Annotated in this window: 64 protein-coding genes (1 of these 64 cut by a window edge); 50 read left to right on the top strand and 14 right to left on the bottom strand. The window is 65.7% G+C overall.

What is annotated here, in order from left to right:
* The 12 genes from SACXIDRAFT_RS07995 to SACXIDRAFT_RS07940 form a co-directional block, all read left to right on the top strand.
* Positions 1 to 610 carry the 3' portion of an MlaE family ABC transporter permease gene (locus tag SACXIDRAFT_RS07995; protein ID WP_005453196.1) on the top strand. 185 nt of this gene lie to the left of the window's left edge, so 610 of the gene's 795 nt are visible here — the last part of the coding sequence; its start codon lies off the left edge, out of view; the stop codon is at positions 608 to 610.
* 3 nt (positions 611 to 613) lie between these two features.
* Positions 614 to 1453: an MlaE family ABC transporter permease gene (locus SACXIDRAFT_RS07990; protein WP_006238041.1), complete on the top strand. Its 840-nt coding sequence runs from the start codon at positions 614 to 616 to the stop codon at positions 1451 to 1453.
* Positions 1450 to 2772 (top strand): MCE family protein, encoded by a 1323-nt coding sequence (locus tag SACXIDRAFT_RS07985; protein ID WP_006238040.1) that lies wholly within the window; start codon positions 1450 to 1452, stop codon positions 2770 to 2772. Before SACXIDRAFT_RS07990 ends, SACXIDRAFT_RS07985 begins: the two co-directional genes overlap by 4 nt.
* A 67-nt stretch (positions 2773 to 2839) precedes the next feature.
* Positions 2840 to 3871 carry an MCE family protein gene (locus SACXIDRAFT_RS07980; RefSeq protein WP_006238039.1) on the top strand — a complete coding sequence of 344 codons (1032 nt, stop codon included), beginning with the start codon at positions 2840 to 2842 and terminating at the stop codon, positions 3869 to 3871.
* A complete protein-coding gene (locus SACXIDRAFT_RS07975; RefSeq protein ID WP_006238038.1) occupies positions 3868 to 4854 on the top strand; it encodes an MCE family protein in 987 nt (328 codons plus the stop codon). The genes SACXIDRAFT_RS07980 and SACXIDRAFT_RS07975 overlap by 4 nt, the downstream gene beginning before the upstream one ends.
* On the top strand, positions 4851 to 6035 hold the full coding sequence (locus tag SACXIDRAFT_RS07970) for an MCE family protein (RefSeq protein ID WP_006238037.1): 1185 nt from the start codon (positions 4851 to 4853) through the stop codon (positions 6033 to 6035). Before SACXIDRAFT_RS07975 ends, SACXIDRAFT_RS07970 begins: the two co-directional genes overlap by 4 nt.
* Entirely contained in the window at positions 6032 to 7237 is a 1206-nt protein-coding gene (locus SACXIDRAFT_RS07965) for an MCE family protein (protein WP_006238036.1), read from the top strand. The genes SACXIDRAFT_RS07970 and SACXIDRAFT_RS07965 overlap by 4 nt, the downstream gene beginning before the upstream one ends.
* Positions 7237 to 8499, top strand: coding sequence for an MCE family protein (locus SACXIDRAFT_RS07960; protein WP_006238035.1), 1263 nt, complete (start codon positions 7237 to 7239; stop codon positions 8497 to 8499). Before SACXIDRAFT_RS07965 ends, SACXIDRAFT_RS07960 begins: the two co-directional genes overlap by 1 nt.
* A 59-nt stretch (positions 8500 to 8558) precedes the next feature.
* On the top strand, positions 8559 to 9314 hold the full coding sequence (locus SACXIDRAFT_RS07955; protein WP_006238034.1) for a hypothetical protein: 756 nt from the start codon (positions 8559 to 8561) through the stop codon (positions 9312 to 9314).
* A 52-nt stretch (positions 9315 to 9366) separates the two neighbouring features.
* Positions 9367 to 10605, top strand: a complete 1239-nt coding sequence (locus tag SACXIDRAFT_RS07950; RefSeq protein ID WP_006238033.1) for a hypothetical protein — start codon at positions 9367 to 9369, stop codon at positions 10603 to 10605.
* Between the two features lie 346 nt (positions 10606 to 10951).
* Positions 10952 to 14443: a DNA-directed RNA polymerase subunit beta gene (gene rpoB, locus SACXIDRAFT_RS07945; protein WP_006238032.1), complete on the top strand. Its 3492-nt coding sequence runs from the start codon at positions 10952 to 10954 to the stop codon at positions 14441 to 14443.
* Between the two features lie 121 nt (positions 14444 to 14564).
* Positions 14565 to 18476, top strand: a complete 3912-nt coding sequence (locus SACXIDRAFT_RS07940) for a DNA-directed RNA polymerase subunit beta' (protein ID WP_006238031.1) — start codon at positions 14565 to 14567, stop codon at positions 18474 to 18476.
* Between the two features lie 73 nt (positions 18477 to 18549).
* On the opposite strand, the gene SACXIDRAFT_RS07935 is transcribed toward SACXIDRAFT_RS07940, so the two are convergent.
* Genes SACXIDRAFT_RS07935 through SACXIDRAFT_RS07925 form a run of 3 tightly spaced genes read right to left on the bottom strand, consistent with a single transcriptional unit; the run spans position 18550 to position 20808 of the window.
* On the bottom strand, positions 18550 to 19350 hold the full coding sequence (locus SACXIDRAFT_RS07935) for a hypothetical protein (RefSeq protein WP_006238030.1): 801 nt from the start codon (positions 19348 to 19350) through the stop codon (positions 18550 to 18552).
* Positions 19351 to 19353: 3 nt separating this feature from the next.
* Positions 19354 to 20475 carry a hypothetical protein gene (locus SACXIDRAFT_RS07930; protein ID WP_006238029.1) on the bottom strand — a complete coding sequence of 374 codons (1122 nt, stop codon included), beginning with the start codon at positions 20473 to 20475 and terminating at the stop codon, positions 19354 to 19356.
* Between the two features lie 12 nt (positions 20476 to 20487).
* Entirely contained in the window at positions 20488 to 20808 is a 321-nt protein-coding gene (locus SACXIDRAFT_RS07925) for a type VII secretion target (protein ID WP_006238028.1), read from the bottom strand.
* 151 nt (positions 20809 to 20959) lie between these two features.
* Between SACXIDRAFT_RS07925 and SACXIDRAFT_RS07920 the strand changes: the two genes are divergently transcribed.
* Positions 20960 to 21493, top strand: coding sequence for a DinB family protein (locus tag SACXIDRAFT_RS07920; protein ID WP_040922087.1), 534 nt, complete (start codon positions 20960 to 20962; stop codon positions 21491 to 21493).
* A 16-nt stretch (positions 21494 to 21509) separates the two neighbouring features.
* Here SACXIDRAFT_RS07920 and SACXIDRAFT_RS07915 read toward each other — a convergent pair whose 3' ends face one another.
* From SACXIDRAFT_RS07915 to SACXIDRAFT_RS07880, 8 genes are all read right to left on the bottom strand, one after another.
* Positions 21510 to 22661, bottom strand: coding sequence for a hypothetical protein (locus tag SACXIDRAFT_RS07915; protein WP_006238026.1), 1152 nt, complete (start codon positions 22659 to 22661; stop codon positions 21510 to 21512).
* Between the two features lie 12 nt (positions 22662 to 22673).
* A complete protein-coding gene (locus SACXIDRAFT_RS07910) occupies positions 22674 to 23021 on the bottom strand; it encodes a type VII secretion target (RefSeq protein WP_006238025.1) in 348 nt (115 codons plus the stop codon).
* A gap of 67 nt (positions 23022 to 23088) precedes the next feature.
* Positions 23089 to 23772: a hypothetical protein gene (locus SACXIDRAFT_RS07905; RefSeq protein WP_006238024.1), complete on the bottom strand. Its 684-nt coding sequence runs from the start codon at positions 23770 to 23772 to the stop codon at positions 23089 to 23091.
* A 56-nt stretch (positions 23773 to 23828) separates the two neighbouring features.
* Positions 23829 to 24461, bottom strand: a complete 633-nt coding sequence (locus tag SACXIDRAFT_RS07900) for a hypothetical protein (protein WP_006238023.1) — start codon at positions 24459 to 24461, stop codon at positions 23829 to 23831.
* Positions 24462 to 24530: 69 nt separating this feature from the next.
* Positions 24531 to 25619: a hypothetical protein gene (locus SACXIDRAFT_RS07895; RefSeq protein WP_006238022.1), complete on the bottom strand. Its 1089-nt coding sequence runs from the start codon at positions 25617 to 25619 to the stop codon at positions 24531 to 24533.
* Positions 25620 to 25656: 37 nt separating this feature from the next.
* Positions 25657 to 25998, bottom strand: a complete 342-nt coding sequence (locus SACXIDRAFT_RS07890; RefSeq protein WP_006238021.1) for a WXG100 family type VII secretion target — start codon at positions 25996 to 25998, stop codon at positions 25657 to 25659.
* Positions 25995 to 27101 carry a hypothetical protein gene (locus tag SACXIDRAFT_RS07885; RefSeq protein WP_006238020.1) on the bottom strand — a complete coding sequence of 369 codons (1107 nt, stop codon included), beginning with the start codon at positions 27099 to 27101 and terminating at the stop codon, positions 25995 to 25997. Before SACXIDRAFT_RS07885 ends, SACXIDRAFT_RS07890 begins: the two co-directional genes overlap by 4 nt.
* 68 nt (positions 27102 to 27169) lie before the next feature.
* Complete coding sequence (locus tag SACXIDRAFT_RS07880) at positions 27170 to 27751, bottom strand: YbaB/EbfC family nucleoid-associated protein (protein WP_006238019.1); 582 nt, start codon at positions 27749 to 27751, stop codon at positions 27170 to 27172.
* Between the two features lie 476 nt (positions 27752 to 28227).
* Here SACXIDRAFT_RS07880 and rpsL point away from each other — a divergent pair, with 476 nt between their 5' ends.
* The 37 genes from rpsL (at position 28228) to truA (ending at position 51225) form a co-directional block, all read left to right on the top strand.
* Complete coding sequence (gene rpsL, locus SACXIDRAFT_RS07875) at positions 28228 to 28602, top strand: 30S ribosomal protein S12 (protein WP_005443238.1); 375 nt, start codon at positions 28228 to 28230, stop codon at positions 28600 to 28602.
* Positions 28602 to 29072, top strand: a complete 471-nt coding sequence (gene rpsG, locus SACXIDRAFT_RS07870; protein ID WP_006238018.1) for a 30S ribosomal protein S7 — start codon at positions 28602 to 28604, stop codon at positions 29070 to 29072. The genes rpsL and rpsG overlap by 1 nt, the downstream gene beginning before the upstream one ends.
* A 94-nt stretch (positions 29073 to 29166) precedes the next feature.
* Positions 29167 to 31272, top strand: a complete 2106-nt coding sequence (fusA, locus tag SACXIDRAFT_RS07865; protein ID WP_006238017.1) for an elongation factor G — start codon at positions 29167 to 29169, stop codon at positions 31270 to 31272.
* Positions 31273 to 31620: 348 nt separating this feature from the next.
* Entirely contained in the window at positions 31621 to 32814 is a 1194-nt protein-coding gene (gene tuf / locus SACXIDRAFT_RS07860) for an elongation factor Tu (RefSeq protein WP_006238016.1), read from the top strand.
* A gap of 423 nt (positions 32815 to 33237) precedes the next feature.
* The gene (gene rpsJ / locus SACXIDRAFT_RS07855) at positions 33238 to 33543 is read left to right on the top strand and encodes a 30S ribosomal protein S10 (RefSeq protein ID WP_003883485.1); all 306 of its coding nucleotides are present in this window, start codon (positions 33238 to 33240) and stop codon (positions 33541 to 33543) included.
* 30 nt (positions 33544 to 33573) lie between these two features.
* Positions 33574 to 34230 (top strand): 50S ribosomal protein L3, encoded by a 657-nt coding sequence (gene rplC, locus SACXIDRAFT_RS07850; protein WP_006238010.1) that lies wholly within the window; start codon positions 33574 to 33576, stop codon positions 34228 to 34230.
* Positions 34227 to 34907 (top strand): 50S ribosomal protein L4, encoded by a 681-nt coding sequence (rplD, locus tag SACXIDRAFT_RS07845; protein ID WP_006238008.1) that lies wholly within the window; start codon positions 34227 to 34229, stop codon positions 34905 to 34907. Before rplC ends, rplD begins: the two co-directional genes overlap by 4 nt.
* A complete protein-coding gene (gene rplW, locus SACXIDRAFT_RS07840; RefSeq protein WP_005453240.1) occupies positions 34904 to 35215 on the top strand; it encodes a 50S ribosomal protein L23 in 312 nt (103 codons plus the stop codon). The genes rplD and rplW overlap by 4 nt, the downstream gene beginning before the upstream one ends.
* Positions 35216 to 35229: 14 nt before the next feature.
* Positions 35230 to 36063 (top strand): 50S ribosomal protein L2, encoded by an 834-nt coding sequence (rplB, locus tag SACXIDRAFT_RS07835; RefSeq protein WP_006238007.1) that lies wholly within the window; start codon positions 35230 to 35232, stop codon positions 36061 to 36063.
* Between the two features lie 18 nt (positions 36064 to 36081).
* Positions 36082 to 36363 (top strand): 30S ribosomal protein S19, encoded by a 282-nt coding sequence (gene rpsS, locus SACXIDRAFT_RS07830; RefSeq protein ID WP_006238006.1) that lies wholly within the window; start codon positions 36082 to 36084, stop codon positions 36361 to 36363.
* A gap of 26 nt (positions 36364 to 36389) precedes the next feature.
* Positions 36390 to 36812: a 50S ribosomal protein L22 gene (rplV, locus tag SACXIDRAFT_RS07825; RefSeq protein ID WP_006238005.1), complete on the top strand. Its 423-nt coding sequence runs from the start codon at positions 36390 to 36392 to the stop codon at positions 36810 to 36812.
* Positions 36812 to 37660: a 30S ribosomal protein S3 gene (gene rpsC / locus SACXIDRAFT_RS07820; RefSeq protein ID WP_006238004.1), complete on the top strand. Its 849-nt coding sequence runs from the start codon at positions 36812 to 36814 to the stop codon at positions 37658 to 37660. The genes rplV and rpsC overlap by 1 nt, the downstream gene beginning before the upstream one ends.
* A gap of 3 nt (positions 37661 to 37663) precedes the next feature.
* A complete protein-coding gene (gene rplP, locus SACXIDRAFT_RS07815; protein ID WP_006238003.1) occupies positions 37664 to 38083 on the top strand; it encodes a 50S ribosomal protein L16 in 420 nt (139 codons plus the stop codon).
* Positions 38083 to 38334, top strand: a complete 252-nt coding sequence (rpmC, locus tag SACXIDRAFT_RS07810; RefSeq protein ID WP_006238001.1) for a 50S ribosomal protein L29 — start codon at positions 38083 to 38085, stop codon at positions 38332 to 38334. Before rplP ends, rpmC begins: the two co-directional genes overlap by 1 nt.
* Entirely contained in the window at positions 38331 to 38612 is a 282-nt protein-coding gene (rpsQ, locus tag SACXIDRAFT_RS07805) for a 30S ribosomal protein S17 (RefSeq protein WP_006238000.1), read from the top strand. The genes rpmC and rpsQ overlap by 4 nt, the downstream gene beginning before the upstream one ends.
* A 78-nt stretch (positions 38613 to 38690) precedes the next feature.
* On the top strand, positions 38691 to 39059 hold the full coding sequence (gene rplN / locus SACXIDRAFT_RS07800) for a 50S ribosomal protein L14 (RefSeq protein ID WP_005453254.1): 369 nt from the start codon (positions 38691 to 38693) through the stop codon (positions 39057 to 39059).
* Positions 39060 to 39374 carry a 50S ribosomal protein L24 gene (rplX, locus tag SACXIDRAFT_RS07795; protein ID WP_006237999.1) on the top strand — a complete coding sequence of 105 codons (315 nt, stop codon included), beginning with the start codon at positions 39060 to 39062 and terminating at the stop codon, positions 39372 to 39374.
* On the top strand, positions 39374 to 39943 hold the full coding sequence (rplE, locus tag SACXIDRAFT_RS07790) for a 50S ribosomal protein L5 (RefSeq protein ID WP_006237998.1): 570 nt from the start codon (positions 39374 to 39376) through the stop codon (positions 39941 to 39943). Before rplX ends, rplE begins: the two co-directional genes overlap by 1 nt.
* A 4-nt stretch (positions 39944 to 39947) precedes the next feature.
* Positions 39948 to 40133, top strand: a complete 186-nt coding sequence (locus SACXIDRAFT_RS07785) for a type Z 30S ribosomal protein S14 (protein WP_006237997.1) — start codon at positions 39948 to 39950, stop codon at positions 40131 to 40133.
* 96 nt (positions 40134 to 40229) lie between these two features.
* The gene (gene rpsH / locus SACXIDRAFT_RS07780) at positions 40230 to 40628 is read left to right on the top strand and encodes a 30S ribosomal protein S8 (RefSeq protein ID WP_006237996.1); all 399 of its coding nucleotides are present in this window, start codon (positions 40230 to 40232) and stop codon (positions 40626 to 40628) included.
* A 15-nt stretch (positions 40629 to 40643) separates the two neighbouring features.
* Complete coding sequence (rplF, locus tag SACXIDRAFT_RS07775; RefSeq protein WP_006237995.1) at positions 40644 to 41183, top strand: 50S ribosomal protein L6; 540 nt, start codon at positions 40644 to 40646, stop codon at positions 41181 to 41183.
* A 2-nt stretch (positions 41184 to 41185) separates the two neighbouring features.
* Positions 41186 to 41584 carry a 50S ribosomal protein L18 gene (rplR, locus tag SACXIDRAFT_RS07770; protein ID WP_006237993.1) on the top strand — a complete coding sequence of 133 codons (399 nt, stop codon included), beginning with the start codon at positions 41186 to 41188 and terminating at the stop codon, positions 41582 to 41584.
* Positions 41585 to 41620: 36 nt separating this feature from the next.
* Positions 41621 to 42253, top strand: a complete 633-nt coding sequence (gene rpsE, locus SACXIDRAFT_RS07765; protein WP_006237992.1) for a 30S ribosomal protein S5 — start codon at positions 41621 to 41623, stop codon at positions 42251 to 42253.
* Between the two features lies 1 nt (position 42254).
* Complete coding sequence (gene rpmD, locus SACXIDRAFT_RS07760; RefSeq protein WP_006237991.1) at positions 42255 to 42437, top strand: 50S ribosomal protein L30; 183 nt, start codon at positions 42255 to 42257, stop codon at positions 42435 to 42437.
* Positions 42437 to 42880, top strand: a complete 444-nt coding sequence (rplO, locus tag SACXIDRAFT_RS07755; RefSeq protein WP_006237990.1) for a 50S ribosomal protein L15 — start codon at positions 42437 to 42439, stop codon at positions 42878 to 42880. Before rpmD ends, rplO begins: the two co-directional genes overlap by 1 nt.
* Positions 42881 to 43333: 453 nt before the next feature.
* On the top strand, positions 43334 to 44641 hold the full coding sequence (gene secY, locus SACXIDRAFT_RS07750) for a preprotein translocase subunit SecY (RefSeq protein WP_006237988.1): 1308 nt from the start codon (positions 43334 to 43336) through the stop codon (positions 44639 to 44641).
* Entirely contained in the window at positions 44638 to 45192 is a 555-nt protein-coding gene (locus SACXIDRAFT_RS07745) for an adenylate kinase (protein WP_006237986.1), read from the top strand. The genes secY and SACXIDRAFT_RS07745 overlap by 4 nt, the downstream gene beginning before the upstream one ends.
* Positions 45193 to 45215: 23 nt before the next feature.
* The gene (map, locus tag SACXIDRAFT_RS07740) at positions 45216 to 46013 is read left to right on the top strand and encodes a type I methionyl aminopeptidase (protein WP_006237985.1); all 798 of its coding nucleotides are present in this window, start codon (positions 45216 to 45218) and stop codon (positions 46011 to 46013) included.
* A gap of 267 nt (positions 46014 to 46280) precedes the next feature.
* Positions 46281 to 46502: a translation initiation factor IF-1 gene (gene infA / locus SACXIDRAFT_RS07735; RefSeq protein WP_005443304.1), complete on the top strand. Its 222-nt coding sequence runs from the start codon at positions 46281 to 46283 to the stop codon at positions 46500 to 46502.
* 76 nt (positions 46503 to 46578) lie between these two features.
* Positions 46579 to 46692: a 50S ribosomal protein L36 gene (gene rpmJ / locus SACXIDRAFT_RS07730; RefSeq protein WP_005443306.1), complete on the top strand. Its 114-nt coding sequence runs from the start codon at positions 46579 to 46581 to the stop codon at positions 46690 to 46692.
* Between the two features lie 201 nt (positions 46693 to 46893).
* On the top strand, positions 46894 to 47274 hold the full coding sequence (gene rpsM, locus SACXIDRAFT_RS07725; protein WP_006237984.1) for a 30S ribosomal protein S13: 381 nt from the start codon (positions 46894 to 46896) through the stop codon (positions 47272 to 47274).
* Positions 47271 to 47456 carry a hypothetical protein gene (locus SACXIDRAFT_RS23535; RefSeq protein ID WP_083840084.1) on the top strand — a complete coding sequence of 62 codons (186 nt, stop codon included), beginning with the start codon at positions 47271 to 47273 and terminating at the stop codon, positions 47454 to 47456. Before rpsM ends, SACXIDRAFT_RS23535 begins: the two co-directional genes overlap by 4 nt.
* Before the next feature lie 19 nt (positions 47457 to 47475).
* The gene (gene rpsK / locus SACXIDRAFT_RS07720) at positions 47476 to 47880 is read left to right on the top strand and encodes a 30S ribosomal protein S11 (protein WP_006237983.1); all 405 of its coding nucleotides are present in this window, start codon (positions 47476 to 47478) and stop codon (positions 47878 to 47880) included.
* Positions 47881 to 47903: 23 nt separating this feature from the next.
* Entirely contained in the window at positions 47904 to 48512 is a 609-nt protein-coding gene (rpsD, locus tag SACXIDRAFT_RS07715; RefSeq protein WP_006237982.1) for a 30S ribosomal protein S4, read from the top strand.
* A 115-nt stretch (positions 48513 to 48627) separates the two neighbouring features.
* Positions 48628 to 49701 carry a DNA-directed RNA polymerase subunit alpha gene (locus SACXIDRAFT_RS07710; protein ID WP_006237981.1) on the top strand — a complete coding sequence of 358 codons (1074 nt, stop codon included), beginning with the start codon at positions 48628 to 48630 and terminating at the stop codon, positions 49699 to 49701.
* 37 nt (positions 49702 to 49738) lie between these two features.
* Positions 49739 to 50302, top strand: a complete 564-nt coding sequence (gene rplQ, locus SACXIDRAFT_RS07705; protein ID WP_006237980.1) for a 50S ribosomal protein L17 — start codon at positions 49739 to 49741, stop codon at positions 50300 to 50302.
* Positions 50299 to 51225, top strand: a complete 927-nt coding sequence (gene truA, locus SACXIDRAFT_RS22320; RefSeq protein ID WP_083840082.1) for a tRNA pseudouridine(38-40) synthase TruA — start codon at positions 50299 to 50301, stop codon at positions 51223 to 51225. Before rplQ ends, truA begins: the two co-directional genes overlap by 4 nt.
* Here truA and SACXIDRAFT_RS23530 read toward each other — a convergent pair.
* The 3 genes from SACXIDRAFT_RS23530 to eccE all read right to left on the bottom strand — a co-directional run bounded on the left by SACXIDRAFT_RS23530 (position 51135) and on the right by eccE (position 54232).
* On the bottom strand, positions 51135 to 52100 hold the full coding sequence (locus SACXIDRAFT_RS23530; RefSeq protein ID WP_006237979.1) for a putative endonuclease domain-containing protein: 966 nt from the start codon (positions 52098 to 52100) through the stop codon (positions 51135 to 51137). The genes truA and SACXIDRAFT_RS23530 overlap by 91 nt on opposite strands.
* Before the next feature lie 198 nt (positions 52101 to 52298).
* Positions 52299 to 53021 carry a hypothetical protein gene (locus SACXIDRAFT_RS07690; protein ID WP_006237978.1) on the bottom strand — a complete coding sequence of 241 codons (723 nt, stop codon included), beginning with the start codon at positions 53019 to 53021 and terminating at the stop codon, positions 52299 to 52301.
* Positions 53018 to 54232, bottom strand: a complete 1215-nt coding sequence (gene eccE, locus SACXIDRAFT_RS07685; protein ID WP_006237977.1) for a type VII secretion protein EccE — start codon at positions 54230 to 54232, stop codon at positions 53018 to 53020. Before eccE ends, SACXIDRAFT_RS07690 begins: the two co-directional genes overlap by 4 nt.
* Positions 54233 to 54696: the final 464 nt, after the last annotated feature.

The following is a 54696-nucleotide window of genomic DNA, read 5'->3' as shown; positions in this document are numbered from 1 at the left end:
GATCCCGTTCGGCGCGGTCATCTCGATGCAGTTCGGGTCGCTGGCGAAACAACTCGGTGCGCAGTCGTACACGGGTGCGGGCAGCGTGCTCGCGACGGTGCAGCAGGCGAGCCCGCTCGTGGTGGCTCTGCTCGTCGCGGGTGCGGGCGGGTCGGCGATCTGCGCCGACATCGGCGCGCGCACGATCCGTGAGGAGATCGACGCGATGGAGGTGCTCGGCGTCTCGGCCGTGCAGCGGCTCGTGGTGCCGAGGGTGCTGGCGTGCATGTTCGTCGCCGTCCTGTTGAACGGCATGGTGAGCGTCATCGGGGTGCTCGGAGGTTACTTCTTCAACGTCGTGCTGCAGGACGGCACACCGGGCGCGTACCTGGCGAGTTTCTCGGCGCTGGCACAGCTTTCCGACCTGTGGATCGGCGAGATCAAAGCGCTGATCTTCGGTTTCATCGCCGCCGTCGTCGCGGCGTACAGGGGACTGAACCCGCCGCCCGGCCCGAAGGGGGTCGGCGACGCCGTGAACCAGTCCGTCGTCATCACGTTCCTGCTGCTGTTCGTGGTCAACACGGTGATCACGCTGATCTATCTGCAGCTCGTCCCCTCGAAGCTGGACTGATCGATGGCCCGACTGCTACAGAACGCGAAGAATCTCGCCAACCGTCCACTGGAGACACTGGACACGCTCGGCGACCAGATGTCGTTCTACCTGCGTGCGCTCGCGTGGGCGCCGAGAGCGATCCGCCGCTACAGCAGGGAGGTGCTGCGGCTGCTCGCCGAGGTCAGCTTCGGCTCCGGTTCGCTGGCGGTCATCGGCGGCACGGTCGGTGTGATGGTGGGGTTGACGCTGTTCACCGGTGTCCTCGTGGGGCTTCAGGGATTCTCGGCGCTGGACTCCATCGGCACCTCGGCTTTCACCGGCTTCCTGACGTCGTTCTTCAACACCAGGGAGATCGCGCCGCTGGTGGCAGGTCTCGCGCTGTCGGCGACCGTCGGCGCGGGGTTCACAGCGCAGCTCGGCGCGATGCGGATCTCCGAGGAGGTCGATGCGCTGGAGGTGATGGGAGTTCCGAGCCTCCCGTACCTGGTGACGACCCGCATCATTGCCGGATTCGTCGCGGTGATCCCGCTCTACGTGATCGGCCTGCTCAGCTCGTATCTCGCGTCGCGGACCGTGGTCGTGCACCTCTACGGGCAGTCGGCGGGAACATATGACCACTACTTCGACATGTTCCTGCCCCCCGAGGACGTGTTCTACTCCTTCGTCAAGGTGCTGATCTTCAGCGTGCTGATCATCCTCATGCACTGCTACTACGGGTACCGGGCGACCGGCGGCCCAGCCGGTGTGGGCATCGCCGTCGGCAGGGCTGTTCGGCTGTCGATCGTGACGGTGGCAGTGGTCAACTTTTTCATCGGGTTCGCCATCTGGGGCACTGACACGACGGTGAGGATCGCGGGATGAGCACGACGGTGGCGACGATTCGTCGCAGACTCCTCGGTCTGCTGCTTGTGGGCATTCTCGTCGGCGGCATCGCGTTGAGCGTGGCCATCTACAACAGGGCCTTCACCGAGCAGGTGACCGTGCGGGTGCAGGCCGGTGCCATCGGCAACCAGCTCGCGCCGAACTCGGACGTCAAGGTCAGGGGTCTGATCATCGGCCGTGTCGGTGACATTGAGGCGACACCGACGGGCACGGAGCTGGTCCTGCACCTCGACCCGGAGCAGGCGAAGCTGGTGCCGGCCAACACCTCGGCGAGGTTCCTGCCGAAAACCCTGTTCGGTGAGCGCTACGTTGACCTCGACATCCCCGAGCGGCCCGCCCCAGCCTCCCTTTCGGATGGCACCGTCATCACGCAGGACCGGACAGAGGACGCCGTGAGGCTGGAGCAGGCGCTCGACAACCTCCTTCCGGTGTTGCAGGCCGTGCAGCCCGAGAAGCTGTCGAGCACGCTGTCCGCGATCTCCACGGCGCTGGAGGGCAGGGGGGAGCAACTCGGGGAGACGCTGTCGGAGCTCGGCGCCTACCTACGGGAGCTGAACCCGCACGTGCCGGCGTTGCAGGAGAACCTGCGTGAGCTGGCCGAGTTCTCCGGCAACCTCTCCGACGTCGCCCCCGACCTGTTGACCACGCTCGACAACCTCAGCGCTACCAGCCGCACCGTCGTGGAACAGCGCTACAACCTCGACACGATGTACCGCACGGTGACGGCGGCGTCGAGTGACCTCGACACGTTCCTCGACGCGAACAAGTCCAATCTCATCGGCCTCGGCAGGACGGCGAGGCCGACGGCGGAACTGCTGGCGGCCTACGCCCCCTCCTACCCGTGCTTCCTCGGACAGATGGCCGAACTTGTTCCCAGGATCGACGAGTCGTTCGGGAAGGGCACCGGAAAGCCCGGGCTCCACGCGACCCTGGAGATCACAGTGGACAGAGGCCCGTACAAGGCGGGGCAGGACGAGCCTGAGTACAACGACAAGCGCGGTCCGCGCTGCTACGACATGGACGAGTATCCCGACCCGTTCCCACAGTATCCGCCGGACGGTCCGCCGAAGGACGGCACCGAGCACCCTTCCGCGGCGGAGACATCCGCGACCGGGCTCAACAACTTCGCGGGCGGTGCAGCCGCCCCGGCAGGCAACCCCGCCAACACCGCGGGCGAGTACGCACTGGTCGCCCAGCTCGCGGGACCGAGGGTGGGACTCGCGCCGTCCGAGGTGCCCGCGTGGGGTTCGCTGCTCGTGGCCCCCCTCTACCGGGGCGCGGAGGTGACCGTCGAATGAGCGGGCAGGGCACGACGAACAGGCTGCGACGACAGCGACAGCAGGGCGGCAGTGAGGAGGTGATCGCGTGAAGGGACTCGTCTCACCACTGGTGAAGCTCGGGATCTTCGTGATCACTACAGTGGTCTTCACCGCCATACTCGGCCTGAGCATCGCAGGCGTGAACACGTCGGACACCGACATCTACAAGGCGCGGTTCACCGACGCCACCTCGGTGCTCGCCGGTGACGACGTCCGCATCGCAGGAGTGCGAGTGGGCCAGGTGGCCGACGTCCGCATCGTCGATCGCAGGATCGCGGAGGTCGAGTTCGAACTCGACAGCGGCCGCACACTGCCGTCCAACGTCGTCGCCGTCATCAAGTTCCGCAACCTCGTCGGCCAGCGCTACATCTCGCTGGAACGCGGCGAAGGACCGCCGAGGGGCACGCTCGACGAAGGTGGAACGATCCCGCTCGAGAACACGCGCCCCGCCGTCGATCTCACCGAGTTGTTCAACGGCTTCAAGCCGCTGTTCCGCGCGCTGTCACCCGAGGACGTCAACACACTCTCCTACGAGATCGTCCGGGTACTCCAGGGCGAGGGCGGCACCGTGGAGAGCCTGCTAGCCCACACCGCGTCGCTCACCACCACACTCGCCGAGAAGGACAAGGTCATCGGCGAGGTGATCGACAACCTGAACCAGGTGCTGCACACGCTCAACGAACGCACCCCGCAGCTGTCCCAGCTCATCAGCAGGCTCCAGAAGTTCGTCTCGGGCCTCGCGAGCGACCGCGAACCCATCGGCGAGGCCATCGACTCCATCGGCGACCTCACCCAGACCACCGCAGGTCTGCTCGCGGAAGCCCGCGAGCCGCTGCGCGAGGACATCGACGCACTCGGCGAACTCGCAGGCAACCTCAACGACCACGAGGACGTCGTCGAGCACTTCATCCAATACCTGCCGAAGAAGGTGGATCGGCTGTCGTCCACAGCGGACTACGGCTCGTGGCTGAACTTCTTCCTGTGCGAAGCGAAAGGCAACATCACCATCACCGGCCTCGGCGACAAGCCGGTGTCGCTCCCGATGCTGCCTGCCAACCGGGATCGGTGCCTGTCATGACCAGTTTCTCCAAGCGCAACCCCGTGCCCATCGCACTCGTGGGGCTCACACTGATGCTGCTCGGCACGCTCGCCGCCCTCAATTCCGACGACCTGCCGCTGCTCGGCGGCGGCACCACCTACCGCGCCGAGTTCAGCGAGGCAGCCGGGTTGCGCACCGACGACGAGGTGCGTATCGCCGGGGTGAAGGTCGGCCAGGTTACGGACATCGAACTCGACGGTGCGAAGGTCCTGGTGTCCTTCAAGGTCTCCGACGCATGGCTCGGAGACCGCACAGCAGCCGAAATCAAGATAAAAACTCTGCTCGGCCAGAAGTATCTCTCCCTCGACCCCGTCGGCGAGAACACCCTCGACCCGAACGACACCATCCCGCTCGACCGCACCGCAGCGCCCTACGACGTGCTCGACGCGTTCCGCGACCTTTCGGAGACGGTGGACGAAATCGACGTCGATCAACTCGCGCAGAGCTTCGACGCGCTGTCCGAAACCTTCGCCGACACCCCCGACGACGTGCGCGGCGCGCTGGACGGGCTGTCGAAGCTGTCCGACACCATCGCCTCCCGCGACGCGCAGCTCGCAGAACTCCTCGACGGCACCCGCCAGGTCAGCCAGACCCTCGCCGACAGGGACGCCGAACTCGCCACCCTCATCGAGGACGGCAACGCGCTGCTGGAAGAGCTGTCGGCTCGCGAGGAGGCGATCCGCGCGATGCTGGACGGCACCCGCGAACTGTCGAGCCAGCTCCGCGGCCTCGTTGACGACAACGAAGAGCAACTCGACCCCGTACTCCGGCAACTCGACCAGCTCACCGACATGCTCGAACGCAACCAGGAATCGCTGTCGGAAGGCATCGCGAACTTCGCGCCGTTCGTCAGGGTCTTCAACAACACCATCGGCAACGGCCGCTGGTTCGACAACTACATCTGCGGCCTGCTCCTGCCGTCCATCGGCCCACTCAACGAAGAGGGGTGCAACGCGCGATGACCGGCACCCGGCTTTCACAGCAACTCGCCAGAGGCGTCACCGTCGCCTGTGTTCTCGGGCTCGTCGTGGCGGGAGCACTGTGGTGGACACTAAGGGACGCGAACTCCAAACACGTCACCGCCTACTTCACCGAGGCCATCGGCCTCTACGAGGGCAACAGCGTCCGCATCCTCGGCGTCGAGGTCGGCGAGGTGACGACCATCCAGCCGGAAGGCGACCGTGTCAGGGTCGAGATGACCTACGACCGCCGGTTCGCCGTCCCCGCCGACGCAGGCGCCGTCCTCGTCGCGCCATCGCTGGTCTCCGATCGCTACGTGCAGCTCACCCCCGCCTACACCGGAGGGGAGGAACTCGCCGACGGCGCGGTCGTCCCACTCTCCCGCACAGCCGTGCCGCTGGAGATCGACGAACTCGGTGAGAGCCTCAGCCGGGTCTCCGAGGCGCTCGGGCCGAACGGAGCCAACGCGGACGGTTCCCTCTCCGACCTGCTCGACACCGCGGCAGCCAACCTCGACGGCAACGGCAAGGCCCTGCACGACTCCATCACCAAACTGGGCAAGGCTGCCGGAACACTGTCAGGCAACTCGGAAGACCTCTTCGTCACGGTCGAGAACCTCGCCACACTCTCCGGCACCCTCGCGGCCAGCGATGACGAGGTACGGCGGTTCGAGCGGCAACTCGCCGACGTCAGCGACTTCCTCGCGGCCGAACGCGACAACCTCGCCGCGACGGTCTCCGAACTCGGGACCACGCTCGGCACCGTTGACGAGTTCATCAACGCCAACCGGGAGCGCGTGAAGTCCAACGTCGGCAAGCTCGCCGACATCACAGCGGTCCTGGTCGAACAACGCGCGGCACTCGCCGAGACACTCGACATCGCACCTCTCGCGCTCGGCAACCTCGCCAACACCTACAACGGCGCATCCGGCACCCTCGACGCCCGTCCCAACATGAACGAACTCACCGAACCGCCGATCCTCATGGTCTGCAACCTGCTCAGGCAGACACCCGAAGCACTCGACGCGCTGGGCAACCTCTGCGCGGACGTCGCAGGCGTCCTCGAAGGAGCAGTGGAACTGCCGTCACTGGCGGAATCGGTGAACGCGCTCAACAAGGGCAAGCTACCGCCGCTGCCCCTGCCGCTCGTCGGCCAGATCACCGGCACGGGAGGGCAACGATGAGGCCGATCCGCACAGTTCTCGCCACAGCCTGCGCCGCCACACTCTTCGTGACCGCAGGATGCAGTGGATTCGAAGGCGTCCACGACGTCCCACTTCCCGGCGGCGCGGACCTCGGCGACGACCCCTACACCGTGCGCGTGCACTTCCGCGACGTCCTCGACCTCGTCCCGAAGGCCGGAGTGCGCGTCGGCGAGGTACCGGTCGGCACCGTCGAGGAGGTCGGACTCGCCGAAGACGGGTGGACGGCCGAGGTCGTCGTCACGATCAACGGCGACGTCGAACTGCCCAAGGGCGCCATCGCCAACCTGCGCCAGTCGAGCCTGCTCGGCGAGAAGTACGTCGAACTCGCCGCGCCCTCCGAGACCGAGGCAGGACCGGCAGGGGCAGCGGGACGGCTCGCAGACGGCGACCTCATCCCGGTCGAACGCACCAACCGCAGCGTCGAGGTCGAGGAAGTCCTCGGCGCGCTGTCCATGCTCCTCAACGGCGGCGGCGTCGAACAACTCAACACCATCACCGAGGAACTCGGTGCCGCACTGCACGGCAACGCGCCCGACCTCAAGGCGCTGTTGCACAACGCCGAGGAACTCGTGCGGGCGCTCGACGAGCAGTCCGGCGACATCACCGCGGCCCTCGACGGGCTCAACCGGCTGTCGTCCACCCTCAACTCCCAGCGCGACAAGATCGCCGTCGCCGTCACCGACCTCGGTCCCGGCCTTGAAGTCCTCGAACGCCAGCGTGACCAGCTCGTTGACATGCTCAACGCGCTCGACGGGCTCTCCGAGGTCGCCGTCGAGACGGTCAACGCGGGCCAGGAGGACCTCGTGGCCAACCTCGAAGCCCTGCTGCCCACACTCCGGAAGCTGGGAGAGGCCGGGTCCGACCTGCCCAACGCCCTCGAACTGATGCTCACCTACCCGTTCACCGACGCGGCCGCCGAGGGCGTCAAGGGCGACTACATGAATCTCTACCTCGAACTCGACCTGAACTTGAAGGAGATCCTCGCGAACATCGGCCGGAGCAGGCAGAACCCGCTGGGTGGCGTTCCGGTCGTCGGAGATCTCACCCAGCCCCGCGAGACCGACCCCGGCGACACTTCCTCGATGCTGCCGCTGCCGGGCGAGGACGGCTACGGCGAGCAAGGAACCGGCGACAGCGACCTCGGCGGGCTGCTCGACGACATCGTGGGAGGCGGTCGCTGATGCTCGTTCGAAAGACCAAGATCCAGCTGGTCGCCTTCCTCGTCATCTCGGTACTGGCGATCGGCTACGCCCTCGTGCGGTTCACCGACATCGAGAAGACGTTCGGCTCCGGCGGCTACACCGTGCACCTCCAGATGTCCGAATCCGGGGGCATCTTCACCGGAGCCGAGGTGACCTACCGCGGCTACAACATCGGCGAGGTCGGGCCGCTCACCCTCACCCACGACGGGCTCTCGGCCGCACTGCTCATCGAACCCGACGCGCCGGCCGTGCCACGGAAACTGCACGCCGCCATCGCCAACCGGTCCGCGGTCGGGGAGCAGTACGTCGATCTGAGGCCGGTCACGGACGACGGCCCCTACCTCGAAGACGGCGACGTCATCCCGGCAGACGACGTCAGCACCCCCGTCCCGGCTCAGGACCTCATCACCGATCTCGACGCCCTCGCCTCCTCGGTACCGACCGACTCGCTGCGCACGGTCGTTGACGAGTCCTACGAGGCATTCCACGGCACCGGCCGCCACCTCCAGACGCTGCTGGACACCACAGGTGAATTCACCCGAGTGGCAAGGGAATACCTGCCGCAGACCGTGCGGCTGCTCGAAGACGGCACCACGGTGCTGCGCACCCAGAACGACCTGAGCACCCACATGCGGTCGTTCAGCGCCGACCTCAAGGACCTGTCGCAGACGCTCAGGGACTCCGACGGCGACCTCCGCCGCCTGATCGAAACCGCACCCGGCGCGGCCACCACCGTCAGGGAGGTACTCGCCGAGTCGGGCCCCGACCTGAGCACGCTGGTGGCCAACCTCCTGACCACGTCGAACGTCCTCGTCACCCGGCTCGATGGGCTGGAACAGGCATTCGTCACCTATCCACTCGTCGCGGCAGGCGCCTACAGCGTGACCCCAGGCGACGGCACAGCCCACCTCGGGATGGTGCTCAACCTGTTCAACCCTCCCGCTTGCACCAAGGGCTACCGCCCGCCGGAGGAATACCGGCCGGGCAACGAGACCAGCGAGCGTGAGCCCTACGCCGACGCCTACTGCGCGGAACCCACGGGAAGCCCCATCGCGGTGCGCGGATCGCAGAACGCGCCGTTCAACGGCGTCCCCGTCGCGCCGACCGAGCAGCAGGTCCGAGATAACAGCAACCGCGACTCCGAACAGCTCGCATCGCTGCGGCGCGGTGCTCTCGGGCTCGCGGGCAGCGAAGGGCTGTCGATCACCAGCCTGAGGCAACTCGTCGGACTGGAGGACTGACGCGGCAGGCAGGTACGACTCAGCCCGACGACACCCACCCCGACCTAGTCTGGAGCGCCATGAGTTCGGACGAGCAAAGCCCGGAACCGGACGAGGAGCGAACCCGCCCGGCAACCGCCGAGCACGAGGACAGCGAGACCGGAACCGAGCAGAGAACCGGAACCGAGCAGAGAACCGCAAACGGGCAAGAAGCCGGAGCGGGAGCCGAAGCCGCGACGGAGCCGGAAGACCGCACCGCCGACGCGGGCGAGCCGGGAGAAGCCGGTGACGAAGCCCGGCCCGCGCGGTCGGGGCCACCCAGGCCCTTCGTGTTCGTGGCCGCGGCACTCGCGTCGGCCTCACTCGTGGTCGCCATCGTGTTCGGCGTGCAGTGGCAGAGCGCCGCGAGCAGCGACGACGTGCGCATCGCCGAGTCCCGCGAAGCCGTCGTGGCCGCGGTCGGCAAGGCAGTTGTGGCGTTCACGGGCCTCGACTCGGCGAACCCCGGTGAGTACTTCCGCAGGCAGAAGGACATCGCGACGGGCGACCTGCTCGAGGAGATCTCGCGGACCGAGCAGGAGTACCGCGAGCCCATCAGCAAGGCCAAGACCAAGGTGGATTCCAGGGTCGCCGACGTCGCCGTCGAGGAACTCAACGTCCACGAGGGCAAGGCACTCGCACTGGCCGTCGTGGAACTCACCGTCACGCAGGAGAAGGGCAGCGGCACCAAGACCCTGCGGATGCAGTTGCGGATGGAACGCGCCCCCGGCGACTCCTCGGAGCAGTCGTGGAAGGTGGCAGGCATCTCGCCGGTGGACTACGGCGCCAGCGGCTGACCCGCGATCCTTCTTGCCCGAGCTGCCGCACGACCAGTCAGGAGATCCCCCGATGCCATCCTCCCGGCGCCGGATTCCCGGCGCGCTCCCGCCCTCACCGACCCGCCGCCCCAGGGTCGCGGGTCTGCGAAAGCCGTCTCCGACCAAGCGTGTCCCCGAGCACACCGACAGCGGCACCGGAACCGCGCAGCGGGCGGACGAGCCCGCGACCCCGGAGAACGGGAAGGCAACAGCCGAGGCGACCGAGACGGTCGAGGCAGCGGAGGTGGACACCCCGCGACCCGCATCGGCGGCGGCATCCGGGACTCCGGAAGCCGAAGTGACCCAGACCGAGCCGACCGAGCCGACCGAGACGACCACGGCGACCACGACCGAGGCGACCACGACCGAGCCGACCACGACCGACCCGACCGAGGCCGGAACTACCGGGCCTGAGGAGACGGGGCCAGCGGCGACCACGACCGAGGCGACCACGACCGAGCCGCCCGAGGCGACCGGGCCCGAGGCATCGGGTACCGAGCGGGCTCCGGCGAGGAAGGTAGTACGCGACCGTCCGAGCCCGAGGCCCAAGGCGCGCGACAGGGGCACGCGGCGGCCCGTCAATGCCAGTGAGGTCGATCTTCCCGTTTCCGGGTCCGGCGACTCGGGCCGCGATCGGGCTGGACACGGCGAGCCGCGCGAGACCACCGGAGGGCGCCCTGCCGGCTACCCCGTCCTGGTGGCCCTGCTCGTGGCCACACTGGTCCTGTCGGGCCTGGCGGTGTTCTTCAAGATCAGGCACAGCGAGGCCACGAGCGTGGCGGCCAACACGGCGCTGGTGGACGTCGCCACGACAGCGGAGGTCAAGCAGGCGATGGAGGACGCGGCCCAGCGGCTGTTCTCGGTGAACTACCAGGACATGGGCGCCACCGACAAGGCGGCGGAGCGCTTCCTCGCAGGTGACGAGGTCCGGGGAACCTACAACGCCTTGATGGGCGACTACCGCGAGCAGGCGGCGAAGCAGAAGATCGTCGTCACCACCACGGCGGTTCGCAGCGCGGTGGTGTCCCTCAGCGACGACAGGGCCAAGGTCATGGTCTACGTTGATCAAGTGGCGACCCGCGCGGGCAACGAGAAGCCGATGGGCGGCCCTGCCGCCATGTGGTTCGAGGCCGAGCGGCGGGACGGCGCGTGGAAGGTGGCCGACCTGAACGTCTACGGTTCAACGGGAACCGGCACTCGATCGGGCGCGGCGCCGACCGACTCGGAACCGACATCGTCGCAGGCTGGAGATTCGACGGAGGGTAACTGACGCTGCGCCAACCGGTGGTGAACCGCTGATCGACGCTTGACTCAGAGTCTTCGGGGGTTCACGCTTACAGGCAACACGGAAGCCGCCTTGCGGGAGGCGGACCGGGACATGAGAAGGAGAGGTAAAGCGCGAGGCTGGGCCTCGATCGGCGATCGAATGTCAAGCCATCGAGTGTGTCCCCTCGACAACTCTCCTGTTGCGGGCTAGACTGCTTCTTTGCGCTGCCCACTTTCAGGCTGCCCACGTGCGGTAGCTAGGATGGTCGGCAACACCGCACCCTTGACAGTCCGCGTTACGAGTTGCTAGCGCGGCTGCTCAACCAGCTATGTCCCCGGAAGGACGCATCTTGGCAGTCTCTCCCGCGAACCAGGCCACTGCTGCGACCAACTCTATTCGACCGTCAACGGGTGTTCCAGGAGCACCGAAGCGAGTCTCTTTCGGGGAGATTCGCGAGCCGCTTGACACCCCGCACCTTCTCGATGTGCAGATCCGGTCGTTCGAATGGTTCACCGGTTCGGAGGCGTGGTACGAACGCGCCGTCAACGAGGGCGACGAGAACCCGGTCGGTGGTCTCGAGGAGGTCCTGAACGAGATCTCCCCGATCGAGGACTTCTCCGGCTCGATGTCCCTGTCCTTCTCCGACCCGCGCTTCGACGAGGTCAAGGCCTCCGTCGAGGAGTGCAAGGACAAGGACATGACCTACGCGGCGCCGCTGTTCGTCACCGCCGAGTTCGTCAACAACAACACCGGTGAGATCAAGAGCCAGACGGTCTTCATGGGCGACTTCCCCGTGATGACCGACAAGGGCACGTTCATCATCAACGGCACCGAGCGTGTCGTGGTGTCGCAGCTCGTCCGCTCTCCCGGCGTGTACTTCGACCAGGCCGTGGATAAGTCCACGGACAAGGACGTCTTCAGCGTCAAGATCATTCCGAGCCGCGGTGCGTGGCTCGAGTTCGACGTCGATAAGCGCGACACCGTGGGTGTGCGGATCGACCGCAAGCGACGTCAGCCCGTCACGGTGCTGCTGAAGGCTCTCGGCTGGACGACCGAGCAGATCCGCGAGCGCTTCTCCTTCTCCGAGACGCTGCTCGCGACCCTGGAGAAGGACCACACGGCAGGCCAGGACGAGGCACTGCTCGACATCCACAGGAAGCTGCGGCCGGGTGAGCCTCCGACGAAGGAGAGCGCGCAGGCCCTCGTGGAGAACCTCTTCTTCAAGGACAAGCGCTACGACCTGGCCAAGGTCGGTCGCTACAAGGTCAACAAGAAGCTCGGTCTCAAGCTCCCCTACGACCACGGCACCCTCACCGAGGAAGACATCGTCACCACGGTCGAGTACCTGGTCCGCCTGCACGCGGGCGAGGAGACGATGCGTTCCGGCGACGTCGAGGTGCCCGTCGAGATCGACGACATCGACCACTTCGGCAACCGCCGCATCCGCACCGTCGGCGAGCTGATCCAGAACCAGATCAGGGTCGGTCTCTCCCGCATGGAGCGCGTGGTGCGCGAGCGGATGACCACCCAGGACGTCGAGGCCATCACGCCGCAGACGCTGATCAACATCCGCCCTGTCGTGGCAGCGATCAGGGAGTTCTTCGGAACTTCGCAGCTGTCGCAGTTCATGGACCAGAACAACCCGCTGTCGGGCCTGACCCACAAGCGCCGCCTCAACGCGCTCGGCCCCGGCGGTCTCTCCCGTGAGCGCGCAGGCATGGACGTCCGAGACGTGCACCCGAGCCACTACGGCCGGATGTGCCCGATCGAGACGCCGGAAGGCCCGAACATCGGTCTGATCGGCTCACTCGCCTCCTACGCCAGGGTTAACCCGTTCGGGTTCATCGAAACCCCGTATCGGAAGGTCGTCGAGGGCAAGGTCACCGACGAGGTGCACTACCTGACCGCCGACGAGGAGGACCGCTTCGTCAAGGCACAGGCCAACGCGCCGCTGACCGAGGACGGCCACTTCGCGGAGGATCAGGTCCTCGGCAGGAGGAAGGGCGGCGAGGTCGAGCTGCTCGACCCCATGGAGATCGACTACATGGACGTCTCGCCTCGGCAGATGGTGTCCGTGGCGACCGCCATGATCCCGTTCCTCGAGCACGACGACGCCAACCGCGCACTCATGGGTGCCAACATGCAGCGTCAGGCTGTGCCGCTGCTGCGCAGCGAGTCGCCGCTGGTCGGGACAGGCGTCGAGCTGGCAGCAGCCGTCGATGCGGGTGACGTCGTCGTCGCCGAGGAGGCAGGCGTCGTCGAGGAGCTGTCCGCCGACATGATCACGATCATGCAGGACGACGGCACCCGGCGCGGCTACGGCCTCTACAAGTTCCGCCGGACCAACGCGGGCACCTGCTTCAACCACCGGCCGATCGTCAACGAGGGCGACCGCGTCGAGAAAGGCCAGGTCCTCGCCGACGGTCCCTCGACGGACAAGGGCGAGATGGCCCTCGGCAAGAACCTCCTCGTGGCGGTCATGCCGTGGGAGGGCCACAACTACGAAGACGCCATCGTCATCTCGCAGCGGCTCGTGCAGGACGACGTGCTCACGTCGATCCACATCGAGGAGCACGAGATCGACGCCCGCGACACCAAGCTGGGCGCCGAGGAGATCACCCGCGACATCCCGAACGTGTCGGAGGACGTGCTCGCCGACCTCGATGAGCGCGGCATCGTCCGCATCGGTGCCGAGGTTCGCGACGGCGACATCCTGGTCGGCAAGGTCACGCCGAAGGGCGAGACGGAGCTGACCCCCGAGGAGCGCCTGCTCCGCGCGATCTTCGGTGAGAAGGCGCGCGAGGTGCGCGACACGTCGCTGAAGGTGCCGCACGGCGAGACCGGCAAGGTCATCGGCGTCCGGGTCTTCTCCCGCGAGGACGACGACGAGCTGCCCCCTGGCGTCAACGAGCTCGTCCGCGTCTACGTCGCGAAGAAGAGCAAGATCCAGGACGGCGACAAGCTCGCGGGCCGTCACGGCAACAAGGGCGTCATCGGCAAGATCCTCCCCGCCGAGGACATGCCGTTCCTCGAGGACGGCACCCCGGTGGACATCGTGCTGAACACCCACGGTGTTCCGCGCCGTATGAACATCGGGCAGATCCTCGAACTGCACCTCGGGTGGCTCGCGTCCCAGGGCTGGAAGGTCGAGGGCAACCCCGAGTGGGCGAAGAACCTCACCGAGGAGCTGATGGACGTCGAGCCGGGCACGAACACCGCGACGCCGGTGTTCGACGGCGCGAGGGAGCACGAGCTGACGGGGCTGCTCGGGTGTGCCAAGCCCAACCGCGACGGCGACCGCCTCGTCGGCGAGGACGGCAAGGCCACGCTGCTCGACGGTCGCACGGGTGAGCCGTTCCCGTACCCGGTCGCGGTCGGCTACATGTACATCCTGAAGCTGCACCACATGGTGGACGACAAGATCCACGCTCGTTCCACCGGCCCGTACTCGATGATCACGCAGCAGCCTCTCGGTGGTAAGGCGCAGTTCGGTGGTCAGCGCTTCGGTGAAATGGAGTGCTGGGCCATGCAGGCGTACGGCGCCGCCTACACCCTCCAGGAGCTGCTCACGATCAAGTCCGACGACGTGCTCGGCAGGGTGAAGGTCTACGAGGCCATCGTCAAGGGCGAGAACATGCCGTCGCCGGGCATCCCGGAGTCGTTCAAGGTGCTGCTGAAGGAACTTCAGTCGCTGTGCTTGAACGTCGAGGTGCTCTCCACCGACGGGGCCGCCATCGAGATGCGCGACTCCGACGACGAGGACCTCGAACGCGCTGCCGCCAACCTCGGCATCAACCTGTCCCGCAACGAGTCGCCCTCCGTGGACGACGTCGTGCAATGACCCAGCCGCCCGGTGGGGTCCGAACACCACTGGACCCCACCGGGTAGCCGAACCCCTCTAACCGATGGGGTCGGGAAAGCACCCCGGACCCCCGAGAAGAACCCCAAGGGGATGCAAGAACGTGCTGGACGTCAATTTCTTCGATGAGCTCCGGATCGGTCTCGCGACGGCCGACGACATCCGCCAGTGGTCCTACGGCGAGGTCAAGAAGCCGGAGACCATCAACTACCGCACGCTCAAGCCGGAGAAGGACGGGCTCTTCTGCGAGAAGATCTTCGGGCCCACCCGCGACTGGGAGTGCTACTGCGGCAAGTACAAGCGCGTCCGCTTCAAGGGCATCATCTGTGAGCGCTGTGGTGTCGAGGTCACCCGCGCCAAGGTGCGTCGTGAGCGGATGGGCCACATCGAACTGGCCGCGCCCGTCACCCACATCTGGTACTTCAAGGGTGTTCCCTCGCGCCTTGGTTACCTGCTCGACCTGGCGCCGAAGGACCTCGAAAAGATCATTTACTTCGCCGCGTACGTCATCACCGGCGTGAACACCGAGCTGCGGCACAACGACCTCCCGACGCTGGAGAACGAGATCAGCGTCGAGCGGAAGACCATCGAGGCCCGCCGCGACGCGGACATCGAGCAGCGCGCGCAGAAGCTCGAAGCCGACCTCGCGGAGCTGGAGGCCGAGGGCGCCAAGGCCGACGTTCGCCGCAAGGTGAAGGAGGGCGGCGAGCGCGAGATGCGGCAGATCCGCGACCGCGCGCAGCGGGAGCTGGATCGCCTCGAGGAGGTCTGGACGACCTTCACCAAGCTGGAGCCGCGCCAGCTCGTCGTCGATGAGCAGCTCTACCGCGAGCTGTACGACCGATACGGCGAGTACTTCACCGGCGGCATGGGCGCTGAGGCGATCCAGAAGCTGGCCAGCGAGTTCGACGTGGACGCCGAGGCCGAGTCGCTTCGCGAGACCATCCGCAGCGGCAAGGGCCAGAAGAAGCTGCGCGCGCTCAAGCGGCTGAAGGTCGTCGCGGCGTTCCAGGCGACAGGCAACGACCCACGTGGCATGGTGCTCGACGCCATCCCCGTGATCCCTCCGGAGCTGCGTCCGATGGTGCAGCTCGACGGTGGCCGCTTCGCCACGTCCGACCTCAACGACCTGTACCGGCGCGTCATCAACCGCAACAATCGCCTCAAGCGACTGATCGACCTCGGCGCTCCCGAGATCATCGTCAACAACGAGAAGCGCATGCTTCAGGAGGCTGTTGACGCGCTGTTCGACAACGGTCGCCGCGGTCGTCCGGTGACGGGGCCGGGCAACCGTCCGCTGAAGTCGCTGTCCGATCTGCTCAAGGGCAAGCAGGGCCGTTTCCGTCAGAACCTGCTCGGTAAGCGCGTTGACTACTCCGGCCGTTCGGTCATCATCGTCGGCCCGCAGTTGAAGCTGCACCAGTGTGGTCTGCCCAAGGACATGGCGCTCGAGCTGTTCAAGCCGTTCGTCATGAAGCGGCTTGTCGATCTCAACCACGCGCAGAACATCAAGTCCGCGAAGCGGATGGTCGAGCGCGCCCGCCCGCAGGTGTGGGACGTGCTGGAAGAGGTCATCAACGGCCACCCCGTGCTGCTCAACCGTGCTCCCACGCTGCACCGCCTCGGTATTCAGGCGTTCGAGCCGCAGCTCGTGGAAGGCAAGGCCATCCAGCTGCACCCGCTCGTGTGTGAGGCGTTCAACGCCGACTTCGACGGTGACCAGATGGCGGTGCACCTGCCGCTGTCGGCCGAGGCACAGGCCGAGGCACGCATCCTGATGCTGTCGGCGAACAACATCCTCTCGCCCGCGTCGGGTCGTCCGCTCGCCATGCCGCGACTGGACATGGTGACCGGGCTGTTCCACCTCACGAGGCTCGACGAGAACGCGAAGGGTGCGGGCACGGCGTACTCGTCGCCCGCCGAGGCGGTCATGGCCTACGACCGTAAGCAGCTTTCGCTGCACGCCCCTGTGAAGATCCGCATCCGCGACCGGCAGCCGAACAAGGAGCAGGAAGCGGCTCTGCGCGAGAAGGGATGGGAGCCGGGCCAGTCGTGGCTCGCCGAGACCACCCTCGGCCGTGTGCTGTTCAACGACCTGCTGCCCGCGGACTATCCGTTCATCAACGAGCCGCTGCCGAAGAAGCGGCAGGCCGCGATCGTCAACGATCTCGCGGAGCGGTACTCCATGACGCAGGTCGCGCAGACGCTCGACGGGCTCAAGGACGCCGGTTTCCACTGGGCCACCCGCTCCGGTGTCACGGTGGCGATCTCCGACGTCCAGGTTCCGCCGCAGAAGAAGGAGATCCTCGACCAGTACGAGGCAAGGGCCGCCCAGGTGGAGAAGCGCTACCAGCGCGGTCAGCTCTCCCACACCGAGCGGAACAACGAACTCGTCAAGGTGTGGGGCCAGGCGACGGAGGACGTCGCCAAGGCCATGGAGGACAACCTCTCCGACGACAACCCGATCGCGATGATCGTGAAGTCCGGTGCGGCAGGCAACATGACCCAGGTGCGGTCGCTGGCCGGTATGCGTGGTCTGGTGTCCAACCCCAAGGGTGAGTACATCCCCCGGCCGATCAAGTCCAACTTCCGTGAGGGACTGTCGGTGGCGGAGTACTTCATCGCCACGCACGGTGCCCGTAAGGGGCTGGCCGACACCGCGCTGCGTACCGCCGACTCGGGGTACCTGACCCGTCGTCTGGTGGACGTGTCGCAGGACGTCATCGTGCGCGAGACCGACTGCGGCACCGGCAGGGGCATCATGATGACCGTCGGGGACGAGCTGCCCGACGGCCGCTTGGTGCGCGCCGAGCACGTGGAGACCAGCGTCTACGCCCGCAACCTCGCCGTTGACGCGGTGGACGCGCAGGGCAACGTGGTGCTGAACGCGGGTGACGACCTCGGTGACCCCGCTATCGAGCGGCTCATCCAGGCAGGCATCAGCAGGGTCAAGGTTCGCAGCGTGCTGACCTGCGAGTCGGCCATGGGCGTGTGCGCCACCTGCTACGGCCGCTCGATGGCCACCGGCAAGCTGGTGGACGTCGGCGAGGCCGTCGGTATCGTCGCAGCCCAGTCGATCGGTGAGCCCGGTACGCAGCTGACGATGCGTACGTTCCACCAGGGTGGTGTCGCCGGTGACGACATCACCACGGGTCTGCCCCGTGTGACCGAGCTGTTCGAGGCCCGCGTGCCGAAGGGCAAGGCGCCCATCGCCGACGTGGACGGCCGCGTGCGCATCGAGGAGACCGAGCGGTTCTGGAAGATCACGCTCATCCCGGACGACGGCAGCGAGGAGATCGTCTTCGACAAGCTGTCGAAGCGGCAGCGGCTCGCGATCACGCCCGACGGCCCGCTGGCCGACGGCGACCACGTCAAGGTCGGTCAGCCGTTGCTGGAAGGCACGCCGGACCCGCACGAGGTGCTGCGTGTGATGGGCCCCCGCGAGGCGCAGATGCACCTCGTGGACGAGGTCCAGAAGGTGTACCGCGCGCAGGGTGTGTCCATCCACGACAAGCACATCGAGGTCATCGTGCGGCAGATGCTGCGCCGCGTGACGATCATCGACTCCGGTTCGACCGAGTTCCTGCCAGGCGAGCTGCCCGAGCGCACCAAGTTCGAGCACGTCAACCGGCAGGCGGTTGCCGAGGGTGGCGAGCCGGCCTCCGGCCGCCCCGTGCTGATGGGCATCACGAAGGCGTCGCTGACCACCGACTCGTGGTTGTCGGCTGCCTCGTTCCAGGAGACGACGCGCGTGCTCACGGACGCGGCCATCAACGGTCGCAGTGACTCGCTGATCGGCCTCAAGGAGAACGTGATCATCGGTAAGTTGATCCCGGCAGGTACGGGCATCAACCGGTACCGCAACATCCAGGTGCAGCCGACCGAGGAGGCCAGGGTCGCCGCGTACGCGATCCCGTCCTACGACGACGGCTACTACACGCCTGACGTGTTCGGCACCGGGACCGGTGCGGCTGTCCCGCTGGACGACTACGACTTCGGTCGCGACTTCCGGTAGGCGAACGCGAAGGAAGCCCCCGATCCACTGTGGTGGGTCGGGGGCTTCTTCGTCGGTACCCGCATCCCGGCTGTCAGCGCCGCACGTTCTCGACTGGTTCCGCGCCGGGGATCCGTTCGAGCAGACCGAGGACTGCGTCGAGCATCTTCGGCAGGGCCTCGGGGATGATGCGGTGTGGCATCGTGGCGTACAACAATCCCGCTTCGAAGGTCAGCACGAACGGGAGAGCACCCGCGTTTTCGACCAGGTACTCGAGGGCTTCCCGGTTGAACATGCGGTTCGCGGCGGCCGGATCGTGCGCGAACACGGCGTACTGGCTGTTGCCGGGTTCCGGGAGCCATAACCGCTGCCATTCACCCTGGCGTTCGGCCACGGTCACCGGCGGCTCTTTGATCACCGCGGTGCCCTCGGTGAGTACGTCGCCTGGCTTGAGCGGCCGTCCGAGGAAGTCGGTGTAGAGACGGCGAGCGAGTTTCACCGGCGGGAGCGCAGCGGTGGTCACTTCGATGCGGCACTCGTGGCGGGTCACGGCTCCGTTGGAGCCGCGTCTTTCCATTGATGCTTCGGTCACCCGAAGCCGCCACGCTCCGCGTTCGAAATCGAGCGCGATCTCGAATCGGGGGCGCCGCACTGTGCCCAGCCAGTTGATGAAGCCTCCGGTGAAATTCCTGAACGGCCGGAGCAGCTCTGCCGACCATGCCGTCGCGTTCTCAGCATGGGAGATCGTGCCCCCGAGGCGTGCGGCGAGTGCGGTGAGCGCTTCGACGTGCTCGCGTTGTTCCTTGCGCGCACTATGCCACTGCCACCAGAAAAGCAGGCCGATTCCTAGTGCCATGGCCCCCAGCAGCGGTGAGAGATCGATCCAGATTTCCATCGGTCAGATCTCCAGATCGTTCCTGGTCTCCTGCAGGGACTGATCGGTGCCGGTGTCGTCGTACTCCCCGGCCTTCTGATAGTTGCCGGCGTTGCGCAAGGGCTTATCGATACCCGCGTTCGTGCGAGTACCGAGCCCGAGTTGGGACACCGCAGTGTCGGACAGCGCGGTGAACATCGACTTGCCAAAACCCCCTTGCAACCGCTCGCCGAGCATGCCGTCCGTACCCCAAAGCTTGGTCAGCGGTGACTTCTTGCTGTCGAGGTTCATGTCCGCGAACACACCTGCAACCCGTTTCTGAACCATCGATCGTTGGAAGGCCGTGCGGACGTTGCCCAGACGGCTTGCCAGGTTGCGCAGGAACGCCAGGAACTTGTCCAGGAGCGTGCGCAGCTTGGCGATCACCTGCGAGACTCGGCTGCCGGTCGTGGCTACCCGCGCCGCCGTGGCCGCACCGGCCGCGGCGGTCGAAGCTCCGAAGCTGGGTGCCGCTGCTGCCAGAGCCGGGACCCAGATCATGACTAGCCACGTGATGAGCTCGGTGAGGATGGCTTTGACGAAGTCCTCGACAATCGTCATGATCATGCTGGAGATCTGCAACAGGCGTGCCACCTCACCGGCCTGGCCTGCCACACCGTCAATGCCGTTCGCGAACTCGCCCAGCTTCGTGCCCGCCACCTCGGAAGCGGGCCCACCCCAGCTTTGGATCGTGTTCTTCAGCTCTTCCTCGAACTGCTGCCTCAGCTTGGCCACGCCCTCGGCGATGGCGTTGAAGTTCTCCGCCGCCTGTGCCAGCGCGGGTCCGTCGCCACTGACGATGTGGATCGTGTCCTCGATCGGTTGGACCACACTGATCAAAAAGTTCAGTCCCTGCCCGACGAGCCAACCGATCGGGTCGGTCGCGATACCGAATGCGCTGGTGCCGAGCGATCCGATGAACGCGGCGCCCTCGGATGCCAGGCCGGACACCTCGGAGCCGTCGGCGCCGTCACTCAGCTTGCCCGCAGCTTCCTTGGTCTTGAGGTAGTTGCCGTAGAACGGGACGGCTTCCTGCGCCTTCTGACCAACGGTCTTCTCACCGGTGGTGATCGTGACGCCCCCGGCAGTGGTCTTCTCTTCCGCCACTGGATTCCTTGCCTATCGGTTGTCGATTTCGATCTTGAAGCCGTCCAGCAGTTCTTTCATGGCCTCTTCGTTCTGCTGGTAACCATCCGCGGCTGCCTTGAACTTGTCCGAACCCGACTGCAGGCCCTCCTGAAGAAGCATGAACGTCTCGTTCAGGTCTTCGAGGAGCTCGGTGTACCGCGACTTGACGATCAATCCGATGACGCCCCAAGACTTGTCACCGACATCGGCCTGGTTGACGAGCCCCGCTATCTGGCTCGCGGTGTCCTTGTGGCCCGCCAGCTTGTCTCCGTACCGGCGAAGTTCGTCGCTGTCCACAGTGAGCCTGCCCATGTGCCCTCCTCCTCCATGTCGAGAACGAGGATTCATGATTCCACCGCCGCGCGGTTCTCGTGGCGAGATCGGAGAAACCTCGGTGGCGCTCAAGCGTCCGCGCTGTGGTTCACGCTTGTGCGGCACCGAGGTCCGCAACGAAAATCAGTCCATGATCACACCTGACACCAAGGACTGGACGTGGGTGCTGGAGCGGCCCTGCGCGGAGTGCGGTTTCGACCCGGGTGCAGTCGGCTGGAAAGACGTTCCCGCGCTGATCCGCGCCAACGCGGCCTCGTGGTGTGAGGTGCTGAACTCCGGTGAGCGGCTGCGGACCCGCCCTCGCCCCGACCGATGGTCGGTGCTGGAGTACGCCTGCCATGTGCGCGACGTACTCCAGCTGCTCGACGAACGCCTCCTCCTGATGCTCGCCGACGACGACCCGACCTACCCCGCCTGGCACCAGGACCAGGCCGCCATCGATGGCCGCTACAACGAGCAGGACCCCTCGACCGTCGCGACCGACCTGAGCATCGCCGCCGAGCGGGCGGCGACCCGCCTCGACCAGCTGCCCGGCGACGCGGCCCACCGGACGGGACGACGTTCGGACGGCACCCGGTTCACGGTGGAAAGCCTCGGCAGGTATTTCGCGCACGACTTCGTCCACCACCTCCACGACGTCGGCGCACCGGCCGCGTGCCGGTGAGGGTCGCTCGGGCGCCTCACATGTCGAGCAACTCGCGAGTCTCGTCAGGTGTGGCGCCCGACCCGATACCGCCCTTGCCGGAGGCGTCCTTGAGGCCCTTGGTGTGATCGACGAGCTTGCCGGTGTGGTCGATGATGGTCTTGCCGGCCTGCACGCCGTTCGCCGGAGCGCCGCTCGGGTCGATGCCCATCGTGGACTTCGCGATCTGCGAGGCGCCCGCCTTGAGCGACTCCGTCACCGCGGTCCTCATCGCGCCGCCGCGTCCGGCCTCGGCCACCGTTTCCAGTACGTTCGCGCCGTAGTTCTTGGGCGTGACGCCGAGTTTCTCGCCGAGCGACACCATCGTGGAGCCGAACTTCCTGAAGAACTCCAGGATCTTCTCAAGCAGAGTGCCGAGCTTGCCCATCTTGCTCGTCGCCCGCGAGAACGTGCTCGCCGCCTTCGCCACCGACGCCGTCATCGCCGCCGCGACCGAGGAACCGAGGCTCACCACGGACGACGCCAGCGCGGGAACCCAGATCCAGATCAGCCACGTGACGAACTCCGTGATGATCGCCTTGACGACCTCCTCGACGATCGTCATGAGCATCGACGACGTTGCGAGGATCTCCGCGACACCGCCTGCGCTGGTGGCCACACCTTCAATGCCCTTGGCGAAGTCAGCGAGCGCTTTGCGGGCCGTGTCACTGGCCTCGCCGTGCCATTCCGCCAGCGCCTCGTCGGCCACCCGCACGAACTCGCCCGCATACTCGACGAGCCCGTTGCCGATCGCCGCGAAGTCGCCGGAAGCGGTGCTCAACGCGGGGCCGTCTCCTGACACCATGTGCAGCGCGTCCTGAAGCGGCGTCACCAGGTGCAGCACGATGTTGAGCCCGTTGCTCACCAGCCAGCCCACGGGGTCGAGCACCGCCATGCCCGCTTCCATCGCGCATTCGGCCGCGAAACTCGCGGTGTCGGTGATGACGTCACCCGCGTGCAGCATCACATCCGCGACGTCAGGGTCCTCGGGCAGTCCCTTCCAGATGTTGGTGACCGTCTCGTAGCCCTTGACGGCCTGCTTGGCGACGGGCACCTTCTTGGCGAGGTCGAGCGCGTTGTCGCCGAACGACTTCTCCGCGTCCCCTTTCAGCTCGACCGATCCCGCGACGTCGGTGACCTCGATCGTCATGTGAGTCCTTCCTCAGGCGCCTGCGGGGCGAGCTTCGTCAACCTTGTCGATCTCGACCTCGTAGCCGCCGAGCTGGATCGCGCCGTTGTCGTCGTTGCTCGCGTACAGCTCGGCCGCGGTGCTGAACTTCTCACCGAGCACGGTGAGGCCGTCCCGCATGCGGGCGAGCAGGTCGTTCAACTGCCCGAGGGCCTCGGTGTAGGAGCTTTTCGTGGCGAGCCCGACCAACCCCCACGACTCGTCCCCGACATCCGCCCGCTCGACCAGACTCTCGAAAGTCTCGGCCTGCGAACCGAAATCGTCGAGCGCGTCGCGGTAGCCGCGCAACGCCTCCACCTGCACACTGAAGCCGTCGGCCATGGTTCTCCTCGGACGGTTCCCCCGGACATATCGGTCCTTTGACCGTGAACGGCCCCTTGCGGTTCCCTCAACGCAGGTGCTGTGGCAGGACTTTGAGTAATTCGATGAGCAAGTCCGCTGTGGACAGAATGTTGGCCGCCGTCAGCCGTTCGCCGGGCCGCGCGTTCGTCCGCAGAGTCCCGTGTTCGAGCACGATCGGGCGAAACCACGACCCCAGCCGGTCGGCGAGCCATTGCAGCGTCTCGGGGCTGACGGCGGAACCCGCGAAGTCCGCGTCCGGCGAGGCGACGACCAGCTTCCTGTGCTGCCGCCCCACGGCGAGTTCCGGCACGATCTGTGAACGAAGCTCCAGGTTCTGCACAGCCAGCAGTTCGGGCCCGATCCACAACCGAGGGCATCGTGCGGCTGGAACCTCCACAACGGACTCGTAGGTAAGTGCGCTGCTGTTGGTGCCGCCGGGCGACTGCTTCCGGGCGCGCTTCTCGAAGGCCACCACCGGTGTGCTGCCGCGCACGAACTCGACGGCATAGTCGAACGGCTGGGGAAACTCACCCCGGCCTTCGGTGGGGAAGTACCCGAACGACGGCCTCCCGCTGCCGTTCGAGTACTCGATCCCACCGGCACCGCGCGCGAACTCAGCCCGCTCCACCAGTAGATTCGCCGTCTCCTTCCGCCGCGAACGAGCCGTGGCCACCAGCACCACGACAGCACCGGCCACGAGAAGCGGGATCACGACGGACAAGGTGGTCATCGACGAGGCTTTCCGTTAGCGGGCTGACGCGGCAAGTACAGCACGGCGGTGTGCGCTCAGCCACGGCCTGCCGTGGGCCGCACCTTGCTCACGAGCAGGTCGAGATCCGCCAGCAGCCGCCGCTTCGTCAGACGTTGGCATGGCCGCTTCATAGAGAGGAGCCCGTGGCCCGCGAGAAAACCGTGCGGCGGGGGCGGTTGATTCTTGGTCTGCTTCTCCCAGGTCAGAAAGGCGGGGTAGAGCGCTTTCCTCAGGTCGTTGACCGCAGCGCCGCGATGGCTGGTGAAGCGGCCGTCGTACGGCTGTGGCGTCGTCGCCAGCGCCACCACGTAGTGGTACTTCCAGCGATTGCGGACAGTCAGAAAACCGATGTTCTGAGGCCGATAGCGCCATTGCCGCGCATGGAAGACGAAACCCTCGATGTCGCCGAGCAACTCGAAGACGGTGCCCGGCGGCGGGGAACGGTCCCAGTCGGCTTCCTCGGGATTGGTGTTGTCACCGAAGTAGCCGATATCCCTTTCCCCATGCCGGAAAAGCCAGTTGCGTTCACGCGCGAGCGCCTCCGCGCCGAACGTGCCGAACCACACGACCATAGCACTTTGCCATGCCCACCAGCTCAACCCGAAGCCGACGCCCGCGAGGACGACCCAGCCGAGGGGGTGTTCCGGCGCGAGAATTGCCCAATCCATTCGGCACACCTCGTTTCTCGACAACTCGGCAGGGCCGATCGGGACCGGCCCGCCGCACCTCGTCCGCTACTACAGATCCAGCTGCCGCGAGGTCTGTGAGGTGGATTGATCCTCGCCGATCTCGCCGTACTCGACACCCGAGCCGATGCTTTCGGCATGGCCCGCCCAGCTGTCCACACCGAGATGCTCGTTGAGACTGTCCTTCGCCACCCCGCGCATCGACTCTCGAAACCCGGCCTCGACCCGCTGGCCGATCATGCCGTTCTGTTCGTGGTGCAATCGCTGAGCCCAGGTACCCCTGCCCGGCCCGTTGTCGATGGCATCGGTGGCTTCTCGCACGACGTTCCTCTTGTGCTCCATCGCCTCCCGGACCGTCCTGCCCTGTTTCGCCAGCCAGTCACGCAGCTTGCCGAGAACTTCCTTGATCTTGTCGAGCAGTTTGCGCAGCCAGTTCACCTGCTTCGTGGCCCTGCTCGTGGTCTGTGTGGCGCGGACGGCGGTGGCGGCGCCTGCCGCGGCAGTCGAACCGCCGAAGGTGACAGCCGAGGCGGCGAGAGCGGGAATCCAAATCATCAATAGCCACGTGATGAGTTCGGTGAGGAGCGCCATGATGAACTCCTCGATCACCTTCATGATGATGCTGGACAACTGCAACAACCTCGCGATGTTGCCGGCTTCACCGGCGACACCGCGGATTCCTACGGCGAACGCCGCCAGTTTCTCGGCGGCGGCATCCGCGGCAGGCCCATGCCAGCTCGCCAGGAATTCGTCGGCTTCACTCGCGAACTGCTCCCCGAAATCGTTGAGCCCCTGCCCGATCGCGCCGAAGTTCTCCGCCGCACGCTCCAGCGAACCCCCGTCACCTGTAACGAGCTGAATGAGATCCTGTAGCGGCTGGCAGATGGCGAGGAGGAATTCAAGGCCCTGACCGACCAGTGTGCCGATCGGGTCGAGCAGAAATTCGCCTGCCATGTCCGCGCAACTTGAGATGAAGTCGGCGCCGGAACCGAACAGAGTCTCCACGTCCCCGGTCGAGAAGCCGTCGGAAACGGCTTTCACCGCCTCGGTCACCGGCGAGGAGAGCGGAATCGCCTCGATGACTTCTTCGCCGTACGTCGGTTCTTCCTTGATTTCGATATCGCCGAGTGGATCGCTCATCGTCGTAGTCCCCCAAAGTCCGTCGAGAAAGAACTTGTCACGTGGCCTTACCGGTTTCGTTCACGGTGTTGAGCTGGGAGAGGATCTCCTTGAGCCTGCGCTGGCTCTCCTGCTCGGCCGTCCGGTAACGTTCAGCGGCGTTCTTTATCTTGTCCGAACCTGATTGCAGACCGTTCCGCAGTTCGTCGAGCAGACTGTTGAAGTCGCCAAGCATGTCCGTGTATTGACCTTTGACGAGAAGCCCGACGACGCCCCACGATTCATCGCTCACGTCGGACTCCTCGACCATGCCCTTCACCCGCTCTACAGCGGACATGTGTCCCGTGAGTTTCCGCGAATAGCTGTCCAGGTGTTCGGGCGTGACGCTGTATCCGCTCATGATCCCCCGTTCTGCGTGTACGTGACGGCGTCCGCTGTGGACAAATCTGCTCCGTCGTTCTCCTTACGCGGACGGCGAAGGGCGAAGTAGAGAACGACTCCACCGCCCGCGAGCGTCCCACCCGCGATGCCGAGTTCGAGCCACCCCGCATCAGGGGAGGGTTCGAACACCTCCCTGTGTGGCAACAGCGGCGCCCTCCGTCCTGTTACCACGTCACCGCGCTGGGGCGGCGGCGTGCCGTCCGGCCAAGGTTGTTCGGTGATTCTGTGCTGTTCCTCTTCGACGAAGTAGTAGCCATCGACATGGATGCCGGGGTAGTGGTGGCTGCGCCGTTGACCGCGATGGTTCCTCGACGATTTGACGACCCCGTCCTTGACGGCGGTGACGTGCACGTCGATCGGCTGCGCGAAGTTCAGCTGGAACGCAAGGCCGTTGATCAGCATGTCGAGGCCGACGACGAAGAGACAGCCCGCGAACAGCGCGCCCAGCACCCTGCCGGGCGCGGAGGCCTTCTTGTTCTCTCTGCGGGCGCGGGCCAATGTCGTCACCGCGAGCCCGATCACGATCGGCACGACCACGACCATGAGGACGATCGTCATGAACCCCCAGAACCCGACCGACTCGGCGATCCACAGGACGCTGATCGCGATGCCGATGATCCAGGCGAGCACCTGGAGCGTCGTGCCGGTTCGGTATCGAGGGTCGGAGGACGGATCCCCCTCGGCCACGGTGGCTGTCTCGGGAGGCTGCCACTGCGATGCGGGGAGGCCGGGTGGGTGATGCGGCGGCTGTGTGGGGTGCCCAGGTTGCGGCAGTGGTGCCGGTGCTGCCGTGGGCCAGCCCTGCGGGGCAGGTTGGAGTGGTGCCTGGTGCTGTGGTGCCGGTGCTGCCGGGCCTCCCCATTTCTGCGCCTGCTGCTGCGGGGCGGCGAACTGGTGAGGCGGCGCGGCACCCCACTCCTGGGGCCGCACTTCCTGGATGCCGGGCACATGCGCGGCATCCCTTCGCGCCCGCCTGCGCAGAGCCGAGCCCCCCGCACCGAGTGCGATGACGATGCCGAAACCGATCACGATGATCGCGGGCAGCACTTCGTCGAATGTCATGATCCCCCTTGCCGTTCACGCCGCCCGAGCTCTCGGAGGGCGCGAACCGTACGTGCTGGCGGCGCGCCTCAGCGATGGTCGTCGTCGTTGAAGAGGTTCTGCAGGAAGTCGTCGCCCGCTGAGCCTCCACCCGACACCGGCGGAGGGGCGCTCTGCTGAGCGTCGTCGCCGTCGAGGAAGTCCTGATGGGAGTAGTCCTCGTGGTACTCCTCCTCGGGGCGCGGGCGTGGCTGCCTCGCGGGCCGTTCCTGCTCCAGCCGTTCCCTCAGCTCGTCGGTGGACGTGCCGAACAGTTGCGCCTGCGTCTCAAGCACCTGGTCGGTGATCCCCATCCCGGCCACGTGATCATCGACGATCCCGGCCTGCTTGCGTGCCGCCTCGGCAACAGCCTGCTGGATGGTCGCCATCAACTCCGAGGCCAGCACCTGCGGCCGCTGGGCGAGGGCCTGGTCGGTCAGATGAATGTCCTTGATCGCGCCACCCGGACCTGCCACGACAGTCACACTGCGGTCGGCGTTCGCAGCCGTGGCCTCGACAGCCGCGATCTCATGCTGCATCTGTCCAACGTTCGCGAGCTGGTCGTCAACCCGCTTCATTTTTGCCTGGAACTGCTCGAACTGTGCGACGAGCCGCTCGAACTCCGCTGACACCCCGGTCCTCCGTCATTACCTCAGCCCATGGTTGGGCACAATGCGTGAGCAATCATGGACCAGAAGTGCCCTCGGCGTGGCCGGTTCTGGCCGATTGGGCGGAAGTCACTCGGCGGCCCCAAAGACCGGGATTCTCACCTGGTCCGGCCAGGTCAGGTAGACTGTGGGAACAGAAGCCACCCGTCCTGGCTCACGTTGGTCATCGGTGGTGATAGGCCACCCCCGATGTGGTAGCCGTGAATGTGGGCGGGTATCTTTGACGACCGTGCCCGGCAGGCTGTCGGGCCCTCCGTGTGCCTTCAGGTCGCGGCTGGGCGTTGTGGCGCCCTCCCGCGGTCGAGTCAGGCGGAGTTCCACGGCAATCCCGATGGGAAGTTGAGGGGTCGTTTCTCGATCCTGAGACGGGCCGACACGCCCGACCGCGGGTACCGGGGAGACAACGTAGAGCTAGGTAGACGCAACAGAAGGCTGGTCCATTGCCCACGATCCAGCAGCTGGTCCGTAAGGGCCGCCAGGACAAGGCTGCCAAGCAGAAGACGGCGGCGCTCAAGGGAAGCCCGCAGCGTCGTGGTGTGTGCACGCGCGTGTACACGACCACGCCCAAGAAGCCGAACTCGGCCCTGCGCAAGGTCGCCCGCGTGAAGCTGAGCAACGGCATCGAAGTCACGGCCTACATTCCCGGTGAGGGTCACAACCTTCAAGAGCACTCGATGGTGCTCGTCCGTGGCGGCCGTGTGAAGGACTTGCCGGGTGTTCGCTACAAGATCATCCGCGGTTCGCTCGACACGCAGGGCGTGAAGAACCGCAAGCAGGCGCGCAGTCGGTACGGCGCGAAGAAGGAGAAGAGCTAATGCCCCGCAAGGGTCCGGCCCCGAAGCGGCCGCTGATCGCTGATCCGGTGTACCAGTCTCCGCTTGTCACCCAGCTGGTGAACAAGGTGCTGCAGGACGGCAAGCGCTCCATCGCGGAGCGCATCGTCTACGGCGCACTGGAGGGCGCGCGCGAGAAGACCGGCACCGACCCGGTCGTCACCCTGAAGCGCGCACTCGACAACGTTCGGCCCACCCTCGAGGTGAAGAGCCGGCGTGTCGGTGGTGCCACCTACCAGGTCCCGATCGAGGTCAAGCCCGGTCGCTCGACCACCCTTGCGCTGCGTTGGATCACCACGTACGCCCGCCAGCGTCGTGAGAAGACCATGATCGAACGCCTGCAGAACGAGCTGCTCGACGCGAGCAACGGCCTCGGGGCCAGCGTGAAGCGCCGCGAGGACACCCACAAGATGGCTGAGTCCAACAAGGCCTTCGCTCACTACCGCTGGTGAGCCGTACAGCAGTGAACTTTAGGCAACACCGTCGGCCCGGTCCGATTGACGGCGCCAATGCCGGGTTCCACGTTTGAGACAGGGGAACATTCAAGTGGCACGTGAAGTGCTGACCGACCTCAGCAAGGTCCGCAACATCGGCATCATGGCCCACATCGACGCCGGTAAGACCACGACCACCGAGCGGATCCTGTTCTACACCGGGATCAACTACAAGATCGGTGAGACCCACGACGGCTCGGCGACGATGGACTGGATGGAGGAGGAGCAGAAGCGGGGTATCACCATCACCTCGGCTGCCACCACCACCTTCTGGAACGACAACCAGATCAACATCGTTGACACGCCCGGCCACGTTGACTTCACTGTCGAGGTGGAGCGCAACCTGCGCGTTCTCGACGGCGCCGTGGCCGTCTTCGACGGCAAGGAAGGCGTCGAGCCGCAGTCTGAGCAGGTGTGGCGCCAGGCCGACAAGTACGACGTTCCGCGTATCTGCTTCGTCAACAAGATGGACAAGCTCGGCGCGGACTTCTATTTCACGGTCGGCACCATCGAGGAGCGACTCGGCGCCAAGCCGCTGGTGATCCAGCTGCCCATCGGCGCGGAGAGCGACTTCCAGGGTGTCGTCGATCTCGTCCGCATGAAGGCGCTGACCTGGCGCGGCGAGGTCAAGAAGGGCGAGGACTACGAGGTCGAGGACATCCCGGCCGACCTCGCCGACAAGGCAGCCGAGTACCGCGAGAAGCTCATCGAGACGGTCGCCGAGGCCGACGACGAGCTGATGGAGCGCTACCTCGGTGGTGAGGAGCTGACGGAGGACGAGATCAAGTCCGGCATCCGCAAGCTCACCATCGCCCGCGAGGCGTTCCCCGTGCTGGCGGGTTCGGCGTTCAAGAACAAGGGCGTGCAGCCCATGCTGGACGCGGTGATCGACTACCTGCCGTCGCCGCTGGACATGCCGCCGGTCGAGGGCACGCTGCTCGACGGCACCACGCAGGCGTCGCGCAAGCCGTCCATCGACGAGCCGTTCGCCGCGCTCGTCTCCAAGATTGCGGTGCACCCGTTCTTCGGCAAGCTCACCTACATCAGGGTCTACTCCGGCAAAGTCGCTTCCGGTACGGCGGTCGTCAACGCGACCAAGGAGCGCAAAGAGCGCATCGGGAAGCTCTTCCAGATGCACTCCAACAAGGAGAACCCGGTCGATGAGGCCCAGGCCGGTCACATCTACGCCGTGCAGGGGCTGAAGGACACCACCACGGGTGACACGCTCGCCGACCCGCAGAACCCGATCGTTCTCGAGTCGATGACGTTCCCCGAGCCGGTCATCAAGGTGGCCATCGAGCCGAAGACGAAGGCCGACCAGGAAAAACTGTCCGCCGCGATCCAGAAGCTCGCGGAGGAGGACCCGACCTTCCGGGTCAGCCAGGACGAGGACACCGGCCAGACGATCATCGAGGGTATGGGTGAGCTCCACCTCGAGGTGCTCGTCAACCGCATGAAGTCCGACTTCAAGGTCGAGGCCAACATCGGTAAGCCGCAGGTGTCCTACCGCGAGACGATCCGCAAGACGGTGGACAAGCTCGAGTACACCCACAAGAAGCAGACCGGTGGTTCGGGTCAGTTCGCCAGGGTGATCATCAAGCTGGAGCCGCTCGACACCGCCTCGGCGGAGGGTGCGCTCTACGAGTTCGACAACAAGGTCACCGGTGGTCGCGTGCCGAGGGAGTACATCCCCTCGGTGGACGCGGGTGCGCAGGACGCCATGCAGTACGGCGTGCTGGCGGGTTACCCGCTCGTCGGCCTGAAGGTCACCCTGCTCGACGGCGCGTACCACGAGGTTGACTCTTCGGAGATGGCCTTCAAGATCGCCGGTTCGATGGCCCTCAAGGAGGCCGCGAGGAAGGCGAATCCGGTACTGCTGGAGCCGATGATGGCGGTCGAGGTGACCACGCCCGAGGACTACATGGGTGACGTCATCGGGGACCTGAACTCCCGTCGTGGCCAGATTCAGGCCATGGACGAGAGGGCCGGTACGCGCGTCGTCAAGGCGCTCGTGCCGCTGTCGGAGATGTTCGGGTACGTGGGCGACCTTCGGTCGAAGACTCAGGGTCGCGCCAACTACACGATGGTCTTCGACTCCTACGCGGAAGTTCCGTCGAACGTCGCGAAGGAGATCATCGCGAAGGCGACGGGGGAGTGAGCATCGCGTGTTCACGCGGAGCGGAGCGAGCCCGGAGTCGAGCAGTGGTTATCGCGAAGGCGACGGGGGAGTGAGCATCGCGTGTTGACGCGGAGCGGAGCGAGCCCGGAGTCGAGCAGTGGTTATCGCGAAGGCGACGGGGGAGTGAGCATCGCGTGTTGACGCGGAGCGGAGCGAGCCCGGAGCCGAGCCAGGGCTAGCGCGAAGGCGACGGGGGAGTAACCACCCGGAGCACCCAAACGCGGGCGCGAAAGGGGCCTTCCCCTGAGGTCCGCACAACCGAGCAGAACGAATCGCCGGTCGGCAGCCACGCCGGTCGGCAGCAAGAAAGTCCAGGAGGACATTCCAGTGGCGAAGGCGAAGTTCGAGCGGAGCAAGCCGCACGTCAACATCGGGACCATCGGTCACGTTGACCACGGCAAGACCACCCTGACCGCGGCGATCACCAAGGTGCTGCACGACAAGTACCCCGAGCTGAACGAGTCGCGCGCGTTCGACCAGATCGACAACGCGCCCGAGGAGAAGCAGCGCGGCATTACGATCAACATCTCGCACGTCGAGTACCAGACGGAGAAGCGCCACTACGCGCACGTCGATGCTCCGGGCCACGCCGACTACATCAAGAACATGATCACCGGTGCGGCTCAGATGGACGGCGCGATCCTCGTGGTCGCCGCGACCGACGGCCCGATGCCGCAGACCCGTGAGCACGTGCTGCTCGCCCGTCAGGTCGGCGTGCCCTACATCGTGGTGGCGTTGAACAAGTCCGACATGGTGGACGACGAGGAGATCCTCGAGCTCGTCGAGATGGAGGTCCGTGAGCTGCTCAGCTCGCAGGAGTTCCCCGGCGACGACGCTCCGGTGGTTCGCGTGTCCGGCCTCAAGGCGCTCGAGGGCGACGAGAAGTGGGCCGAGAGCATCGTCGAGCTGATGAACGCTGTTGACGAGAACGTTCCGGACCCGGAGCGCGAGATCGACAAGCCGTTCCTGATGCCGATCGAGGACGTCTTCACGATCACCGGTCGCGGTACGGTCGTCACCGGCCGTATCGAGCGTGGCGAGATCAAGCTGAACGAAGAGGTCGAGATCGTCGGTATCCGGCCCGAGTCGCGCAAGACCACGGTCACGAGCATCGAGATGTTCAACAAGATGCTCGACTACGGCCAGGCCGGTGACAACGCCGCCCTGCTGCTGCGTGGTATCAAGCGTGAGGACGTTGAGCGCGGCCAGGTGGTGACCAAGCCCGGCACCACCACCCCGCACACGGAGTTCGAGGGCTCGGTGTACATCCTGTCCAAGGACGAGGGTGGTCGGCACACGCCGTTCTTCAACAACTACCGTCCGCAGTTCTACTTCCGCACCACCGACGTGACCGGCGTCGTGACCCTCCCCGAGGGCACCGAGATGGTCATGCCCGGTGACAACACCGAGATCAAGGTGCAGCTGATTCAGCCGATCGCCATGGACGAGGGTCTGCGGTTCGCCATCCGTGAGGGTGGCCGCACCGTTGGCGCCGGCCAGGTCACCAAGATCATCAAGTAAGGCACCCACCCCGGGTGCGGATGCCATGCGGTGATGTGGCATCCTACTAGGGTTGCTCGACGCGGGGCGGCCGATTTCGCAAGGACATATGGCTCCCGAGAAATCGGCCGCCCCGCCGTGAGCGCCCCGGGCTCGCAGTTCGGCGAGTCAGGAGTTGTCGGCCTGATGGCCGGTGCTCCGCGGAGCAAGAAGACCTAGCGGCACGACATCGATTCCTGCGGGATCGGTCTGAGCAGTGGGTGCGACACGCCCGACCGCGTGGACCGGGAGCAGGGCGCTGACGTGCGGTAACAGCGGTACGAGACGATTCCTCGACCGTCCGACGTCCCCCGAGGGGAGGCGCCTCGACGATCGAGGGCAGGCCGGAATGGCCGGCCCGAGGAGTCGATGTCGGGCCGGTCGAGGACGAGACGGTAAGGAACCATGGCGGGACAGAAGATCCGCATCAGGCTCAAGGCCTACGACCACGAGGCGATCGACGCCAGCGCGCGCAAGATCGTCGAGACGGTGACGCGCACCGGCGCCTCGGTCGTCGGACCTGTGCCGCTGCCCACCGAGAAGAACGTTTACTGCGTCATCCGCTCGCCGCACAAGTACAAGGACTCGCGCGAGCACTTCGAGATGCGCACGCACAAGCGTCTGATCGACATCCTCGACCCGACGCCGAAGACGGTTGACGCGCTCATGCGCATCGACCTTCCGGCGAGCGTCGACGTCAACATCCAGTAAGCGTTGGTCGAGCGGCGGAGATAGAGACTCATGTCTGACAGGCAAGTGAAGGGCATTCTGGGCACCAAGCTCGGCATGACCCAGGTCTTCGACGAGAACAACCGGGTCGTCCCGGTGACCGTCGTCAAGGCTGGGCCGAACGTGGTGACCCAGGTGCGCAACAAGGACAAGGACGGCTACTCGGCCGTGCAGCTGGCCTTCGGCGCCATCGACCCGCGCAGGGTCAACAAGCCGAAGACCGGGCACTTCGAGAAGGCCGGTGTGACCCCCCGGCGTTACGTCGCCGAGCTCCGCACGGCCGACGCGGACGCGTACGAGGTCGGCCAGGAGATCACCGCCGAGGTGTTCGCCGACGGCACCGTCGTCGATGTCACCGGCACCACCAAGGGCAAGGGCTACGCCGGTGTCATGAAGCGTCACGGCTTCCGGGGACAGGGCGCGAGCCACGGTAACCAGGCCAAGCACCGTGCTCCCGGTTCGATCGGTGGCTGCGCGACCCCCGGCCGCGTGTTCAAGGGCATGCGCATGGCGGGCCGCATGGGCAACAGCCGGGTGACGACCCAGGGTCTGACCGTCCACTCGGTTCGCGCCGAGGACGGTCTTCTTCTGATCAAGGGCGCGGTTCCCGGTCCCAAGGGTGGCCTGGTGTTCGTGCGTAGCGCCGCGAAGGGTGGTGTGACCGAGTGACCGCGACGATCGAGCTGAAGAGCCCGGCTGGCGAGTCGAAGGGCACCGTCGAGCTTCCGGCCGAGATCTTCGACGTGCAGGCGAACATTCCGCTGATGCACCAGGTCGTGGTCGCTCAGCTGGCGGCGGCTCGCCAGGGCACCCACGACACGAAGACTCGGGGCGAGGTTCGCGGTGGTGGCCGCAAGCCGTACCGCCAGAAGGGCACCGGCCGAGCCCGCCAGGGTTCGGTCCGTGCGCCGCAGTTCACCGGTGGTGGAACCGTGCACGGCCCCACGCCGAGGGACTACACCCAGCGCACCCCGAAGAAGATGAAGGCCGCCGCGCTTCGTGGCGCCCTTTCCGACCGTGCCCGTGCGGGCCAGGTCCACGTCATCACCGAACTGGTGAGCGCCGAGAAGCCGTCCACCAAGGCGGCGAAGGCTGCTCTTGCCGCGGTGACGCAGGCGAAGCGCGTGCTGGTGGTGCTGCACAGGGACGACGAGGTGGGTACCTACTCCGCGCGGAACCTGCCGAACGTGCACCTCATCACGCCTGACCAGCTCAACACGTACGACGTGCTGGTCAACGACGACGTGGTGTTCACGAAGGCCGCGTTCGACGCCTTCCTCGCCGGTCCGGTGAAGCGCAAGGCCGCCGAGGTGGCGAGCGAGGCTGAAGGGAGTGACGAGCAGTGAGCTCCGTGGCGATCCCCGACCCGCGTGACGTCCTGATCGCGCCGGTGATCTCCGAGAAGTCCTACGGGCTGCTCGACGACCACAAGTACACGTTCCTGGTTCGCCCGGACGCCAACAAGACCGAGATCAAGATCGCGGTCGAGAAGGTCTTCGGTGTGAAGGTCATCAGCGTGAACACGTTGAACCGGCAGGGCAAGCGCAAGCGCACCCGCTTCGGTTACGGCAAGCGCAAGGACACCAAGCGCGCCATCGTGACGCTGTCGGCCGAGAGCAAGCCGATCGAGATCTTCGGCGGACCAGCCGCGTAAGGGACTGAGACGACATGGGCATCCGCAAGTACAAGCCAACGACCCCGGGGCGCCGGGGCTCCTCGGTCTCCGACTTCGCCGAGATCACGCGGTCGGAGCCGGAGAAGTCGCTGCTGAAGCCGTTGCACGGCCGTGGAGGCCGTAACTCGGCAGGCCGGATCACCACCCGGCACAAGGGTGGCGGTCACAAGCGTGCGTACCGGGTCATCGACTTCCGGCGGCACGACAAGGACGGCGTCCCGGCCAAGGTCGCGCACATCGAGTACGACCCCAACCGCAGCGCCCGCATCGCGCTCCTGCACTACGCCGACGGCGAGAAGCGTTACATCATCGCGCCGGACAAGCTGAAGCAGGGCGACCGGATCGAGAACGGCCCCAAGGCCGACATCAAGCCCGGCAACAACCTGCCGCTGCGCAACATCCCGGTCGGCACCGTCGTGCACGCGATCGAGCTCCGGCCCGGTGGCGGCGCCAAGATCGCCAGGTCGGCGGGGGCGCGGGTTCAGCTCGTCGCCAAGGACGGTCCGTACGCCCAGCTGCGGATGCCCTCGGGCGAGATCCGCAACGTGGACGTTCGCAACCGCGCCACGGTCGGCGAGGTCGGCAACTCCGAGCACTCCAACATCAACTGGGGTAAAGCGGGCCGGAACCGTTGGCGCGGAAAGCGTCCGACGGTCCGTGGTGTCGTCATGAACCCGGTTGACCACCCGCACGGTGGTGGTGAGGGTCGCACCTCGGGTGGTCGTCACCCGGTGAACCCGAACGGTAAGCCGGAGGGCAGGACCCGTCGCCGCAAGCCGAGCGACAAGTTGATCGTCCGCCGCAGGCGCACCGGCAAGAAGCGCTGAGTAGGGAGGTAGCCACAGATGCCACGTAGCCTGAAGAAGGGCCCGTTCGTGGACGACCACCTGCTCAAGAAGGTGGACGTGCTCAACGAGTCGGGCAAGAAGACAGTCATCAAGACCTGGTCCCGCCGTTCCACGATCATCCCGGACATGCTTGGTCACACCATCGCGGTGCACGACGGCCGTAAGCACGTCCCGGTGTTCGTCACGGAGGCCATGGTCGGTCACAAGCTGGGCGAGTTCGCCCCGACGCGGACCTTCAAGGGCCACGTCAAGGAAGACCGCAAGTCGCGCCGCCGCTGAGCGCGCACCGAGAAGGGGAAGCAGTGATGAACGCGCGTAATGACGCGATGGTCGAGGCAGAAGAACTGCCTACGGCCTTCGCGCGAGCTCGCTTCGTCCGGGACTCGCCGACCAAGGTGCGCCGGGTGATCGAGCTGATCAAGGGTCGTAACGCGAACGAGGCACTCGCCGTGCTCCGGTTCGCGCCTCAGGCGGCCAGCGACTCCGTGGCCAAGGTGCTCGCCAGTGCCATGGCCAACGCGGAGAACAACCTCGACCTGGACCCGGACACGCTCTGGGTCAAGAACGCCTACGCCGACGAGGGCCCGACCCTCAAGCGCATCCGCCCGAGGGCGCAGGGGCGTGCGTACCGGATTCGCAAGCGCACCAGCCACATCACCGTGGAGGTCGAGTCGCGTCCGGCCGACAAGGCGAAGTCGAAGAGCAAGAAGAAGGCAGGTGGCCGGTAGTGGGCCAGAAAATCAACCCGCACGGCTTCCGGCTCGGGATCACCACGGACTGGAAGTCCCGCTGGTACGCCGACAAGCAGTACTCGGAGTACGTCGCCGAGGACGTCAAGATCCGTAAGCTCCTCTCCACCGGTATGGAGCGCGCCGGCATCTCCAAGGTAGAGATCGAGCGCACCCGTGACCGGGTCAGGGTCGATATCCACACCGCGCGTCCCGGCATTGTCATCGGTCGCCGTGGCGCCGAGGCCGACCGGATCCGCGGCGCGCTGGAGAAGCTCACCGGCAAGCAGGTGCAGCTGAACATCCTCGAGGTGAAGAACTCCGAGGCGGACGCTCAGCTCGTGGCGCAGGGCATCGCCGAGCAGCTCTCCAACCGCGTCGCCTTCCGGCGCGCGATGCGCAAGGCGATCCAGACCTCGATGCGTTCACCCCAGGTGAAGGGCATTCGCGTGCAGTGCAGCGGCAGGCTCGGCGGCGCCGAGATGTCCCGCTCCGAGCACTACCGCGACGGCCGGGTTCCCCTGCACACGCTCCGTGCCGACATCGACTACGGCTTCTTCGAGGCCCGCACGACGTTCGGCCGTATCGGCGTGAAGGTGTGGATCTACAAGGGTGACCTCATCGGCGGCCTGAAGGCGAAGCAGGAGCGGGAAGCGGCCGCAGCGGCCGAGCGCGCTCCGCGTCGTGAGCGTCCGTCGCGGCGGCGTTCCGGCGCTGCCGGTGGTGGGTCGAACGAGTCGAGCCGGGCCTCCGCGTCGCAGGGTGGCGCCAAGAGCGACACCGAGACCGCGGCAGGCCAGGCCCCGCAGGTGGCGGCGACCGACGCCACAGAGAAAACGGAGGGCTGAGGCGTGCTCATCCCACGCAAGGTCAAGTACCGCAAGCAGCACACGCCGAAGCGTTCCGGCGCGGCAAAGGGCGGCACCAAGGTCACCTTCGGCGAGTTCGGCATTCAGGCGCTCGAACACGGCTACGTGACCAACCGGCAAATCGAGTCCGCTCGTATCGCCATGACCAGGCACATCAAGCGTGGTGGGAAGATCTGGATCAACATCTTCCCCGACCGCCCGCTGACCAAGAAGCCCGCTGAAACCCGCATGGGTTCCGGCAAGGGCTCGCCCGAGTGGTGGATCGCGAACGTGAAGCCTGGTCGCGTCATGTTCGAGATGAGCTTTCCGAACGAAACCGTGGCACGCGAGGCCATGCGCCGCGCGATCCACAAGCTGCCGATGAAGTGCAGGATCGTGACTCGTGAAGGTGGTGAGTTCTGATGGCGAAGGCCGGAGGAGTGGCGACGTCAGAACTTCGTGAGCTCACTGCTGAGGAGCTCGTGCTTCGCCTGAAGGAGTCCAAGGAGGAGCTGTTCAACCTCCGGTTCCAGATGGCGACCGGGCAGCTCGACAACAACCGCAGGCTGCGCACGGTGCGCGCGGACATCGCCCGCATCTACACCGTGATGCGGGAGCGGGAGCTCGGTCTGTCCGTCTCCCCCGAGGAGAACGAGAGTGAGGGTGCCGCATGACGGAGGCGGTGCAGAACAAGGACGCCGGACGTAACTACCGGAAGGTCCGCGAAGGACTGGTCGTGTCCGACAAGATGGACAAGACGATCGTCGTGGAGCTCGAGGACCGGAAGAAGCACCCGCTGTACGGCAAGGTCTTGCGCAGCACCAAGAAGGTGAAGGCGCACGACGAGCAGAACACAGCAGGCGTGGGTGACCGGGTCCTGCTCATGGAGACCCGACCGCTGTCGGCCACCAAGCGGTGGCGGCTCGTCGAGATCCGCGAGAAGGCCAAGTAATCAGGGGCTGCGTAACAGCCCCCTTCGTTCCGCCAGGCTCGGTGAAGCCGAGAACCGGCGCGACATACAGGAGTTGACGTGATCCAGCAGGAGTCGCGACTGCGAGTCGCCGACAACACGGGTGCCAAGGAGATCCTGACCATCCGGGTGCTCGGTGGCTCGGGGCGGCGCTACGCGGGTATCGGTGACATCATCGTCGCCACCGTCAAGGACGCCATCCCGGGCGCCAACGTGAAGCGTGGTGACGTCGTCAAGGCCGTCATCGTCAGGACCGCGAAGGAGAAGCGTCGCCCCGACGGCTCCTACATCCGGTTCGACGAGAACGCCGCAGTGCTCATCAAGAACGACAACGAACCGCGAGGCACACGCATCTTCGGGCCGGTTGGCCGCGAACTGCGCGATCGGAAGTTCATGAAGATCATCTCGCTCGCGCCGGAGGTGCTCTGAATGAAGGTCAAGAAGGGCGACACGGTCCTCGTCATCGCTGGCAAGGACAAGGGTGCCAAGGGCAAGGTCATCAAGGCTTACCCGGAGCGTCAGCGGGTCCTGGTCGAGGGTGTGAACCGCATCAAGAAGCACACCCGGATCACCCAGACGCAGCGCGGTGCCCAGTCCGGCGGAATCATTACGCAGGAGGCTCCGATCCACGTCTCGAACGTGATGGTCGTTGACTCCGACGGCAAGCCGACCAGGGTGGGCTACCGCATCGGCGAGGACGGCAAGAAGGTTCGTATCTCGCGTAGGACGGGCAAGGACATCTGATGACCACCGCAGAGAAGACGTACCCGACACCGCGGTTGAAGACCCGGTACCGCGAGGAGATCGCCGGTCAGCTGCGCGAGGAGTTCGGCTACACCAACCCGCACCAGATCCCCGGTGTGGTCAAGGTCGTGGTCAACATGGGCGTCGGCGACGCCGCTCGGGACAGCAAGCTCATCGAGGGCGCCATCCGCGACCTCGCCACCATCACAGGGCAGAAGCCCGAGGTGCGCAGGGCGCGCAAGTCGATCGCGCAGTTCAAGCTGCGTGAAGGCCAGCCCATCGGTGCCCGCGTGACCCTGCGCGGTGACCGCATGTGGGAGTTCCTGGACCGGCTGCTGACCATCGCCCTGCCGCGTATCCGCGACTTCCGCGGGCTGTCGGGCAAGCAGTTCGACGGCAACGGGAACTACACGTTCGGTCTCACCGAGCAGTCGATGTTCCACGAGATCAACCCCGACTCCATCGACCGTCCGCGCGGCATGGACGTCACGGTTGTGACCAGCGCCAACACCGATGACGAGGGTCGCGCATTGCTGCGCAAGCTCGGTTTCCCCTTCAAGGAGGCGTGATCAGATGGCGAAGAAAGCTCTGATCGCCAAGGCTGCCCGCAAGCCGAAGTTCGCGGTGCGCGCCTACACCCGCTGCCAGCGTTGCGGTCGTCCTCGCTCGGTGTACCGCAAGTTCGGCCTCTGCCGGATCTGCCTGCGGGAGATGGCGCACGCGGGACAGCTGCCCGGCGTGAACAAGTCGAGCTGGTGAAGGCTCTCTGACGTCCCCTGCGTCGCGCAGGGACCCATTCCACTTCGCCACAGGCCCCGCCAGGGGAACCAGGGCGAGAAAGGTTGACAGGTCACCATGACGATGACCGACCCGATCGCAGACTTCCTGACACGTCTGCGGAACGCGAACTCGGCGTACCACGACGCGGTTGTGCTGCCGCACTCGAAGATCAAGGCGAACATCGCCGAGATCCTCAAGCGTGAGGGCTACATCGCCGACTACCGCACCGAGCCGGGTGAGAAGCACCGGAACCTGGTTGTGGAGCTGAAGTACGGCCCCAACCGTGAGCGGAGCATCGCCGGACTCCGGCGCGTGTCCAAGCCCGGTCTGCGGGTGTACGCGAAATCGACCAACCTGCCCAGCGTTCTGGGTGGCCTCGGCGTGGCGATCATCTCGACGTCCTCCGGGCTGCAGACCGACAGGCAGTGCAAGCGCAACGGCGTGGGCGGCGAAGTCCTCGCCTACGTCTGGTGAGGAAGGGGGACTGGCATGTCACGCATCGGTAAGCTGCCGATCACCGTCCCCTCCGGGGTCGATGTGAACATCGACGGGCAGCACATCACGGTCAAGGGCCCGAAGGGCACGCTGGAGCACACCGTGCCCGAGCGCATCACGGTCGAGCGCGGCGAGGACGGCGCTTTGCTGGTGAAGCGTTCCGACGAGGAGCGGGAGAGCCGCGCACTGCACGGCCTCACCCGGACCCTGGTCAACAACCTGGTCGTCGGTGTGACGCAGGGCTACGAGAAGCGCATGGAGATCCACGGAGTCGGTTACCGCGTGCAGGCCAAGGGCTCGGACCTCGAGTTCGCTCTCGGCTACAGCCACCCGGTGCTGATCAAGGCTCCGGAGGGCATCACCTTCAAGGTGGAGAGCCCGACCAAGTTCTCCGTGTCCGGCATCGACAAGCAGAAGGTCGGCCAGATCGCGGCGGTCATCCGGCGCCTGCGCCGTCCTGACCCGTACAAGGGCAAGGGTCTGCGCTACGAGGGTGAGCGCATCCGCCGCAAGGTCGGGAAGACGGGTAAGTGATCATGAGCGAAACGGTTACGAAGCGCAAGCCGGTCGGCAAGGACATCTCCACCCGTCGTCGCGCTGGCAAGATCCGTCGCCACAATCGACTGCGCAAGAAGATCAGCGGCACGCCCGCGCGTCCGCGCATGTCGGTGAAGCGTTCCTCGCGCCACATCGTCGTTCAGTTGATCGACGACCTCGCGGGGCACACCCTGGCTTCGGCGTCCAGCCTGGAGGCGGACGTCCAGGCCGTCGAGGGCGACAAGAAGGCCAAAGCTGCCAAGGTTGGCGAGTTGGTCGCGGCCCGCGCCAAGGCGGCGGGCATCTCCAAGGTGGTGTTCGACCGTGGTGGCAACGCCTATCACGGCCGTATCGCCGCACTGGCCGACGCCGCCCGCGAGGGTGGGTTGGAGTTCTGACATGAGCAAGATTCTCGAGAACGGAAGGAACGCCTGATGCCGGGACGTACGCGGCAATCCGGCGGCCAGGGCGGACCGGGCGACCGCGAGCGCGGTGGCGGCCGGGACCGCAGGGACCGTCGTGACGGTGGCCGTGGCGGGGCGGCCCAGGACAAGACCCCGCACCTCGAGCGCGTCGTAGCGATCAACCGCGTGGCCAAGGTCGTCAAGGGTGGTCGTCGCTTCAGCTTCACCGCGCTGGTCGTCGTCGGTGACGGCGACGGGCAGGTTGGCGTCGGCTACGGCAAGGCCAAGGAGGTGCCCGCGGCTATCGCCAAGGGCGTCGAGGAGGCGAAGAAGAACTTCTTCCGCGTGCCTCGTATCGGCGGCACGATCCCGCACCCCGTCCAGGGTGAGGAGGCCGCCGGTGTGGTGCTGCTCCGCCCGGCCAGTGCTGGTACCGGTGTCATCGCCGGTGGCGCCGTTCGCGCGGTGCTGGAATGCGCCGGTGTTCACGATGTCCTGTCGAAGTCGCTCGGCAGCGACAACGCGATCAACATCGTGCACGCGACCGTGCGGGCTCTGAAGGACCTCCAGCGTCCCGAAGAGGTCGCCGCTCGCCGTGGTCTGCCGCTCGAAGACGTGGCTCCGGCCAGGATGCTGCGTCAGCGTGCGGGGCAGGGGGTCTGACATGGCTCAGCTGAAGATCACCCAGATGAAGAGCACGATCGGGACCAAGCAGAACCACCGGGCGTCGCTCCGTACCCTCGGCCTGCGCAAGATCCGGCAGTCCGTGGTGCGTGAGGACACGCCGCAGGTGCGTGGCCTCATCCACACGGTCCGGCACCTGGTGACCGTGGAGGAGGTCAAGTAATGGCCATCAAGATCCACCACCTGAAGCCCGCCCCCGGCGCCAAGCGGGACAAGATCCGCGTCGGTCGCGGTGAGGGTTCCAAGGGCAAGACGGCGGGTCGCGGTACGAAGGGCACGAAGGCCCGGAAGAACGTGCCGGCTGGCTTCGAAGGTGGGCAGATGCCCATCCACATGCGGCTGCCGAAGCTGCGTGGTTTCAAGAACCGGTTCCGCACCGAGTACCAGGCGGTCAACGTGGGCGATCTGGCCCGCGTGTTCCCCGAGGGCGGCAAGGTCGGCAAGGACGAGCTCATTGCCAGCGGCCTCGTCCACAAAGGTGAACTCGTCAAGGTTCTCGGCAACGGCGAAGTGGAGGGCGTGAAGTTCGACGTCACGGCCGACGCTTTCTCGAAGTCCGCGAAGGAGAAGATCGAGGCGGCCGGTGGCTCGGCCACCACGCTCTGACATCACCGCAAAGCGGCGCCGAACCGCAACGGCACTGCCCCGCAAGCGGTGCCGAACCGCAAGCGGTGCCGAACTCGCAACGATCCGACAAGGCCCGCCGGACCAGACACATTGGACCGGCGGGCCTTGTCGCGCGTGAGGCGTACAGCGTTTAGCGGGCTAAACGCGCTCGGCTGCGGTTCCGCCTCGCCTGGCCTGCCGCGTTCCGCGGGCTAAACGCGGTGAAAGGCGCCCCCGAACCCGGGTGCCCTACTTTCGTCGCTCCTTGGGGCGTGTCTAACCCCGCACTAGATGCGGCAGTCCGCCGGGATGCTGTTAAAGTCGAACCCACGCTTGGGACACCCTTGTGCCCCGAGCGTGCCTGGTTTGCCGCCAGTGACAGAGTGTCCAGCCGGTTCCGTGCCGGCCAAAGCCGATCGTCGGTTCACCGACGACGCCGAGGAGGTCCCCCGCGTGCTCAGCGCCTTCCGCTCGGCTCTCGCGACGCCGGACCTGCGCAAGAAGATCCTGTTCACGCTGATGATCGTGGCCGTGTACCGGATCGGTGCGGTCACACCAGCGCCGGGGGTTTCGTACCCGAACGTTCAGGCATGTTTGGCGCAGGTCGAGGATCAGAACATCTTCTCGCTGCTGAACCTGTTCAGCGGTGGCGCGCTACTGCAGCTGTCGATCTTCGCCACGGGCATCATGCCCTACATCACGGCGAGCATCATCGTTCAGCTGCTCACCGTGGTGATCCCTCGTTTCGAGGAACTCAAGCGGGAGGGCCAGGCCGGGCAAGGCAAGCTCACCCAGTACACGCGGTACCTCACCATCGCGTTGGCCATCCTGCAGGCCACCGGCGTCATCGCTCTGGCCGACCGCGGTCAGCTTTTCGGCAACTGTGACCAGCCGGTCCTGCCGGACAACAGTGTCTACACCCTGACACTGACGGTGCTGACAATGACCGCGGGCACCGCCGTCATGATGTGGCTGGGCGAGCTCATCACCGAGCGCGGCGTCGGCAACGGCATGTCGCTGCTCATCTTCCTGAACATCGCCGCGAGGATCCCCACCGAGGGTGCGAACATCCTCAACAACCAGGGCGGCCTGACCTTCTTCTTCATCTGCCTGCTCGCGTTGGCGATCATTGCTAGCGTCATCTTCGTCGAGCAGGGTCAGCGCCGGATCCCGGTGCAGTACGCCAAGCGCATGATCGGCCGCCGCATGTACGGTGGGACGTCCACCTACCTTCCGATCAAGGTGAACCAGGCCGGCGTCATCCCGGTCATCTTCGCGTCGTCGCTGCTCTATCTGCCCGACCTGCTCGGGCAGCTCATCGGCGACCCGAACCAGGCTTCTGGTTGGCAGCGGTTCCTCCAGAACTACGTGACGGATCAGTCGCACTGGGTACACGTGACGCTGTACTTCGCGATGATCATCTTCTTCACGTACTTCTACATCACGATCACGTTCAACGTGGACGATCGTGCCGAGGAGATGAAGAAGTTCGGTGGCTTCATCCCCGGCATTCGTCCGGGAAGGCCGACCGCCGAGTACCTCGGATTCGTGCTCAGCAGGATCACCCTGCCCGGCTCGATCTACCTCGGTATCGTGGCGATCCTGCCCAACTTCTTCCTTTCGGTCACCGGCGAGGGGAACAACCAGAACTTCCCGTTCGGCGGAACAGCTGTGCTGATCATGGTTGGTGTCGGGCTCGACACCGTGAAGCAGATCGAAAGCCAGCTCATGCAGCGTAACTATGAAGGGTTCCTCCGATGACGCGTGTAGTTCTCGTCGGCCCGCCAGGGGCAGGTAAAGGCACTCAGGCGGCGGCGCTGTCCAAGCGTCTCGGAATCCCTCACATCTCGACCGGCGATCTTTTCCGTAAGCATGTCGGCGACGAGACCTCTCTGGGGCGCGAGGCCAAGCGTTATCTCGACTCTGGCGAACTCGTTCCGGACGCCGTGACGAACGAGATGGTGCGCGAACGGCTCGGGGAGCCGGACGCCAAATCGGGTTTCCTGCTCGACGGCTTCCCCCGCAACACCAAACAGGCTGATGTCCTGGCAGAGTTGCTCGAAGAGAACGACGACTCCCTCGACGCGGTGATCGAGCTCAAGGTGCCCGAGGACGTGCTGGTGGAACGCCTGCTCGGCCGAGGACGTACCGACGACACCGAGGAGGTTATCCGTCGTCGGCAACAGGTCTACCGCTCGGAGACCGCTCCGCTTCTGGAGTACTACTCCGACATCCTGGTGACTGTTGACGGAGTCGGTGACATCAACGAGGTGTCGTCCAGGGTGCTCGACACGCTCCGCAAGCGCTCCTGAACCGGCAACGCTTCGTGTTCGGTATGTTTCGACGGCGGCGCGGGATCGAGCTCAAGACTTCTGGTGAGCTCGAGGCGATGAGGGCTGCCGGCCTTGTGGTCGCGCGCACGCTGCGTCAGGTGCAGGAGGCAGCCCAGCCTGGTGTGAGCACAGGTGAACTGGACGATCTTGCGGAGCAGGTCATCCGCGACGCGGGTGCGGTGCCTTCGTTCAAGGGCTACCACGGGTTTCCGGCTTCGATCTGCGCGTCGGTGAACGAGCAGGTGGTCCACGGCATCCCCTCGAAGAACACCGTGCTTTCCGACGGTGATCTGCTGTCGGTTGACTGTGGTGCCATTCTCGACGGCTGGCACGGTGACTCTGCTGTCACGATCGAGGTCGGCGAGGTGTCGGAACGCGACCGTAAACTGTCGGCGGCTACGAGAGCCGCGATGCTCGCGGGTATCGCGGCGGCGTCGCCCGACGGTCGATTGACCGACATCTCGCACGCGATCGAGTCCGCCGCTCGGCAAGCGGGTTCGGAGGACGGCGTCGAGTACGGCATGGTCGCCGAGTACGGCGGGCACGGCATCGGGCGCGAGATGCATATGGAGCCGTTCCTGCCCAACCTGGGTAAGCCGGGTAAAGGCCCGAAACTTGCTGTCGGCGTGGCTCTGGCCATCGAACCGATGTTGACCGGGGGCTCGGCCGAGACGGTCGAACTGGACGACGGCTGGACAGTCATCACCGTTGACGGCTCCCGAGCCGCGCACTGGGAACACACTATCGCCATCACCGAGAACGGTCCGTGGGTGCTGACGGCCCCCGAGGGCGACATTTAGCCCGCTAAACGCGGTCAGGACCCGCCCCGGTCCACTGACCGCATTTAGCCCGCTAAACGCGGTGGGTGCTCTCAGTGCGCCGCAGCGTGACGTCGCCTACTGTGTCGGCGGGCCCCGTGGTGGTGCTTGACATCTGTTGCGTACACTGTCTAGTCGGTGTGCTCATCACGCCGACTCCAACGTGCTTTCGTGGTGTTCGGAGTCGGGTGACGTGTGTGCCACAGGCAAGCACTCGAACGCTCAAACCGATCACGAAACGCGGAGTACATGGCGAAGAAGGACGGGGCCATCGAGGTCGAGGGCCGTGTAATCGAGCCGCTTCCCAACGCGATGTTTCGCGTCGAGTTGGAAAACGGTCACAAGGTCCTTGCACACATCAGTGGAAAGATGCGGCAGCACTACATCCGCATCCTGCCTGAGGACAGGGTTGTCGTAGAGCTCTCGCCCTACGACTTGTCCCGTGGTCGCATCGTCTATCGCTACAAGTGATCACGGCGAGCGTGGTGGGAGGCGACTCCCGCCAGGGGGCGCGCAGCAACTCAGCACGAGCAGGAAAGCAGGAGACGTGAAGGTCAAGCCGAGCGTCAAGAAGATCTGCGACAAGTGCCAGATCGTCCGTCGTCACGGGCGCATCATGGTCATCTGCGACAACCTGCGCCACAAGCAGCGCCAGGGCTGATCGCGGTCGTCGTCAGTGATCTGACAGCTGGAACTGGAAACCTCCCCGCGCCTGCCGGGTCGGAAACGACCCGGTTCACCCCCGGAACTTCGGGCCGGGGCCGGGACACCGTCCGTGAGAGCGGGCGGATGACGGCGAGTCGTCCCGGGACGGGCAGGGAGAAGACCCGAAGCGAATGCAGAAGAAGGAGCACAACCGCCAATGGCACGACTCGCTGGCGTTGATCTCCCCCGCGAGAAGCGGTTGGAGATCGCGCTGACCTATATCTACGGCATCGGCCGTACCCGCTCGAGGGAAATCCTCGCGGCAACGCAGGTGAACGCGGACACCCGCGTGAAGGACCTCGGGGACGAGGACCTCGCCAAGCTGCGGGAGTTCATCGAGGAGAGCTACAAGGTCGAAGGTGACCTTCGGCGCGAGGTGAACGCCGACATCCGTCGGAAGATCGAGATCGGGTGTTACGAGGGGCTCCGTTGGCGTCGCGGCCTGCCCGTGCGCGGCCAGCGCACCAAGACCAACGCCCGCACCCGCAAGGGCCCGAAGAAGACGGTCGCCGGCAAGAAGAAGGCGGGCAAGAAGTGAGTGCCAGCGGCAGACGAGTCGTTCGTGCGGGCGCGGTCCTGCGTCGCGGCTCGGCCCGGATGTCGCCGAAGGCCCTTTACGCCCGTCCCATGGCGCTGCGCCAGCTTTACACCGACGCCGGCACGTTGATGCGGCGTGGGCAGCGTGAAGCCGCAGCAGCTCACCAGCAGAACTCGCGCTAACGAGGAGAAACACCCGACCATGCCACCGAAGTCTCGTACGTCGGGGACCAAGAAGGTCCGGCGTAAGGAAAAGAAGAACGTCGTTCACGGGCACGCCCACATCAAGAGCACGTTCAACAACACCATCGTCTCGATCACCGACCCCAGCGGCGCGGTGATCTCGTGGGCTTCCTCGGGCCACGTCGGCTTCAAGGGCTCTCGGAAGTCCACGCCCTTCGCCGCTCAGATGGCTGCCGAGAACGCCGCCCGCAAGGCCGCCGAACACGGTATGAAGAAGGTCGATGTGTTCGTCAAGGGCCCGGGCTCGGGTCGCGAGACCGCGATCCGATCGCTGCAGGCAGCCGGTCTTGAGGTCGGCACCATCCAGGACGTGACCCCGCAGCCGCACAACGGCTGCCGCCCCCCGAAGCGGCGCCGGGTCTGAGGAACGGGGAGGAGTAAGGACACATGGCTCGATACACCGGCCCCGCGACCCGAATCTCGCGTCGGCTCAAGGTTGACCTCGTTGGCAACGACAAGGCTTTCGAACGTCGCCCCTATCCGCCCGGCCAGCACGGCCGTGGCCGGATCAAGGAGAGCGAATACCTGCTGCAGCTGCAGGAGAAGCAGAAGGCCCGTTACACGTACGGCATCCTCGAACGCCAGTTCCGGCGTTACTACGAGGAAGCCGCGCGGCGCACTGGTAAGACCGGTGAGAACCTGCTGCAGCTCCTCGAGTCCAGGCTGGACAACGTGGTGTACCGCGCAGGGCTGGCGCGCACGCGCCGTCAGGCCCGCCAGCTCGTCAGCCACGGTCACTTCCTCGTCAACGGCGAGAAGGTAAACATCCCCAGCTACCGGGTGTCGAAGTTCGACATCATCGACGTGCGTCCCAAGTCGCTGAAGACTCTGCCGTTCGTGGCAGCCAAGGAAGCACTGGGTGAGCGGCCCATGCCCGCGTGGCTTCAGGTCGTGCCTTCGAACCTGCGAATCCTGGTGCACCAGCTTCCGGAACGGGCTCAGATCGAGGTTCCGATCCAGGAACAGCTGATCGTCGAGTACTACTCGAAGAAGTGAATCCGCACCCGGTCGTGGCCGGGGGCGGGCACGCGGCGGCGCCCCGAGCGCGCCGCCGCTACGCCACACCTTTCGACGTCATATGGCGGGCGTCGGCAGGAAAGGAAGAAGGACAGTGCTGATTTCCCAGCGGCCGGCTCTCAGCGAGGAGACGGTCAACGAGACACGCTCGCGGTTCACCATCGAACCGCTCGAACCCGGCTTCGGTTACACCCTGGGCAACTCGCTCCGGCGGACGTTGCTGTCGTCGATCCCGGGTGCCGCGGTCACGAGCATCCGCATCGATGGCGTGTTGCACGAGTTCACCACCGTGCCAGGGGTGAAGGAAGACGTCACCGAGATCATCCTGAACCTCAAGGAACTCGTCGTCTCCTCCGAGGAGGACGAGCCCGTCACGATGTACCTGCGCAAGCAGGGCCCCGGTGAGGTCACCGCGGCCGACATCGTGCCGCCGTCCGGCGTCACCGTGCACAATCCGGATCTGCACATCGCGTCGCTGAACGGCAAGGGCAAGCTCGAGATCGAGCTCGTCGTCGAACGCGGCCGCGGTTACGTTCCCGCGCTCCAGAACAAGCAGGCCGGGGCCGAGATCGGTCGTATTCCCATCGACTCGATCTACTCGCCGGTGCTGAAGGTGACCTACAAGGTCGAGGCCACGCGTGTCGAGCAGCGCACGGACTTCGACAAGCTCGTCATCGACGTCGAGACCAAGCCGTCGATCACGCCGAGGGACGCTGTCGCCTCGGCGGGCAAGACGTTGGTCGAGCTGTTCGGGCTCGCGCGTGAGCTAAATGTCGATGCGGAGGGCATCGAGATCGGACCGTCGCCGCAGGAGGCGGACACCATCGCCGCCTACGCGATGCCGATCGAGGACCTGGACCTCACGGTGCGTTCGTACAACTGCTTGAAGCGCGAGGGAATTCACACGGTCGGCGAGCTGGTTTCGCGCAGCGAGGCGGACCTGCTCGACATCCGCAACTTCGGGGCGAAGTCGATCGACGAGGTGAAGATGAAGCTCGTCGGCCTCGGCTTGACCCTGAAGGACAGCCCGCCCGGATTCGACCCCACCGCCGCCGCTTCCACGTACGAGAGCGGTGGCGAGACCTGGGGCGCGGAGACGCCGTCGCCGGGCCTTCCGGACACTGGCCACGACGACGGCCAGGACTACGCAGAGACGGAGCAGCTGTAAGTGACCTTGCGGCTGCGAAGCTGAACGAGGAGAACCGATGCCCACCCCGACCAAGGGACCCCGTCTCGGCGGATCGCCTGCGCACGAGCGGTTGATTTTGGCAAACCTGGCGACGTCGTTGTTCGAGCACGGCAAGATCACGACGACTGAGGCGAAGGCCAAGCGAGTGCGCCCACTCGCCGAGAAGCTGATCACCAAGGCCAAGAAGGGTGATCTGCACAATCGGCGTCAGATCATGCGGGTCATCCGTAACAAGGATGTCGTGCACAAGTTGATGGCCGAGATCGGGCCTTTCTTCGTTGACCGCAACGGCGGTTACGTCCGGATCACCAAGACGCTGCCGCGTAAGGGCGACAATGCCCAGATGGCGGTCATCGAGTTGGTGTCGGAGAAGACTGTCACCGCGGAAGCCGAGGCGGCCAGGAAGACGAAGTTCGCCAAGGACTCCGCTGCCGAGACTCCTGCCGAGGAGTCGAAGGTGGAGGAGAAGGCGGACGAGGCCGACGTCACCACCGACCAGGACGCTGAGGCTCCTGAGTCGGCCACCAAGGACGCCGCGGACGAGCCCGCCGAGGGCACGGACAAGAAGGACGAGTCCTGACCGAGACGAGTTCTCGCAGCGAGCCCGCCGTTCCCACCGGGGAAGGCGGGCTCGCTCGTCTGCGTATCGATTTGAGCTACGACGGCACGGATTTTTCGGGCTGGGCACGCCAACCAGGACGCCGCACGGTCCAAGGAGTTCTCGAAGACGCGCTCCGAAAGCAACCCCCGGGGGCGTCTTTAGCGGGCTCAGTGGTGGTGGCAGGCAGGACCGATGCCGGCGTCCATGCAGAGGGCCAGGTCGCCCACGTCGATGTAGCGCGTTTCGCCCGCGAAAGACGCTCTCAGGCGGTGGCGATCTCGTCGGACGGCTTGCCTGATCTTGACAGGGCTCGTCACCGGCTGAACCGTCTTCTGCCACCAGATATACGAGTGCTGAGGCTCAGCCGTGCGCCTGAAGGGTTCGACGCTCGCTTTTCGGCCGCGAAACGTCACTACACGTACAAGGTGTCGGATGCTCCTTGGGGTGTTAGTCCGCTTCGTAGACGAGACATGTTGGCATGGCCTCGACCGCTCTCCGTCGCTGCGATGAACGAGGCCGCATCGTCTCTATTGGGGCTCCACGACTTCGCTGCCTTCTGCAAGCAGAGAGAAGGCGCAACCACAATCCGATATCTCCTTGAGTTGCGGTGGGAGAGAGTCGGCACGCACGAACTTCAACTTGCGGTTGCGGCGGACGCATTCTGCCATTCCATGGTTCGAAGTTTGGTCGGTGCCCTCCTCTGGGTAGGTGACGGGCGACGCCCAGCGAGTTGGCCTGAAGAATTGTTGCGCAAGCGTGAACGGAGTAGTGTTGTCGCGCCGGCGCACGGCCTGACCCTCGTAAGGGTTGATTACCCGCCCGACGACGAGCTTGCACGGCGCGCTGAAAAGACTCGAGACATGCGTCGTCTGGAAGGATCGGGAGATGCTCGGCGAGATTGAGCTTGCTCCACCTCTTCGAGGATCTTCTTGTAGTCAGTTGCCAGCTTCTCTGCTGTGACGATGACAAATGTCCAGCCTTCGGCGATGAGTCGCCTCCTCCGTGCTTTGTCTCGTCGAATATTCTTGCGTGTGCGATGCCATCGTCCGTCGTATTCGATTGCCGTTTGTGTTTCTTTCAGGGCGAGGTCCAAGCGCGCGACTTCGCGGCCGTTTCGAACTATCGAGTATTGGGGCTCAGGGTCGAATCCGCTGACTCTGAGTACGACCCTGAGCTCGGATTCGGGGAGTGATTCGGCTCGCGAGTCTGTTAGCGACAGTGCGGCGCGAGCCAGCCTTATTCCGCGGTTTCGGCGTCCCCTCCAGGCGCGTCGCAACTGCTTGACAGTCACCCGGCCGGAGCGCACGAAAGCATCGAGATCCGGCACTGCAATACGCAGCCTTCGAACCCAGCCGACGGTACGAGGTGAAAGCCGTAGGGCTAGATCGAGGGCAACTCGTGGCGGTCTTGCTATGCGTATGCCGTTCCACGGACGCGATTCCTTTGGCTTCACACTGGTGCGGCGTACATGAATTCCCTGGATCGGGCCGAAGCGGTGAGCCTCGGGTACGACGAACTCCACAGGATCGTAGGGTTTCGCGAGTTCGACGCCCAGTACTGTGGCTGCGGACCTACCGGTCAACACTGCCTCCCTGGGTACGATGAGAGCTGCAGCACGGCAACGCAGTTCATGCGTTACCGGGAGGTGTGCTGGTACGTACACATCCTGGAAGAGCCGTCGAAATCGTGGTCCGCGTAGTTCTGCGGCGGTCACGTAACCGTAGGCTCTGGCGAGCGAGCCGCGGAAAACGTCATTGAGGTTGATGGCAGTGGTCATGCGCCCAGCATCGCTGGTGCGACAGATGTCGATCTTGGCGAAGGCGAAGTTGTCCACAGCTTATGAAGATGAAGGTGGACTATCCACAGATTGAGCGATTCCGCTTGAATCCCCGGGTACTCAGGGGCAGGCCCCTTGGAAGTGCTCGGTGGTGCACGTTCTGCCCGCTAAACGCGCACCACCGAGCACCCGGGTGCCTCAGTCGCCCCTACGGATCGGGCCGAGGATCTGTTGTTCCTTCGGCGTTGTAACCAGTCTCAGGGGGCGCCAAAGGTTTCGGCCGAGTGCGACGACCTGGTCATCTTTCAACGTGGTCAGCTGCCGCATCATCTGCGGCGGAAGCCGCCAGATGCGAGCGGCAAGCTCAGCTTGCCCAGCGGGAAGCCGTTGCATCAGAACAAGATCTGCTGAGTTGGCCAGCGCGCCGGCCTGAGGATGGAGATACGGAAGCACGTAGACGGTTGTCTGCCACGGCGACCTCGGCGGGAACAGGTCCTGCGGTGTGGGACCACCGTCGTGCACGACGAGCAGAGGGGCGTCCTCGGACGGTCGCGGCAACTCCACCGGCGAGAGGCGACGAATCTGTACCAGCGGCGACGGCTGCCCATTCGGTTGTTGCCCGGCCGCATTCGACAGCACATGCCAGGCCGTCGGACGTCCTGTTGCGACGACAACCCACGCGCCGACCGCCATCGCTCTCATAGCAACCTGGCGCGACAGATACAGCCCTCCGACGAGGACAATCCTGGTCGGCGCGGCACGGAGTGCCGACACCGTCAACGGTTCACCCTGCAGCCCCGAGCCGAGGACGATGCCACCCCGGTCACCAGAGGGACTGATCGCGTCGAGCAACGCGGGATCGACAACGAATTCGGGCGACACACCAATCGCCTTGTTGGCGTCGTGAACTCGTGCGCTCATGCGGTTCCTCCCAACGGCAGTGTGGCGGCGAAACCGGCTGCCTGGCGGCCACGCAGCGGCGTCAAAGTGACTCCGATGCGCTCCGAGACACTCGTGAGCCGCTGATCACCTGCGTCGAGCTCACGCGGGTTACGTGCGCTGAGACGCACCACGCCTCGCAGACCGATGCGGTTCTCCTCGTCCGAGGGCGAGATCGACATCGCCACAGTGGAGGACAGCGCACGCACACTGGTCAAGGCGTTGAGAGTCGTGCTGATTTTGCCTTTCGGCCAGCTCGTGATGGCGTAGCTGGCGTGGCCGATGCCTGCCGTGGTCACACCAGTCCATCGCTCCTGCATCCGGACCTGAGTACTGGAGCCTGCCACGCCCGTGAGTTCTGCGGCCGAAATGCCGGCACGTAGCAGTTCATCGGGGCTCAGCGGGCGAGTCGGAACGCCATGCGTCTCCATGGCGTTGCGCACTCGCGAGAGGGCACCGATCAGGGCTCTGTGCGCACCCACGACGCCGCCGCCACGTTCCCGCACAGCGGTCGGGCATCGCTTCGGATCGAGCCGTACAGACACCCAGGTCGTTCGGCGAGCGGCAGCGGGGAGCGGCCCCAGCACTTCCATGTACGAAGCCAGTGCAGGCGAGTCAGCCGGCAGAGCCGCACTGCCCGGGTAGCAGTGCCACGTCATCTGGATCGAGTCGAGCACCACACCGCGGTCTTCCAGGCAGGGAGCCAGCGCGGACAGCGGCAGGCTCGGCGCTCCTCCTGCTTGGGTGATCAACGCGGGAGTCGGTTCCACGAGGAGGACAGCCGTCCAGATGCCGTCGTGGTAGGCGAATCCAACCTCCTGGTGCTCATGGTCGCGCCCCTGGGCGACGACCAGATCGGGAACGGCGAGCCGGAGGAGGCTGACGCGTGCGTCGTCTGGTCCGATTACGGTGTCGTCGTCCTGCGCCGCGATTGCTTCCACGCTTGCGGGAGCAGGCGGGACAACCACACGATCGTGTGACCTGAACGCGTAGCGAGCTGTCAGACCGGCCCACTGGGTGAACCACTGGCCACCCCAACGCAGGAACGCCAGGATCAGCATGACGCCCGCGACGCCAAAGGCGACGTAGAGCAGGGATTCGTCGATCGCGATGAGGACGAGTCCGATCGCGAGGCCTAACTCCAGCAGCACCAGGTTGGTGACAGGCACGGGGCCGAAGTTCGCTCCGAACATGCGGCGCCTGGCCGGAGGGGCAACACGCGGGGCTGGCTCCGACGAAGGAGGCCGTGGAACGCCAGCCGAATCACCGGGTCCGCCGGGTCCACCGGGTCCGCCGGGTCCACCTGGGCCGCCGGGTCCACCTGGGCCGCCGGGTCCGCCGGGTCCGCCGGGTCCGCCGGGTCCACCGGGTCCGCCGGGTCCACCGGGACGAACGGGGGCGCGTCCAGCGCCGGAAACCTGAGGGCCACGAGGATGCCCGGGGCCGCCTGGGGGTACGGGAGGCGCGCCCTGTGGTCCACGGGGACCGGAGCCTCCCCCCGGGCCTCCGGGTGCACCTGGACGCCCTGGCCGCTGCGGTAGGCCCGCTGGCCGCCCTGAGGGTGGCGGGGGCCCCTGCGGTGGGCCTGGCGGACGTGGAGGAGTGGTGACGGACATCCGCTCGATCTCTTCCCCTTGTGCCTGCAACTGAGCTGACA

Origin of the sequence: Saccharomonospora xinjiangensis XJ-54 (assembly GCF_000258175.1) — a bacterium.
GTDB lineage: Bacteria > Actinomycetota > Actinomycetes > Mycobacteriales > Pseudonocardiaceae > Saccharomonospora > Saccharomonospora xinjiangensis.
This window is presented reverse-complemented; position numbering and strand designations above follow the sequence as displayed.

Coding starts and splice junctions, on each gene's coding strand:
- SACXIDRAFT_RS07990 (WP_006238041.1), top strand. CDS start 614: ATGGCCCGACTGCTACAGAACGCGAAGAATCTCGCCAACCGTCCACTG.
- SACXIDRAFT_RS07985 (WP_006238040.1), top strand. CDS start 1,450: ATGAGCACGACGGTGGCGACGATTCGTCGCAGACTCCTCGGTCTGCTG.
- SACXIDRAFT_RS07975 (WP_006238038.1), top strand. CDS start 3,868: ATGACCAGTTTCTCCAAGCGCAACCCCGTGCCCATCGCACTCGTGGGG.
- SACXIDRAFT_RS07970 (WP_006238037.1), top strand. CDS start 4,851: ATGACCGGCACCCGGCTTTCACAGCAACTCGCCAGAGGCGTCACCGTC.
- SACXIDRAFT_RS07965 (WP_006238036.1), top strand. CDS start 6,032: ATGAGGCCGATCCGCACAGTTCTCGCCACAGCCTGCGCCGCCACACTC.
- SACXIDRAFT_RS07960 (WP_006238035.1), top strand. CDS start 7,237: ATGCTCGTTCGAAAGACCAAGATCCAGCTGGTCGCCTTCCTCGTCATC.
- SACXIDRAFT_RS07955 (WP_006238034.1), top strand. CDS start 8,559: ATGAGTTCGGACGAGCAAAGCCCGGAACCGGACGAGGAGCGAACCCGC.
- SACXIDRAFT_RS07950 (WP_006238033.1), top strand. CDS start 9,367: ATGCCATCCTCCCGGCGCCGGATTCCCGGCGCGCTCCCGCCCTCACCG.
- SACXIDRAFT_RS07935 (WP_006238030.1), bottom strand. CDS start 19,350: ATGGAAATCTGGATCGATCTCTCACCGCTGCTGGGGGCCATGGCACTA.
- SACXIDRAFT_RS07925 (WP_006238028.1), bottom strand. CDS start 20,808: ATGGGCAGGCTCACTGTGGACAGCGACGAACTTCGCCGGTACGGAGAC.
- SACXIDRAFT_RS07920 (WP_040922087.1), top strand. CDS start 20,960: ATGATCACACCTGACACCAAGGACTGGACGTGGGTGCTGGAGCGGCCC.
- SACXIDRAFT_RS07915 (WP_006238026.1), bottom strand. CDS start 22,661: ATGACGATCGAGGTCACCGACGTCGCGGGATCGGTCGAGCTGAAAGGG.
- SACXIDRAFT_RS07910 (WP_006238025.1), bottom strand. CDS start 23,021: ATGGCCGACGGCTTCAGTGTGCAGGTGGAGGCGTTGCGCGGCTACCGC.
- SACXIDRAFT_RS07905 (WP_006238024.1), bottom strand. CDS start 23,772: ATGACCACCTTGTCCGTCGTGATCCCGCTTCTCGTGGCCGGTGCTGTC.
- SACXIDRAFT_RS07900 (WP_006238023.1), bottom strand. CDS start 24,461: ATGGATTGGGCAATTCTCGCGCCGGAACACCCCCTCGGCTGGGTCGTC.
- SACXIDRAFT_RS07895 (WP_006238022.1), bottom strand. CDS start 25,619: ATGAGCGATCCACTCGGCGATATCGAAATCAAGGAAGAACCGACGTAC.
- SACXIDRAFT_RS07890 (WP_006238021.1), bottom strand. CDS start 25,998: ATGAGCGGATACAGCGTCACGCCCGAACACCTGGACAGCTATTCGCGG.
- SACXIDRAFT_RS07885 (WP_006238020.1), bottom strand. CDS start 27,101: ATGACATTCGACGAAGTGCTGCCCGCGATCATCGTGATCGGTTTCGGC.
- rpsG (WP_006238018.1), top strand. CDS start 28,602: ATGCCCCGCAAGGGTCCGGCCCCGAAGCGGCCGCTGATCGCTGATCCG.
- rpsJ (WP_003883485.1), top strand. CDS start 33,238: ATGGCGGGACAGAAGATCCGCATCAGGCTCAAGGCCTACGACCACGAG.
- rplC (WP_006238010.1), top strand. CDS start 33,574: ATGTCTGACAGGCAAGTGAAGGGCATTCTGGGCACCAAGCTCGGCATG.
- rplB (WP_006238007.1), top strand. CDS start 35,230: ATGGGCATCCGCAAGTACAAGCCAACGACCCCGGGGCGCCGGGGCTCC.
- rpsS (WP_006238006.1), top strand. CDS start 36,082: ATGCCACGTAGCCTGAAGAAGGGCCCGTTCGTGGACGACCACCTGCTC.
- rplV (WP_006238005.1), top strand. CDS start 36,390: ATGAACGCGCGTAATGACGCGATGGTCGAGGCAGAAGAACTGCCTACG.
- rpmC (WP_006238001.1), top strand. CDS start 38,083: ATGGCGAAGGCCGGAGGAGTGGCGACGTCAGAACTTCGTGAGCTCACT.
- rpsQ (WP_006238000.1), top strand. CDS start 38,331: ATGACGGAGGCGGTGCAGAACAAGGACGCCGGACGTAACTACCGGAAG.
- rplX (WP_006237999.1), top strand. CDS start 39,060: ATGAAGGTCAAGAAGGGCGACACGGTCCTCGTCATCGCTGGCAAGGAC.
- rplE (WP_006237998.1), top strand. CDS start 39,374: ATGACCACCGCAGAGAAGACGTACCCGACACCGCGGTTGAAGACCCGG.
- SACXIDRAFT_RS07785 (WP_006237997.1), top strand. CDS start 39,948: ATGGCGAAGAAAGCTCTGATCGCCAAGGCTGCCCGCAAGCCGAAGTTC.
- rpsH (WP_006237996.1), top strand. CDS start 40,230: ATGACGATGACCGACCCGATCGCAGACTTCCTGACACGTCTGCGGAAC.
- rplF (WP_006237995.1), top strand. CDS start 40,644: ATGTCACGCATCGGTAAGCTGCCGATCACCGTCCCCTCCGGGGTCGAT.
- rplR (WP_006237993.1), top strand. CDS start 41,186: ATGAGCGAAACGGTTACGAAGCGCAAGCCGGTCGGCAAGGACATCTCC.
- rpsE (WP_006237992.1), top strand. CDS start 41,621: ATGCCGGGACGTACGCGGCAATCCGGCGGCCAGGGCGGACCGGGCGAC.
- rpmD (WP_006237991.1), top strand. CDS start 42,255: ATGGCTCAGCTGAAGATCACCCAGATGAAGAGCACGATCGGGACCAAG.
- rplO (WP_006237990.1), top strand. CDS start 42,437: ATGGCCATCAAGATCCACCACCTGAAGCCCGCCCCCGGCGCCAAGCGG.
- SACXIDRAFT_RS07745 (WP_006237986.1), top strand. CDS start 44,638: ATGACGCGTGTAGTTCTCGTCGGCCCGCCAGGGGCAGGTAAAGGCACT.
- map (WP_006237985.1), top strand. CDS start 45,216: ATGTTTCGACGGCGGCGCGGGATCGAGCTCAAGACTTCTGGTGAGCTC.
- infA (WP_005443304.1), top strand. CDS start 46,281: ATGGCGAAGAAGGACGGGGCCATCGAGGTCGAGGGCCGTGTAATCGAG.
- rpsM (WP_006237984.1), top strand. CDS start 46,894: ATGGCACGACTCGCTGGCGTTGATCTCCCCCGCGAGAAGCGGTTGGAG.
- rpsK (WP_006237983.1), top strand. CDS start 47,476: ATGCCACCGAAGTCTCGTACGTCGGGGACCAAGAAGGTCCGGCGTAAG.
- rpsD (WP_006237982.1), top strand. CDS start 47,904: ATGGCTCGATACACCGGCCCCGCGACCCGAATCTCGCGTCGGCTCAAG.
- rplQ (WP_006237980.1), top strand. CDS start 49,739: ATGCCCACCCCGACCAAGGGACCCCGTCTCGGCGGATCGCCTGCGCAC.
- SACXIDRAFT_RS23530 (WP_006237979.1), bottom strand. CDS start 52,100: ATGACCACTGCCATCAACCTCAATGACGTTTTCCGCGGCTCGCTCGCC.
- SACXIDRAFT_RS07690 (WP_006237978.1), bottom strand. CDS start 53,021: ATGAGCGCACGAGTTCACGACGCCAACAAGGCGATTGGTGTGTCGCCC.
- eccE (WP_006237977.1), bottom strand. CDS start 54,232: ATGTTCGGAGCGAACTTCGGCCCCGTGCCTGTCACCAACCTGGTGCTG.